The organism is Halomonas sp. Bachu 37 (assembly GCF_039691755.1).
Lineage (GTDB): Bacteria > Pseudomonadota > Gammaproteobacteria > Pseudomonadales > Halomonadaceae > Vreelandella > Vreelandella kashgarensis.
The window spans coordinates 573,984-631,654 of the sequence record NZ_CP137552.1 but is presented as its reverse complement, the minus strand read 5'-3'; the positions used below and the strand labels follow the sequence as shown (position 1 = coordinate 631,654).

The 57,671-nt window shown below is 59.2% G+C and carries 51 protein-coding genes and 4 tRNA genes (2 of these 55 cut by a window edge); 18 read left to right on the top strand and 37 right to left on the bottom strand.

Annotated features, from left to right (window positions below; translation table 11 throughout):
- Positions 1-1,130, top strand: the 3' portion of a protein-coding gene (locus R5M92_RS02830) for an acetyl-CoA C-acyltransferase (RefSeq protein WP_346797695.1). The gene continues 58 nt to the left of window position 1, outside the view; 1,130 of the gene's 1,188 nt are visible here — the last part of the coding sequence; its start codon lies beyond the left edge, outside the window; it ends in the stop codon at positions 1,128-1,130.
- Positions 1,131-1,331: 201 nt separating this feature from the next.
- On the opposite strand, the gene R5M92_RS02825 is transcribed toward R5M92_RS02830, so the two are convergent.
- Together R5M92_RS02825 and R5M92_RS02820 are read right to left on the bottom strand one after the other, a co-directional pair.
- Positions 1,332-1,529: a hypothetical protein gene (locus R5M92_RS02825; RefSeq protein ID WP_346797694.1), complete on the bottom strand. Its 198-nt coding sequence runs from the start codon at positions 1,527-1,529 to the stop codon at positions 1,332-1,334.
- Between the two features lie 2 nt (positions 1,530-1,531).
- Positions 1,532-1,702: a hypothetical protein gene (locus tag R5M92_RS02820; RefSeq protein ID WP_346797693.1), complete on the bottom strand. Its 171-nt coding sequence runs from the start codon at positions 1,700-1,702 to the stop codon at positions 1,532-1,534.
- 255 nt (positions 1,703-1,957) lie between these two features.
- Between R5M92_RS02820 and arsB the strand changes: the two genes are divergently transcribed.
- On the top strand, positions 1,958-3,031 hold the full coding sequence (arsB, locus tag R5M92_RS02815) for an ACR3 family arsenite efflux transporter (protein WP_346797691.1): 1,074 nt from the start codon (positions 1,958-1,960) through the stop codon (positions 3,029-3,031).
- A gap of 3 nt (positions 3,032-3,034) precedes the next feature.
- Positions 3,035-3,328, top strand: coding sequence for a CC/Se motif family (seleno)protein (locus R5M92_RS02810; protein ID WP_346797689.1), 294 nt, complete (start codon positions 3,035-3,037; stop codon positions 3,326-3,328).
- A gap of 61 nt (positions 3,329-3,389) precedes the next feature.
- On the opposite strand, the gene R5M92_RS02805 is transcribed toward R5M92_RS02810, so the two are convergent.
- The 11 genes from R5M92_RS02805 to R5M92_RS02755 all read right to left on the bottom strand — a co-directional run bounded on the left by R5M92_RS02805 (position 3,390) and on the right by R5M92_RS02755 (position 14,660).
- A complete protein-coding gene (locus tag R5M92_RS02805) occupies positions 3,390-3,920 on the bottom strand; it encodes an exopolysaccharide biosynthesis protein (RefSeq protein WP_417339050.1) in 531 nt (176 codons plus the stop codon).
- A gap of 183 nt (positions 3,921-4,103) precedes the next feature.
- Complete coding sequence (gene chrA, locus R5M92_RS02800; RefSeq protein WP_346797685.1) at positions 4,104-5,327, bottom strand: chromate efflux transporter; 1,224 nt, start codon at positions 5,325-5,327, stop codon at positions 4,104-4,106.
- A gap of 76 nt (positions 5,328-5,403) precedes the next feature.
- Positions 5,404-5,769 (bottom strand): metalloregulator ArsR/SmtB family transcription factor, encoded by a 366-nt coding sequence (locus tag R5M92_RS02795; protein ID WP_346797683.1) that lies wholly within the window; start codon positions 5,767-5,769, stop codon positions 5,404-5,406.
- Positions 5,770-5,842: 73 nt separating this feature from the next.
- Positions 5,843-7,066, bottom strand: a complete 1,224-nt coding sequence (gene arsJ / locus R5M92_RS02790; RefSeq protein WP_346797681.1) for an organoarsenical effux MFS transporter ArsJ — start codon at positions 7,064-7,066, stop codon at positions 5,843-5,845.
- Positions 7,059-8,090 carry an ArsJ-associated glyceraldehyde-3-phosphate dehydrogenase gene (locus R5M92_RS02785; RefSeq protein ID WP_346797679.1) on the bottom strand — a complete coding sequence of 344 codons (1,032 nt, stop codon included), beginning with the start codon at positions 8,088-8,090 and terminating at the stop codon, positions 7,059-7,061. The genes arsJ and R5M92_RS02785 overlap by 8 nt, the downstream gene beginning before the upstream one ends.
- 129 nt (positions 8,091-8,219) lie before the next feature.
- Positions 8,220-8,987 carry a phosphate ABC transporter ATP-binding protein PstB gene (pstB, locus tag R5M92_RS02780; protein ID WP_417339111.1) on the bottom strand — a complete coding sequence of 256 codons (768 nt, stop codon included), beginning with the start codon at positions 8,985-8,987 and terminating at the stop codon, positions 8,220-8,222.
- Positions 8,988-9,085: 98 nt separating this feature from the next.
- Complete coding sequence (pstA, locus tag R5M92_RS02775) at positions 9,086-10,252, bottom strand: phosphate ABC transporter permease PstA (protein ID WP_346797676.1); 1,167 nt, start codon at positions 10,250-10,252, stop codon at positions 9,086-9,088.
- Between the two features lie 18 nt (positions 10,253-10,270).
- Positions 10,271-11,521, bottom strand: coding sequence for a phosphate ABC transporter permease subunit PstC (gene pstC, locus R5M92_RS02770; RefSeq protein ID WP_346797675.1), 1,251 nt, complete (start codon positions 11,519-11,521; stop codon positions 10,271-10,273).
- A gap of 97 nt (positions 11,522-11,618) precedes the next feature.
- Positions 11,619-12,629, bottom strand: coding sequence for a substrate-binding domain-containing protein (locus tag R5M92_RS02765; RefSeq protein ID WP_346797673.1), 1,011 nt, complete (start codon positions 12,627-12,629; stop codon positions 11,619-11,621).
- A gap of 115 nt (positions 12,630-12,744) precedes the next feature.
- Positions 12,745-13,467: a sulfite exporter TauE/SafE family protein gene (locus R5M92_RS02760; RefSeq protein WP_417339049.1), complete on the bottom strand. Its 723-nt coding sequence runs from the start codon at positions 13,465-13,467 to the stop codon at positions 12,745-12,747.
- An 11-nt stretch (positions 13,468-13,478) separates the two neighbouring features.
- Positions 13,479-14,660, bottom strand: coding sequence for a Bcr/CflA family multidrug efflux MFS transporter (locus R5M92_RS02755; protein WP_346797670.1), 1,182 nt, complete (start codon positions 14,658-14,660; stop codon positions 13,479-13,481).
- Between the two features lie 124 nt (positions 14,661-14,784).
- Between R5M92_RS02755 and tal the strand changes: the two genes are divergently transcribed.
- A complete protein-coding gene (gene tal / locus R5M92_RS02750) occupies positions 14,785-15,723 on the top strand; it encodes a transaldolase (RefSeq protein ID WP_346797669.1) in 939 nt (312 codons plus the stop codon).
- Positions 15,724-15,851: 128 nt separating this feature from the next.
- Here tal and R5M92_RS02745 read toward each other — a convergent pair whose 3' ends face one another.
- The 9 genes from R5M92_RS02745 to R5M92_RS02705 all read right to left on the bottom strand — a co-directional run bounded on the left by R5M92_RS02745 (position 15,852) and on the right by R5M92_RS02705 (position 28,347).
- Complete coding sequence (locus tag R5M92_RS02745) at positions 15,852-16,370, bottom strand: STAS domain-containing protein (protein WP_346797667.1); 519 nt, start codon at positions 16,368-16,370, stop codon at positions 15,852-15,854.
- Complete coding sequence (locus tag R5M92_RS02740; RefSeq protein WP_346797665.1) at positions 16,360-17,556, bottom strand: PP2C family protein-serine/threonine phosphatase; 1,197 nt, start codon at positions 17,554-17,556, stop codon at positions 16,360-16,362. Before R5M92_RS02740 ends, R5M92_RS02745 begins: the two co-directional genes overlap by 11 nt.
- 28 nt (positions 17,557-17,584) lie before the next feature.
- A complete protein-coding gene (locus R5M92_RS02735) occupies positions 17,585-18,427 on the bottom strand; it encodes a VacJ family lipoprotein (RefSeq protein ID WP_346797663.1) in 843 nt (280 codons plus the stop codon).
- 23 nt (positions 18,428-18,450) lie between these two features.
- Positions 18,451-19,572 carry a beta-ketoacyl-ACP synthase III gene (locus R5M92_RS02730; RefSeq protein ID WP_346797661.1) on the bottom strand — a complete coding sequence of 374 codons (1,122 nt, stop codon included), beginning with the start codon at positions 19,570-19,572 and terminating at the stop codon, positions 18,451-18,453.
- Between the two features lie 148 nt (positions 19,573-19,720).
- The gene (gene hrpA, locus R5M92_RS02725) at positions 19,721-23,683 is read right to left on the bottom strand and encodes an ATP-dependent RNA helicase HrpA (protein WP_346799220.1); all 3,963 of its coding nucleotides are present in this window, start codon (positions 23,681-23,683) and stop codon (positions 19,721-19,723) included.
- Positions 23,684-23,909: 226 nt separating this feature from the next.
- Positions 23,910-25,580 carry an AMP-binding protein gene (locus tag R5M92_RS02720; protein ID WP_346797659.1) on the bottom strand — a complete coding sequence of 557 codons (1,671 nt, stop codon included), beginning with the start codon at positions 25,578-25,580 and terminating at the stop codon, positions 23,910-23,912.
- Between the two features lie 452 nt (positions 25,581-26,032).
- On the bottom strand, positions 26,033-27,031 hold the full coding sequence (locus R5M92_RS02715; protein ID WP_346795917.1) for an IS5 family transposase: 999 nt from the start codon (positions 27,029-27,031) through the stop codon (positions 26,033-26,035).
- A gap of 91 nt (positions 27,032-27,122) precedes the next feature.
- On the bottom strand, positions 27,123-27,917 hold the full coding sequence (locus R5M92_RS02710) for a class II glutamine amidotransferase (RefSeq protein ID WP_346797657.1): 795 nt from the start codon (positions 27,915-27,917) through the stop codon (positions 27,123-27,125).
- Positions 27,918-27,939: 22 nt separating this feature from the next.
- A complete protein-coding gene (locus tag R5M92_RS02705; protein ID WP_346797655.1) occupies positions 27,940-28,347 on the bottom strand; it encodes a hypothetical protein in 408 nt (135 codons plus the stop codon).
- 90 nt (positions 28,348-28,437) lie between these two features.
- On the opposite strand from R5M92_RS02705, the gene R5M92_RS02700 reads away from it, so the two are divergent.
- Positions 28,438-30,564: a S9 family peptidase gene (locus R5M92_RS02700; RefSeq protein ID WP_346797654.1), complete on the top strand. Its 2,127-nt coding sequence runs from the start codon at positions 28,438-28,440 to the stop codon at positions 30,562-30,564.
- Between the two features lie 201 nt (positions 30,565-30,765).
- Positions 30,766-34,146, top strand: a complete 3,381-nt coding sequence (locus R5M92_RS02695) for a putative bifunctional diguanylate cyclase/phosphodiesterase (protein ID WP_346797653.1) — start codon at positions 30,766-30,768, stop codon at positions 34,144-34,146.
- 336 nt (positions 34,147-34,482) lie between these two features.
- On the opposite strand, the gene R5M92_RS02690 is transcribed toward R5M92_RS02695, so the two are convergent.
- From R5M92_RS02690 to grxD, 7 genes are all read right to left on the bottom strand, one after another.
- Positions 34,483-34,926 (bottom strand): YcgN family cysteine cluster protein, encoded by a 444-nt coding sequence (locus tag R5M92_RS02690; protein WP_346797651.1) that lies wholly within the window; start codon positions 34,924-34,926, stop codon positions 34,483-34,485.
- 59 nt (positions 34,927-34,985) lie between these two features.
- The gene (locus R5M92_RS02685) at positions 34,986-35,279 is read right to left on the bottom strand and encodes a YcgL domain-containing protein (RefSeq protein WP_346799218.1); all 294 of its coding nucleotides are present in this window, start codon (positions 35,277-35,279) and stop codon (positions 34,986-34,988) included.
- Positions 35,279-36,412 carry a ribonuclease D gene (gene rnd, locus R5M92_RS02680; RefSeq protein ID WP_346797649.1) on the bottom strand — a complete coding sequence of 378 codons (1,134 nt, stop codon included), beginning with the start codon at positions 36,410-36,412 and terminating at the stop codon, positions 35,279-35,281. Before rnd ends, R5M92_RS02685 begins: the two co-directional genes overlap by 1 nt.
- 28 nt (positions 36,413-36,440) lie before the next feature.
- The gene (gene recR / locus R5M92_RS02675; protein ID WP_346797647.1) at positions 36,441-37,046 is read right to left on the bottom strand and encodes a recombination mediator RecR; all 606 of its coding nucleotides are present in this window, start codon (positions 37,044-37,046) and stop codon (positions 36,441-36,443) included.
- 4 nt (positions 37,047-37,050) lie between these two features.
- Positions 37,051-37,377 carry a YbaB/EbfC family nucleoid-associated protein gene (locus tag R5M92_RS02670; RefSeq protein ID WP_346797645.1) on the bottom strand — a complete coding sequence of 109 codons (327 nt, stop codon included), beginning with the start codon at positions 37,375-37,377 and terminating at the stop codon, positions 37,051-37,053.
- Between the two features lie 106 nt (positions 37,378-37,483).
- Complete coding sequence (gene dnaX / locus R5M92_RS02665; protein ID WP_346797644.1) at positions 37,484-39,376, bottom strand: DNA polymerase III subunit gamma/tau; 1,893 nt, start codon at positions 39,374-39,376, stop codon at positions 37,484-37,486.
- A 139-nt stretch (positions 39,377-39,515) separates the two neighbouring features.
- Complete coding sequence (gene grxD / locus R5M92_RS02660; protein ID WP_346797642.1) at positions 39,516-39,866, bottom strand: Grx4 family monothiol glutaredoxin; 351 nt, start codon at positions 39,864-39,866, stop codon at positions 39,516-39,518.
- Between the two features lie 191 nt (positions 39,867-40,057).
- Here grxD and argF point away from each other — a divergent pair, with 191 nt between their 5' ends.
- On the top strand, positions 40,058-40,978 hold the full coding sequence (gene argF, locus R5M92_RS02655) for an ornithine carbamoyltransferase (RefSeq protein ID WP_346797640.1): 921 nt from the start codon (positions 40,058-40,060) through the stop codon (positions 40,976-40,978).
- Positions 40,979-41,147: 169 nt separating this feature from the next.
- Here argF and R5M92_RS02650 read toward each other — a convergent pair.
- Positions 41,148-41,223: transfer RNA gene (locus R5M92_RS02650), tRNA-Ala, on the bottom strand.
- A gap of 179 nt (positions 41,224-41,402) precedes the next feature.
- Here R5M92_RS02650 and uvrY point away from each other — a divergent pair.
- From uvrY to nadB, 7 genes are all read left to right on the top strand, one after another.
- Positions 41,403-42,047, top strand: a complete 645-nt coding sequence (uvrY, locus tag R5M92_RS02645; RefSeq protein WP_346797639.1) for a UvrY/SirA/GacA family response regulator transcription factor — start codon at positions 41,403-41,405, stop codon at positions 42,045-42,047.
- Between the two features lie 111 nt (positions 42,048-42,158).
- A complete protein-coding gene (uvrC, locus tag R5M92_RS02640) occupies positions 42,159-43,982 on the top strand; it encodes an excinuclease ABC subunit UvrC (RefSeq protein ID WP_346797638.1) in 1,824 nt (607 codons plus the stop codon).
- Between the two features lie 112 nt (positions 43,983-44,094).
- Positions 44,095-44,646, top strand: coding sequence for a CDP-diacylglycerol--glycerol-3-phosphate 3-phosphatidyltransferase (gene pgsA / locus R5M92_RS02635; protein ID WP_346797636.1), 552 nt, complete (start codon positions 44,095-44,097; stop codon positions 44,644-44,646).
- 72 nt (positions 44,647-44,718) lie between these two features.
- A tRNA-Gly gene (locus tag R5M92_RS02630) sits at positions 44,719-44,793 on the top strand.
- 93 nt (positions 44,794-44,886) lie between these two features.
- A tRNA-Cys gene (locus R5M92_RS02625) sits at positions 44,887-44,960 on the top strand.
- 111 nt (positions 44,961-45,071) lie between these two features.
- Positions 45,072-45,158, top strand: a tRNA-Leu gene (locus R5M92_RS02620).
- Between the two features lie 314 nt (positions 45,159-45,472).
- Positions 45,473-47,062 (top strand): L-aspartate oxidase, encoded by a 1,590-nt coding sequence (gene nadB, locus R5M92_RS02615; RefSeq protein ID WP_346797635.1) that lies wholly within the window; start codon positions 45,473-45,475, stop codon positions 47,060-47,062.
- Here nadB and R5M92_RS02610 read toward each other — a convergent pair.
- Together R5M92_RS02610 and R5M92_RS02605 are read right to left on the bottom strand one after the other, a co-directional pair.
- Positions 47,059-47,466, bottom strand: coding sequence for a hypothetical protein (locus R5M92_RS02610; RefSeq protein ID WP_346797634.1), 408 nt, complete (start codon positions 47,464-47,466; stop codon positions 47,059-47,061). The genes nadB and R5M92_RS02610 overlap by 4 nt on opposite strands.
- Complete coding sequence (locus R5M92_RS02605) at positions 47,426-47,719, bottom strand: succinate dehydrogenase assembly factor 2 (RefSeq protein WP_346797632.1); 294 nt, start codon at positions 47,717-47,719, stop codon at positions 47,426-47,428. The genes R5M92_RS02610 and R5M92_RS02605 overlap by 41 nt, the downstream gene beginning before the upstream one ends.
- 206 nt (positions 47,720-47,925) lie before the next feature.
- Between R5M92_RS02605 and R5M92_RS02600 the strand changes: the two genes are divergently transcribed.
- The 3 genes from R5M92_RS02600 (at position 47,926) to lapB (ending at position 49,850) form a co-directional block, all read left to right on the top strand.
- Positions 47,926-48,222 carry an integration host factor subunit beta gene (locus tag R5M92_RS02600; RefSeq protein WP_417339048.1) on the top strand — a complete coding sequence of 99 codons (297 nt, stop codon included), beginning with the start codon at positions 47,926-47,928 and terminating at the stop codon, positions 48,220-48,222.
- 113 nt (positions 48,223-48,335) lie between these two features.
- Complete coding sequence (locus R5M92_RS02595) at positions 48,336-48,653, top strand: LapA family protein (protein ID WP_346797631.1); 318 nt, start codon at positions 48,336-48,338, stop codon at positions 48,651-48,653.
- The gene (gene lapB / locus R5M92_RS02590) at positions 48,654-49,850 is read left to right on the top strand and encodes a lipopolysaccharide assembly protein LapB (protein ID WP_346797630.1); all 1,197 of its coding nucleotides are present in this window, start codon (positions 48,654-48,656) and stop codon (positions 49,848-49,850) included.
- A gap of 24 nt (positions 49,851-49,874) precedes the next feature.
- Here the strand turns inward: lapB and pyrF are convergent, their stop codons facing one another.
- Positions 49,875-50,576, bottom strand: a complete 702-nt coding sequence (gene pyrF, locus R5M92_RS02585) for an orotidine-5'-phosphate decarboxylase (protein ID WP_346797629.1) — start codon at positions 50,574-50,576, stop codon at positions 49,875-49,877.
- Between the two features lie 277 nt (positions 50,577-50,853).
- Between pyrF and R5M92_RS02580 the strand changes: the two genes are divergently transcribed.
- Complete coding sequence (locus R5M92_RS02580) at positions 50,854-51,132, top strand: ComEA family DNA-binding protein (RefSeq protein ID WP_346797628.1); 279 nt, start codon at positions 50,854-50,856, stop codon at positions 51,130-51,132.
- 92 nt (positions 51,133-51,224) lie between these two features.
- On the opposite strand, the gene R5M92_RS02575 is transcribed toward R5M92_RS02580, so the two are convergent.
- The 4 genes from R5M92_RS02575 to prpC all read right to left on the bottom strand — a co-directional run.
- Entirely contained in the window at positions 51,225-52,709 is a 1,485-nt protein-coding gene (locus tag R5M92_RS02575; protein ID WP_346797626.1) for a bifunctional 2-methylcitrate dehydratase/aconitate hydratase, read from the bottom strand.
- Between the two features lie 48 nt (positions 52,710-52,757).
- The gene (gene prpF, locus R5M92_RS02570) at positions 52,758-53,948 is read right to left on the bottom strand and encodes a 2-methylaconitate cis-trans isomerase PrpF (protein WP_346797625.1); all 1,191 of its coding nucleotides are present in this window, start codon (positions 53,946-53,948) and stop codon (positions 52,758-52,760) included.
- Positions 53,949-53,956: 8 nt separating this feature from the next.
- Positions 53,957-56,569 (bottom strand): Fe/S-dependent 2-methylisocitrate dehydratase AcnD, encoded by a 2,613-nt coding sequence (acnD, locus tag R5M92_RS02565; RefSeq protein ID WP_346797623.1) that lies wholly within the window; start codon positions 56,567-56,569, stop codon positions 53,957-53,959.
- A 111-nt stretch (positions 56,570-56,680) separates the two neighbouring features.
- On the bottom strand, positions 56,681-57,671 hold the 3' portion of the coding sequence (gene prpC / locus R5M92_RS02560; protein WP_346797621.1) for a bifunctional 2-methylcitrate synthase/citrate synthase. It continues 137 nt past the right edge of the window; only the last 991 of its 1,128 coding nucleotides appear in the window; its start codon lies off the right edge, out of view; it ends in the stop codon at positions 56,681-56,683.

Sequence of the window (57,671 nt, the reverse complement as noted above, 5' to 3'; positions counted from 1 at the left end):
TGATGGGCAGCCTGGCCAGCATGACCGCTCCTCAACTCGGTGCGGTAGCCATCAAGGCCGCAATCGAACGCGCCGGAATCGATGCCGCCAGTATCGATGAAGGTATCATGGGCTGCGTATTGCCCGGCGGCGTCAAGCAGGGGCCGGCACGCCAGGCCATGCGCCAGGCCGGCATTCCCGACGGAGCGGGCGCTACCACCATCAACAAGCTATGTGGCTCGGGCATGAAAGCAACCATGCTCGCGCATGATGTTCTCAAGGCAGGCAGCGGCGAAATCCTGCTGGCTGGGGGCATGGAGTCCATGTCCAATGCTCCCCACATGTTGACGAAAGCCCGTGGAGGCTATCGTCTCGGCCATGGCGAGTTAAAGGATCACATGTTCCTGGACGGCCTGGAAGACGCCGAAACCGGCAAGTTGATGGGGGTATTTGCCCAGGATATCGCCACGGAGCGCGGCTACACGCGCGAGCGGCTGGATGACTTCGCCATTGCTTCTCTTGAGCGAGCCATGGAAGCGACCAATGCCGGCCACCTGGACGCCGAAATGGCACCAGTCACCGTGACCGACCGCAAGGGTGAAACGCGAGTCGAGCACGACGAGCAACCGTTCCAGGCCAAACTGGACAAGATCCGAAGTCTGCGCCCGGCCTTTGCCAAGGACGGTACGATCACCGCCGCCAACGCAAGCTCGATATCCGATGGCGCTTCCGCCCTGATACTGACGAGCCAGGCCACCGCGGATAGGCATGGCCTCAAGCCGCTGGCCCGGATGCTGGGCCATAGCACTCATTCTCTGCATCCCAGTGAATTCACCGTCGCCCCGGTGGGCGCCATCGAAAAGCTGCTGAAAAAGCTCGACTGGAGTGTCGGCGATGTGGATCTGTTCGAGATCAACGAAGCCTTTGCCGTAGTGACCCTACTGGCCATCGACGGCCTCGATATTCCCCACGACAAGGTCAACGTGTTCGGTGGCGCCTGCGCCCAGGGCCACCCCATTGGCTCGACCGGTTCGCGCATCATTGCCACACTCATTCACGCTTTACGCACCAAGGGTGGCAAGCGTGGTATCGCCAGCTTGTGCATCGGCGGCGGCGAGGCAACAGCAGTTGCCGTTGAGCTGATGGATTAATTGATGGCACCGACCAGCGCCTTCACATCAGGGAAGGCGCCTGGTCTTCCAGCTTCTCTCAGCTATAACGCAGCAATCGGCGCTTCTCACCGCCAAATCCCGCGTTATCCTCATTGGGCACACCACCGTAACTCAAGCGCTCCCAATCGGGATGCTGCTCGCTGGTCTGAGAAGTACGTTCGCCATCATGAGCAGAATAAGCTAGCTCCTCGGCAACGATGAATTGACCGGCAGCTCCCGCATCTGCGATGCCTCCTGAGTCAACCCTTTCGCGCTTCGGACTGCCCCGTTGACCAACCGCATGGTGTGCTGCGTGGTGGTATCGATTTGAGCTACCGCCAGATTCACCGCCTCAATACCCCGACGCTGCTCTTCGCTAGCCTGCGCAATCTGAGCCATTGTCACATGACGTTGTCTGCTGCCTGCATGAGGGCACGGGTATGTTCACCTGCCCGGTACGACAGTGCACTGCCTTGCTGGACGCTCTCGCGAGACGCCTCGATTCGCGTTCTAATATCATTGGCGACACTGGCACTGCGCGTTGCCAATGCACGCACTTCGTTGGCCACCATGTGTTGGAAGCCCCTGCTTGGCAAGGGCTTCCAGCGTGAGCGCATGAGGCTCATCGGGATGGGTGCCGGCGCTATGACTCTCGAACTGGTCACCCGCCATGTGATGAAGCAGCACCTCGCCCTGCCAGATATTAGAAAAGGCAAACTCCGCAAGCATGATATTGAACATATATGATTATCCATATATCTTAGAACACGAAAATCATGCCGTTTGAAATTCATACCGCTTCTACCAATCAGAAGGCAGGGGAATAAATGAACCAGCAGCGCGAGAAACAGCGATTATCCGAAGGCATGGGCCTTTTCGAGCGTTACCTGTCACTTTGGGTGGCGTTAGCTATCGTGGCTGGGGTATTGCTCGGTCAGTTTGCTCCAGCAGTACCCGATACACTGTCACGCTTCGAAGTCGCCCAAGTATCGATCCCGGTCGCCATTCTGATCTGGGCGATGATCTTACCCATGATGGCGCAGATCGACTTTTCCGCCGTGCTCGGCGTGCGTCGCCAGCCCAAGGGTCTGGTGATTACCACTACGGTGAACTGGCTGATCAAGCCCTTCTCCATGTTTGCCATCGCCTGGTTCTTTCTGATGGTGGTATTCAAGCCACTGATTCCGGAGCAACTCGCCAGCCAATACCTGGCCGGCGCCATCCTGCTGGGCGCCGCTCCCTGTACCGCCATGGTCTTCGTCTGGAGCTTCCTGACCCGCGGCGATGCCGCCTACACCTTGGTGCAAGTGGCGCTCAACGATTTGATCATGCTGTTCGCCTTCGCGCCCATCGTGGTGTTCCTGCTCGGCATTTCCAATATCCAGGTACCCTGGGACACTGTAGCGCTGTCGGTGGTGCTCTACATCGTGATACCGCTGGCGGCCGGCTATATTACACGGCGCACCCTGATAGCCCGTCGTGGCACCGAGTGGTACGACAATGTCTTCATGAAGAAGGTGGGGCCGATCACGCCCATCGGACTCATCATCACCCTGGTCCTGCTGTTCGCCTTCCAGGGCGACGTGATCATTGCCAACCCGCTGCATATCGTGCTGATCGCCATCCCGCTGATCATCCAGACCTTCCTGATTTTCTTTATTGCCTATGGCTGGGCCAAGGCATGGAAGGTGCCCCATAACGTCGCCGCCCCCGGGGCGATGATCGGCGCCAGTAACTTCTTCGAACTGGCCGTGGCGGCTGCCATCGCCTTGTTCGGCCTGCAATCCGGCGCGGCGCTCGCCACCGTGGTAGGCGTGTTGGTCGAGGTACCACTGATGCTGGCGCTGGTGCGAATCGCCAACAATACCCGCCAGTACTTCCCCACCGAGATGCGAGGCTAAGCCATGGGCATCGAAGTCACGGCGCGGGCCCGCGAGTGGCTGAACAAGAAAGGCGGCGTGGCAACGATGCGGCTTTCGCCACGCCACGGCTGCTGTGGCGGCGGCGCCAATGTCGCGGTAGCCGAGGCTAGGACTCCCGATGAACCGACACTTTATCGGCGCCTGGAGCAGGATGGTCTGACACTGTTCATCGAACCATCGCTGCTCGGCCAAGGGCTCGTCCTCGACATCGAAGGTTTTCTAGGCTTCAGGTCGCTGTTCGTACATGGCGCTTCGCCCTATGCTCAGGGGAAATAACGCATGACGCTTACGAAAGACACGGTGCCCTGCATCGAATCCGCCTGGGAGATTTGCTTGGCTAAGCTGGCACACCCTCTAGGTAACCGTCGATCAGCCACCAGCTTCCACCGATAAGTGCCGTAGAGACAATAGCGGCCACGAGGGCCAGGCCCAGCCCGGCGACGACGGCAATGCCGTCACGCTGGGCGAGTCCAAGAGCAAGAACCAGCACCGCCAGGCCCGGGAGCGTGTTCCCGAACGGAATCGGGAGGGCGATCAGCAAGGCCATGATGAGTACTACAAGCCCAATCCAACGAATGGCTATCGGTGAGACAAGTTTCTCCAGCCGCTCCCCCAGGCGTCGCTCGAGCCTTTCAATGTGAGGGGCCGCCTTTCGCAGAATCCGTTCCAGCTGTTCACGACCGATACGCAGCCGGGCAACCCCTGGTGGCAACCGAATACGCTTGGTACCCAGCGCCATTTGAAGACCGATGAAGGCAAGTGCCGTCCCGAATACCATGCCGGCCGGAACACCTGGCGTCGGCACGATAGCAGGAATGGCAAAGAGCAACAGTATCAGGGCAATCGCACGCTCTTCGAGGACCCTCAAGATGTCTCCAAGCGTGGGACGTTGATGCTCTAAATGGCCAGGCAGAGCGAGTAACAGGTTGGCGAGGCTCATGTCTTGTATATTCTCCAGGTACGCCACGTGAAGCGGCGCATGGATCATATAGCACTGCTGCATCGACAGATACTGCCATCTCGATCGGTTTGCGAGTCGCCCTTTGCCTTCTCAAAGTGTGGCCGCTGTGAACAAGCTGAGCAGGAGTCCACCCGAGCTCACTATCACCACAACAGCCCAGGCCGGCCATTTCCAAACGGTCAACAGCACGAAGCCCGTCAATGCCAGGGCGAAGTCGTAAGGGCCGAGAATGGCACTGGTCCATACCGGCTGGTAAAGCGCGGCGCCGAGTATCCCCACCACAGCGGCGTTGGCTCCGCGCATCAGCGCCTGGGCGCCGCTGAGCTGACGAAAGGCACTCCAGAACGGCAAGACTGCCACCAGCAGTAGGAACCCCGGCAAGAAAATTGCCAACAAGGCGAGAGAAGCGCCGGCCAGTCCGTTGGGGCCGGGTTCCAGAATGCTGCCCAGGTAGGCGGCGAAAGTGAACAGCGGCCCCGGCACCGCCTGGGCGGCACCATAACCGGTCAAGAAGGCATCCGAACTGACCCAGCCAGTCTGCACCACTTCCACTTCCAACAGCGGCAGCACCACATGGCCTCCGCCGAAGACCAGCGCCCCAGCACGGTAGAAGGCATCGAAAATCTTCAGCGTCGTGCTCGTTGTTCCCCATGCCAATAGCGGCAGGACGGCCAGCAGGAGCAGAAACAGCCCCAGGGCGATGCTGCCAGCCGTACGGGACACGGGAAAGCACTGCTGGCTCACATGGCTTTCCGCTCTGGCACGACAACAGATCATGCCGGCCAGCGCGCCTACCAGGATGGCTGTCACCTGGCCCAGTGGTCCGCTCAACATAACCACAATCCACACCGCCACAAGCGCTATGGCGGCCCGCGGGAGATCGGGGCAGAGGGTCCGGGCCATGCCCCATACGGCATGCGCGACGATCGCTACCGCCACGGTCTTCAGGCCATGGATGAGGCCACTGCTGATAGCTCCCTCCATCATTGTCGCCCAATAGGCGAACAGCACTAGCACGATGGCAGAAGGCAGGGTGAAAGCCGTCCAGGCCGCCGCGGCCCCCCAGGCGCCAGCCCGCATCAGGCCCAGAGCAAAGCCCACCTGACTGCTGGCTGGTCCCGGCAGAAACTGACAAAGCGCTACCAAGTCGGCATAGGCCTGATCGGAGAGCCAGCGACGACGCTCCACGAACTCGGTGCGAAAATAGCCTAGATGCGCGATGGGGCCACCGAAAGAGGTCAATCCCAGCAGGAGAAAGGCCTTGAAGACTTCTCCGACACGTCCTGTCGTCTCGGTCACCGTCTGTTGCGTCATGGCTTGGCTCCCTAGATATGTCCTTGGGCATCACTGCTCTTACGGCCAGCATGGGCTATAATGCCAGAGCCTTACCTCAGCACATGGCCAGGCGTCGATCGGGACGATTGCCCATCTTCTGCAGACGCGTCTGCAGCAAAGCCAAGCGGCCCGTCTCGCCCACCGCCGCGGCATCGAAAATAGCGGTAACCCAATCGGGCAGGCCGGGCGCCAGCCCATAGTAAACCCACTGGCCTTCGCGACGATCATTGAGCAGCCCACAGTTGCGTAGCTGGGCGAGGTGACGCGACACCTTGGGCTGCGACTCTTCCAGAACATGGGTCAACTCACAAACGCAGAGCTCGCCCTCATGACGAACCATCAGCATCAACATCAGGCGAGTCTCGTCTCCCAGACACTTGAAGACGCGAACGGTATCCAGTGAAAACAAGGGATTCTCCATTTTTGTTCGCTAGTGATGGGTCACATACTACCCTAACGCCCTTATCGACATCCTATGTGTCTGGCCCGCACCGTTACGTATGCTGCCGCGGCAATGCCAGCGCCATACAAGCACTCGCCGCCACCAGGGCTGACGCTACCCAGAGACAGGCTGAAAGCCCGTAGGCCATATACAGCCAACCCGATAGCAAAGTACCGAGCAAGCGCCCCATGGCGTTGGCCATATAGTAGAAACCCACATCCATGGAAACGCCGTCGGCACGAGCGTAATGCACAATCAAGTAACTGTGCCAGCTGGAGTTGATCGCAAACAGCACGCCAAAGGCCAGCAAGCCCGCCACCAACCAGCCCACCTGTACCAACGGCAGTAACGCCAGCAGGATTGCCAGCACGGCAAGAGCCGACGCCCAACCCGCAGTGACTGCCCTTGCCCCGCCATGCAACAGCCGTGTCAGCTTGGGCGCCTGGGTCTGGACGCCGCCATAGCCGATCACCCAGATAGCCAATAGCCCACCTACCGTCCAGTGGCTCCAGCCGTGCTGGTCGTACAAAAAGACCGGTAAGGCGACCACAAACCAGACATCCCGGGAAGCGAATAGACACAAACGCGCCGCCGAAAGCACGTTGATGGCGCGGGATTTAGAAAACACTTCCGAAAACTTGGGTTTTACTTTTTGTCGCCCAATATCCGCACGCAGGCGCCACAATGAGAGGCCAAGCACAAAGGCCAGCATAAGCGCCATGGCCAACACAGCGCCTTGGAAGCCAATAAGGCTCAGCAGTAAACCGCCCAGAAAGAAGCCCAATCCCTTGAGCGCGTTTTTCGAGCCGGTGAGCATCGCGACCCAATGGTAAAGCGCGCCCTGGGCATTGACGCTATCGCTGGGCACCAGCACCTTGACCGCACTCTTGGCACTCATCTTGTTGAGATCCTTGGCGATGCCCGACAGCGCCTGGGCAGCCATCACCCAGGCCACGGTAAGCATGCCCGCCGGCACCAGCAACATACCAAGCGCCACGATCTGCAGCCCCAACCCCATGTTCATGGTGCGATTGAGCCCCAACCTGGCACCGAGCCAGCCGCCCACCAGGTTGGTCACTACCCCAAAGGCCTCGTAAAACAGAAACAGCATGGCCACTTCAAGCGGCGAATAGCCCAGCTGATGGAAGTACAGCACCACCAGCATGCGCAGCGCACCATCGGTCAGGGTAAACGCCCAGTAGTTGCCGGTAATCAGCAGGTACTGGCGAACCTCGAAGGGCAGTTTCTTGAGGCGTATGGCAAGCGAATCAGCCACGACCCACCTGCGCGGTCCCTACCTTCAAGGCCAGCTCAGCGGTGCGATTCGCATAGCCCCACTCATTGTCGTACCAGGCATACAGTTTGAGCTGGGTGCCATTGATTACCATCGTTGAGAGTGCATCGATAATCGAGCTGCGCGGATCGGTGCGGTAATCAATGGAGACCAGCGGACGCTCTTCATAGCCTAGGATGCCCACAAGCGGCCCCTCGGCAGCGGCTTTCAAGGCTGCATTGACCTCTTCTACGGTCACGTCGCGTTCGAGCTCGAAGACCATGTCGGTCAAGGACGCGTTCAACAGCGGCACGCGAATGGCATGGCCGTTGATCTTGCCCTCGAGCGAAGGAAAGATCGCCGTGATTGCCTTGGCCGACCCCGTGGTGGTAGGAATCAGGCTCATGCTGTTGGCCCGTGCCCGGCGCAGATCCTTGTGCGGAGTATCGAGGATCGACTGGGTATTGGTGATGTTGTGTATGGTGGTCATCGAGCCGTGACGGATGCCGAACGTCTCGAGGATCACCTTGACCACCGGTGCCAGACAGTTGGTGGTACAGCTAGCGGCGGTGACGATACGATGCTTCGCAGGATCGTAAAGGTGATCGTTCACACCTATGACCACGTTCAGCACGCCGTCCTCTTTCACTGGGGCGCTGACCACCACGCGATCAACGCCTTGATCGAGATACGCCTGCAGCTTCTCAGTCGTCTTCATCTTGCCGGTACATTCGATCACTACATCACAGCCGGCCCAATCTCCGGCCTCGATCTCCTTATTGGCGCTAAACGCAATGGAGCGCCCATCGATCACCAGTCGATCGTCGTCAACCCTGACACCCTGCCCCGGGGTCCAGCGGCCATGTACCGAATCGAACTCCAGCAGATGGGCAAAAGTTGCCGCGTCGCCGCCGGGATCATTGATCCGCACGAACTCTACCTCACCTTTCTCGACCTGCGGCCACAGGCTACGCAGTGTCAGCCGCCCCATACGGCCGAAGCCGTTGATTCCAATAAGAAGTGACATGGCAGACTCCTTGTTATCCATCGAATAAAGCATAATTTCTATATATGGAAAAACATATATTAGTGCTTAAAAAAATGCGCAGATAAACAGGCCTACCCGCTTGCGGCAGGCCTGCGGGGAAAGCCTCGCTTAACCATAGCGTCCCGATATATAATCTTCGGTTTTCTTCTGCGCTGGCGTCGAGAACATCACCTTGGTGTCGTTGTACTCGATGATCTCTCCCAGATGAAAGAACGCCGTGTAATCCGCCACCCGTGCCGCCTGCTGCATGTTGTGGGTCACCGTGATAATGGTGAACTGCTCTTTGAGCTTGTCCATCAAGTCTTCTATCGTCGCCGTCGAAATGGGGTCGAGGGCGGATGTGGGCTCATCCATCAGAATCACATCAGGCTGCACTGCAATTGCGCGGGCGATGCACAGCCGCTGCTGCTGGCCACCGGAAAGGGATGTGCCCGGCTCCTGCAGCTTGTCTTTGACTTCATTCCACAACCCTGCGTCGCGCAGTGCCTTTTCGACGAGTTCTTCCTGGTCGGCCTTGTGACTGACCAGGTCGTGCATGCGGGGGGCGTAGGCAATATTTTCGTAGATCGACTTGGGAAACGGGTTCGGCTTCTGGAACACCATCCCCACCCGGCGGCGTAGCGCGACTTCATCCATTTTGGCCGCGTTGACGTCCTGCCCGTCCATCTCGACCAGCCCTTCGGTACGTACACTGGGAATCAAGTCATTCATGCGGTTCAGACAACGCAGGAACGTCGATTTACCGCAACCCGACGGGCCGATCAAAGCAGTGACATTTTTCTGAAACAGGTCGATATTGATTCCTTTCAGTGCCTGCGACTTGCCATACCACAGGTTCAAGTCACGAACCCGGATACTCAAGTCATGGCAAGCCATATCATTACGTGTGTAGGGCTGCCCTACCGCTGGAGTGTGCTGCTGAGTCATAACGTGTGCTTGGCTATTCATGAGTATTTCCTCTATAACGCCCCGGCTTACCAGCGACGCTCGAATTTCTTGCGTAACACAACGGCAAAGGCGTTGAGTGAGATGAGTATGGTGAGCAGCACCAGGATACCGCCGGCGGTTTTTTCCACGAATGCCTGTTCCGGCTCGCCTGCCCAGGTAAATATCTGCGCCGGCAATACCGTGGCGGCCTGGGTGAAGGAGGCCGATACATCGGGAATAAAGGCCACCATACCGACGATGATCAGCGGCGCCGTTTCTCCCATCGCTTGTGCGAGACCGATAATGGAACCGGTCATGATGCCCGGCATCGCCAAGGGTAGAACGTGATCGCGCACCACCTGCCAGCGCGAGCAACCGACTCCAAAGGCGGCGTGCCGGATGGAGTCCGGTACGCTACGTAGGGCGGTACGCGTTGCGATGATGATCACCGGCAGCGTCATCAATGCCAACGTCATACCACCCGCCAGGGGCGATGAGCGCGGCACGCCGAAGAAGTTGATGAAGATCGCCAAGCCCAATAGGCCGAACAGAATCGAAGGGATGGCAGCAAGATTATTGATGTTGATTTCAATCGCCTGGGTAAAGCGATTGTCGGGGGCAAATTCCTCCAGGTAAATCGCCGTCATGACGCCGATCGGAAAGGAGATGGCGAGCGTGACGATCATCGTCATGACGGTACCGACCACTGCCGACAGGAGGCCTGCATTCCCGGCGATCTTGGAATCTCCCGTGCCAAAGAAGGTGGTATTGAATCGTAGATCGACCTGTCCGGCTTCTACGCGAGTCTCAATCGCCTCTTGCTCATCTTCACTCAAACGATTCCGGTGCCCTTTCAGGTATTGATCTACCTCACTTTTTGCCAGTACCCACCGGGTTTCACTGGTGCCGATCAAGTCGGGATTGTTACGCAGCTCGTTCGGAATCACTCGCACCACCGTGCGGCTGATCAGCGGCAACAACTCCTCGTCGAATGCTCGCCGACCGTCGCTGGCCGCCTCCTGGTTATAGTTGATCTCGGTGTATATATAAGCCTGCTGGAAAGCCGGCAGGCCTTTACTCAACATGTCGGCGAAAAAGAACACCAGAAACAGACCCGCCAGGCCGAGCGAACCCATCGAGACCCATTTGAGGCGAGCGGACTTACGGTGACGCCGCTTGAGCTGCTGGCTGATGTCATCAAAAGAGTGGTTCATCGAAACAGTTCCTCGGCGTTACAGGTTATTCACGCGATACTTTTCGCGAAAACGTCGGATCATCAGCACAGACACCAGATTGAGCGAGAGCGTGACAATGAACAGCACCAGACCCAGCGCAAACGCTGATAACGTTTCGGCACTTTCAAACTCCTGATCGCCGGTAAGGGCCGCCACGATACGCACGGTGACCGTGGTCATGTCCTCGAGCGGGTTGGCGGTCAGGTTGGGCCGCATGCCAGCCGCCATCACCACGATCATGGTTTCGCCCAGCGCACGCGACATCCCCAGGAGCGCCGCGGAGATAATCCCCGGCAGCGCGGCCGGCACCACGACATCGCGGATGGTTTCCCCTTTCGTCATCCCCAAGGCCAGCGATCCCTGGCGCATGCTATCGGGGACGGAATTGATCACATCATCGGAAAGCGACGAGATGAACGGGATAATCATGACTCCCATCACCACGCCGGGGGCGACGGCGTTGTTGTAAGACGCATCAAGCCCGAAGAAGCCGGCGATATTGACGATGAGCGGGGCGACGGTAATGGCGGCAAAAAAGCCATAGACCACCGTGGGAATACCCGCCAATACTTCCAGCACCGGCTTGGCGATAGTGCGCACATTGCGCGGCGCATACTCGGACATGTAAATTGCCGATAGCAAACCGATGGGTACCGCCACCAGCATGGCGATGGCGGTAATCATAAAGGTACCGGCAAACAGCGGTACCGAACCAAACTCGGCACCACTGCCGTCACCGCGACCCGCGGACGCTAGAAAGCTTGCTCCCGGATTCCACGTCGTGCCGGTAATGAACTCCCAGAAGCTGTGCATCTGAAAAAAGCGCAGCGCCTCGGAAATAATCGAGAACAGAATGCCGAACGTGGTGAAGATGGAAATCAGCGCCGCCCCGGCCAGAGTCAGGCGAATCACGCGTTCGATGGCCTGGCGGGCGTGAAAATCAGGACGCACCTGGGCAAGGCTGACCGTCAAACCTATAGCCGCCACGACCAGACTCGCCGCCAATAAATACAAAGTCGGAATATCTGCTCCCAGGAGCAGCAGCACAAGCGCTCCTAGCGCCCCCACGAGTACCGCAGGCCCTGCGGTGGAGAGCACCGTGAACCAGGCATATTGCTCGGGCTGCGCAAACATGACCGTGCCTGCGCCGCGCAAGCGAGCGGCTTTTGAACGGCCAGCAAAGAACGCCAGCAGCCCCAGCAGCAATAACGCACCGCAAAACATCAGTAGAAGCTGGTTGGTCTGCATCGTCTCTCTCACGTCGTCACCGAATAACGAACTATCTTCAATCATAACGGGCCGACAGCTTACGCTGCCGGCCTCGCTCACTCTGGAGATCACTGTGTCACTTCAGGTCGGACGCCGCGAGCTGAGCACGATCTGCAACTTTCTGACGGGCTTCTTCGCGCTCTTCTTCAGGTAGCGGAATCAAGCCGATATCAACCAGGTATCCATCTTCACCAATCATCATCTCATCCATGAACATGTTGGCGTATTCGTACATGGCGGGTACTTCATCGCCATGCTGGTTCTTCAGGTAGAACCACAGTGAACGCGCAACAGGATAGTCACCAGAGCTGATCGCTTCGACTTCAGGCTCGACGCCCTCAATGGTGGCGGCACTGATGTTGTCCGAGTTTTCGACCAGGAATGAGTAACCGAAGATGCCAAAGGCTTTAGTGTCTTCAGATAACCGCTGAACGATCAGGTTGTCGTTTTCACCAGCATCGATGTAGACACCATCAGAACGAATCTCGGAGTAGGCTTCCTCGTACTCATCCATCTCTTCAGACGCGGCTTCCATGACCAGCTCTTCGAAGGCGTCACGGGTGCCCGAGGTAGTCGGCGGTCCGTAGATGGAGATTTCCCGGTCTGGCAGGGAGGAGTCGATATCGCTCCACTTGGTGTAGGGGTTGTCGACCAGCTCGCCATCCACCGGCACATGAGCCGCTACCGCCAGGAAGAGTTGCTCGAGAGTTAAATCGAAGTCTTCGTTTTCGCTTGACTGGCCCAGCACGATGCCGTCGGAGCCGACCTTGGCTTCGGTAATGTCAGTAACACCATTCTCTTCACAGCGCTCGAACTCGGAGACCTTCATACGGCGAGAGGCGTTGGTGATATCTGGAGTTCCTTCTCCGACACCATTACAGAACAGGCGTAGACCACCACCCGAACCGGTCGATTCGATAACAGGCGTGGGGTTGCCGGTGGTGGCACCAAACTCTTCGGTCACATAGCTGGCAAACGGATAAACAGTACTGGAGCCAACGATACGAATTTGATCGCGCGCCTGGGCAACACCGGCAACGCTCATTACAGCCGCCGCGAGCACGGTCGTTTTTAGAATACGGTTCATGCGAATTACTCCTGTCATATAGGGATCTGGCCTTCGCAAGGCATACCTTGCACCCCTTCGATGACAACTTCATGACAAGAGATTCATAAAAGACAAGTTGTGTACTAAGCCCTGCTCAATGCAGCAAGAGCCCCAGCGCCGCCAGGCTGCACAGCGCAAGCGAGCATCCCTGCAATAGGCGCCGGTCCAGACGATGCGCCACCTTGTCGGCCAGGGCGTTACCCAGCAGTACCGCCGGCAGGAAGCTCAAGGCCATGAGCAAATGCCAGCCATGGATTTGTCCGGCCAAGGCCAGGGTGGCCAGTGTCAGCGATGCGGTAAGAATGAAGAATGCCGCCAGGTTCCCGCGTAACCGATCCGGTGGGAAACCGTGCATCAACAAGACGATGGGTGGACCGCCGATGGCGGCTACCGTGCCGAATATGCCCGACAGGATGCCGGCTATGAAGAGCGTGGCGCGGTTTACCGGCAGGCGGAAACGAAACAGCGTCACTGCCACCGCGAACAGCACAATCACCGCGATGAACTTTTCCAGAATGACCATGGGCGCCGCCAGCAACAGCCAGATGCCCAGGGCATTGCCCGGCAAACGCCCGACCAGGGCTACACTGATAGTATCCAGACTCACGTCATGCCAGTAATGACGTACCATCAGCAGCGATACGGTCAAGCCGAACAGTACCAATATGACCGGTACCAAGCGGGGCTCCAGCATCAGCAGTAGTGGCGCTCCGATTACCGCCAGGCCGAAACCCGTCGCACGCTGAACGAAGGCCCCCAGAGCCAGTACCCCAGCGCACGCCCACCAGGTGCCCGGCGTCATGTCCATCCACGCCATTGCCATCCCGTTCATGAGGTAACGCGCGGAGTCAATAGACGCAGGCCGATATTGCCTATCGTCGACGCCGCCAGCATGGTCAGCACCATAGGCCATGCGCTGTCTATCTCGAAGGCCCCGACCAGCACCCCGGCCAGCGCGCCACAGGAAAACTGGATGCTGCCCTGCAGGGCCGCGGCGGTGGCGCTCATGTGGCTGAAGTGCTCGAGCAGCGACGAAATGGCGTTGGGAGCGATCAAGCCGATGACGCCCATGAACATCATGACCAGCGGCACCACCGTATAGAGTGAATCGACACCTGTCGCCACCACCAGCACCAGCCCTGTCGCTGCCACCAGTTGTATGCCAAGTCCGAGTCGCAGATTCTGCTGCGGGGAGCGGCGGCTCAAAAGACGTATGTTGACGCGAGTCGAGCTGGCCATGACCACCACATTGGCCCCGAAAATCACCGGGTACATGGCCGGGCTAAGGCCATAGTGCTCCATGTACAGAAACGGCGAGGCGGTGATGAAGGCAAACATGCCCGAGAAGGACATCGCGGCCGCGCAGATGTAGCCCATCGCCTCACGATGTTGCAATACACTGGCATAGTTCACCAGCACCTGTTTCGGCGATGCCGCCGGGCGTGTCATATCCCGCGTCTCCGGCAGGTACCGCCCCATCAGCCACATCAGAAATGCCGCATAGGCCGCCAGGAAGACAAAAATCAACCACCAATCGGCCAGATAGAGCAAACCGCTGCCTACGGCTGGGGCGGCCAAAGGAGCCAGCATCAGGATCATCGCCATGGTCGACATGACCCTGGCCGCCTCGCGACCGCTGAAACAGTCGCGAACGATCGCCGCGGAGTTGACCACACACGCGCCGCCGCCCAATGCCTGCACGAATCGCAGCGCCCACAACTGATGCAACGTGCCGGCTTGTGTGATCGCCAGACTGGCCAGCAGGAATACCGCCAAGCCCCCGAGCAGTACCGGCCTGCGTCCGACACAGTCCGATAGCGGCCCGCAAGTCAGCTGGCCAAGGGCAAAACCGAACAGAAAGACGCTGATCGATAGCTCGGTATGGTGAATGCTCGCGTCGATCGTGGCGGCCAATGCCGGCAAGGCGGGTAGATAGGCATCGATGGCAAAGGGTGCCAGAGCGGTATTCGCCGCCACCAGCAGCGCGACTCGGCGTGGATTCAAGTGCAAGTGAGGCTCCTCGATAAATTAGATAGGAGGCTAATGATAATCGATTTGACCAGCCGTGTCGGCGTCTGTACCTCAAAACGGCCGCTTGCTACAGTAAGCCACAATATGCCTCAAGGAGCTGCTCATGGCCCACAGCCTGCTGTCCCAACTCAAGCAAATGACCACCGTCGTCGCCGATACCGGCGACCTGGAAACGATTCGTCGCTTCACCCCGCAGGACGCTACTACCAACCCCTCGTTGATACTGCAGGCGGCCCAACAGCCCGAGCGACGCGAGCGCCTGGCCGAGATCGCCCGCGACAGTACCGATATCGATGCTGCCCTCGACCGCGTTGCGGTCGATATCGGCACTGAAATCAGCGCCCTGGTACCGGGGTACGTTTCCACCGAGGTAAGCGCCAGACTCTCCTTCGACAAGGAAGCCACTTTGGCGCGTGCTCGTTCATTGATCGAGCGCTACGCACGCCAGGGAGTCGGGCCAGAACGTATCTTGATAAAGATGGCATCGACCTGGGAAGGTATCCAGGCGGCCGAGCAACTGGAACGCGAAGGGATACGCACCAACTTGACATTGATGTTCAATTTTACCCAAGCCCAGGCCTGTGCAGATGCAGGCGTGACGCTGGTGTCTCCCTTTGTGGGCAGAATCCTCGACTGGCACAAGCAGCGCGATCCGCAAGCGGACTTCTCGGGCGCCCGCGACCCAGGCGTCGCTTCCGTCAAGCAAATATATGAGCACTACAAGGGGCACGGCTATCGCACCATCGTCATGGGAGCCAGCTTTCGCAATACCGGTGAGATCCTCGCGCTGGCCGGCTGCGATCGATTGACGATCTCGCCCGCCCTGCTCGAAGAGCTAGACACCGAGACCGGACAGCTAGAGGCCCAACTGCGCCCCACGGGAGCAGCGGAATCGGCGCCTGAACCGCTGGATCAAGCCACGTTTCGCTGGCAGATGAATGAAGATGAAATGGCCAACGATAAACTGGCGGAAGGAATCCGCAAGTTCATGGCCGATCAGCGCAGGCTCGAAGACTTGCTTAGCGAGTTGCGCAGGGCTTGAGTGAGTTGCGCAAGGCATGATCGAACCGGGACTGCCTTTTCACGGCGGCCCGGCTGTCATCGCTTTGGCATTACCGAGCCGGCATCACCACCACGGGAAGTATGTACTAAAGAGAAATCTGGCAGAGTTCAATGGTGGGGGGTTGCCTCTTGCGCCTCGAGCATTTCCACCAGCGGCTGGAATTGCTCACGATTGTGCGCATTCATGCGCATCAGTATGCGGTGGGCCTCAAGTATACGCTCTCTCAGCGCCGCTTCATCAGCAGCGACCTCGGGCAAATCCTCCAACCCCTCCTCAAGGGCGATAGGCGCTTTCAAGGGCGCATCCATCAGTGTGAAAAAACGCGAAAATCCCATGACATCCAGCATCTTGCGGACATCGGGATTATCCGCAATGATGGTGGGAGGCTGTTCCAGCCGCCCCTTTACCGCCATGGCCACCTTGGCCAGAAACCCCAAGGCGGTGGAGTCCACGTTAGTCGCTTCGCGCAGGTCGATCAGTACGGTCTGCAGCCCCGGTGTCTGCGCCAGACGCTGGGCTTGAGAGTCCAAGGTGGCGCATAGCGTCAAGCGTACGTCACCGCATAATTTCAATACAAAAACACCGGAATCGAACGCCGCTTTAATGCGGCCTTCCTCAATCAGCATGACCAAATCCGCTCAACATCATGATTGTCAGGTCGTCGGGCAAGGCATCGCGACTCTGCGTGGCATCGATCCCCGCCGCTTCCTCTTCCGAGGAGGTCAGGTGACCGAGCGCCAAACGCTCGCGCAACTGCTCCAGCGAGACACTCTCACTTACCTTTTGCTCGAGTTCCTTGAGCCGCATGTCGAGCGTTTCACCCGGCAAGCATTCCAGTACGCCATCCGAACACAACCACAACCGGAATTGCGGGGGCAGCGGACAGCCCAGGGAAGGATACTCCACGTCGGGGAATAGTCCTACCGGCATCCCCTCTCCCGGTAATCGTTTCACTTCGCCATCGGCCATGAGTAATGGCATGGGAAGCTGAGCCCCGAGCGAATAGTGAAGATAGCGACGCTCGTGGTCAATGATTCCGACAAACAAGGTGGCATGCTTACCGATATCCGTTCCCTGCAGCTCACGGTTCATGGCCGCAAGCCAGTTGGACGGCAGGTATTCCGGTTGTTCTCCGTCCCACTCCTGTAACCAGCGATTGCAAAGGTATTTCAGCAATACCGTGACGAAGGCCGATGAAGCCCCATGGCCCGAGACATCGGCAAAGTAGAAGGTACTGTAGCGCTGGTTATACGCTTGATAATCGAGAAAGTCCCCCGAAAGATAGAGCGAAGGAGCGAACCAGTAGTCAAAATGCACATCGTTAAGGGTCTTGGGACGTACCGGCAGCAGGCGGCGCTGTACATGGCCGCCACTCTGTTGATCGAGACGCAACAGGGCTAGATGGGTTTCAAGGCTTTCATTGAGTTCCGCCAGGCGCTCGCGGTCGCGGTCTCGCTCCAGGGCCAGTTGGTGCAATTCGATCGCCTTGCTGACCATGCGCCGCAATAAAGAGGTATGACGCAGGGGGTGGACAATGTAGTCCACCAAGCCAATATCCACTGCCTTGAGCAGATCTGCATCCTCACGAGAATCACTGACCACCAGGGTCGGCAGCCGCCGGGTGAGTTGCGACCACTGCTGGCGGGGCACCGCCCGCGCATGGGCAATGATCAATGCCGTTTCCTCGGGAAGCTTGGCGATATCCTCCGTGGCAAAGACCGACATGCCATCGCAGGTGACTGCCTCCGCTAGGGAATCCCGTTCACGCCCCGGCTCGTCAATCACGGCGATCAAGTGCTTGGTGTGCTCCATCGAGAGACCTCAGTCGGCGAAATTCGCGTCATTGAAAATCCGTATCCCCGGCATCCCTGTCGTCCCGGTGTTGGTTGGCTTGCTCCTCGTTGTCAATTTCTCCGTCGCTCCCTGGCACATCGCCCAGGTCCTCGCCGTAATTCGCATCGCTGAAGTCGAAGTCATCCATGGCGAAGGGGTCGTCATCCATGACGCCATCCCGAATCTCGAAGCGGCGGCGCTGCAGGTAAGTATCGCGAATGAAGCTGTAGCGGTCCCCGTGTATCAGCTCCTCCTGGTCGAGCAAACCAGCACGAGCATCGACGATACGCAAGGCGGTAAGCCCCATCCTGACCGCTTCCTCGTCCACGTAAGCAACAGGATAGGTGGCTCTATCAGCCGGCAGGCCGGTGGCATCCCGCAGGGTGCTGGGCCCCAGCAAGGGCAGAACCAGATAGCGAGATTCGTCCCACCCCCAGACGCCCAGCGTCTGGCCGAAATCCTCTTCGCGTCCAGTAATCTCCATATGGGTGGCGTAATCCAGCAGACCGCCCACCCCGACGGTGGAATTGATCAGAAATCGCGACGTCGCCGTCGCCGCGTTGCCCATTTCCCCTTGCAACACACTATTCAAGGCGGTGCGAATCTCGCCGAGATTGGAAAAAAAGTTGCCTACCCCGGTCTGTACCGGTTGCGGCGCAATGGTTCGATAGCCTTTAGCCACCGGGCGCAACGCATAGCGGTCCAGGACATCATTGAAGGCAAATACACGACGGTTGAAGCCTTCCCATGGGTCGTCGGGATGGCGCTCTTCCACCTGCGCCCCGGCACAACCCGAAAGCATTGCGGCAACAAGCGCTACCGGCAAGGTGTTACGTATCGATAGGGTCATGGCTACAACCTCCTTAATTGCCATCAACAGCGACGTACCACGACGCTGCCGGCACTATAACCGGCGCCGAAGGAACAGATCACGCCGATGTCACCGGTCTCGAGCTGGTCATGGTGCAGGTGAAAGGCAATGATCGACCCCGCCGAGCTTGTGTTGGCATAGTGGTCCAGAATAATCGGTGCCTGGGTTTCATCCGGCTCGAACCCCAGCACCTTTCGGCCAATCAGGTCGTTCATGTGGCGATTGGCCTGGTGCAACCACATTCGCGTCACGTCCTCACCGCTGAGTTCCAACGAAGCGAGGTGATCAGTGATCAGCTTGGCCACCAGCGGACAGACTTCCTTGAATACGCGACGGCCTTCCTGGACGAACAACTTGTCGCTTTCCAACGGATCGCTGTCGGTCACCCGATTCAGAAAGCCTGCATTGTTGCGAATGGCATTGGAAAAGCGCGTGACCAGGCGCGTTCCCAGTATTTCGAAGCGGGTCGGCGCAGTGGCGATATCGTCAGCTTCCAGCACCATCGCCGTACAGGCATCGCCGAAGATGAAATGACTATCGCGGTCGCGAAAGTTCAGGTGGGCAGAACATATCTCGGGATTGACGACCAGTGCGCGCTTGACGCTGCCGGAGACGATGGCGTTGGCTGCGGCCTCCAGGGCAAACGTTGCCGATGAACAGGCGACGTTCATATCATAGCCGTAGCCACCGGCTCCCAGGGCATCCTGCAGCTCCACGGCCACGGCAGGATAGGCCCGCTCAAGGTTGGAACAGGCAACGATCACCAGATCGATATCCTGCGCTTTCACCCCGGCAGCGGTCAGCGCCTGGCGTGCTGCATCGAGTGCCATTTCACACTGAATGGAAGGCTCGTCATTCTGGCGAACCGGTAGCCTGGGGCGCATGCGCTCGGGATCCAGGATACCCGTGGCATCCAACACATAACGGCTCTTGATGCCCGAGGCCTTTTCGATGAATTCGCTGCTGGAATATGCCAGCGGCTCGCGCTCACCTGCGGCAATCGCCTGGGAGTAACGGGCATTTTCCCGATCCACCCAGGTATTGAACGTTGCCACCAAGGCATCATTGTCAATGGCGTGTTCCGGCGTGAACAGGCCTGTGCCGGTAATCACCACGTTTGTCATGTATCTCTCCCCTTGAGGCGTGCCGCCTTTGCCCTCCTGTTCGCGCTTGGCGCTGCGCCCTGCTCGATAGTACGCAAAGACCCAGGTCCAATCACAGAAGGCATTAGATTAACTTTGTGCGCTCGTGAGCATTTTTGCCAGCCAAACCCTAAACGCTGCCAATGATTTCCTGCCACTGCTTCTCCAGGCGCTTGACCGATACCGGCATCGCGGTACCCAACTGCTGCGCGAAAAGCGAGACCCGTAACTCCTGCAACCACCAGCCGAATGCCACAAGCTCGGGGTCTTCTACCTCACCTCTCCTCTCGCTTTCACGGCGGGCGTTCCAGCGAGCTTCCAAGGCTTGGACATCCTGCATCAGCATTTGGTCGCGGCCCCGTTCTCGCGGGGCCTTTTCCAAACGGATCAGAGCCGCCTGGGTATAACGTGGGTACTCGCTCAACCACGTGCCCGACTGAGTGATGAATCCGGGATATACCAGTTGGCGCATTTGCGCCTTGACGTCGTTATAGATCAACGCCAAGGAAAAATTAAGATTTCCCTTCAACTCCTTGCTGACCGCAAGATGCCCTTCCAGCGCGTCCCTTACCTGCGTCACCTTGTGTTCGGCTTGCGTTATCAGTTCACTCTGGCCGATTTTCAGACGCTGGTCTAACTCGTCACGGGAACGGGGCAAGGGAGCTTTCGCCATCACCTCCTGGAAAACGGCCAGCACCAAGTCATCCATCAGCGCCTGCTTGCTGCCCACCTTGGCAAACAGCAACGCGCAAGTTTCCACTCCCTTCAGCCGACGTATCGCCTTGACCTGCTCCGGCAGGCGCACCATGGCCAGCCGCGCAATGCCCTCTCGATGCGCCAGCGAGGCCTTGTCGGGATGATCGAACAACTCGACTCTGAACTGTTTGCCGTGCGCCACCAGGGCGGGAAAGGCCTCCACCCGAATTCCCGCCTGAGTGGTGACCCGCGATTCGGGAAGTGGGGTTTCGGGCATACCTTCCAGGGCAGGTTCCCCGGCGGCCTGCTCGGCCAAGGCCCTGGCCCCTTCGCCCGCAGCGGCTTCGAAGCGCTTCTCCAGTTCACGGGCATCGCGTCCTTGTCCCAGCGTTTCCCCCGCATGGTCAACAACCTTTAGATTCATGATCAAGTGGGGTTCGAGCTGCTCCAGGCGCCAGTCGTCCGGATGCACCCGCGCGCCAGTCCGCCTGCGGATGAACTCTCCCAAGGCGTCGGTCAAAGGCCGGTTTTCCGGCATCAGCGTCTCCAGGGCTGCATCTACCCAGTCGGGAATCGGCACTACCTGGCGGCGTACGGATTTGGGCAGTGATTTCAACAGCGCGATGCACTTTTCCCGCAGCAGCCCCGGCACCAGCCACTCCAGCTGTGCCTTGGGCAGTTGCGGCAGCATCGCCGCGGGAACGGTCAACGTCACCCCGTCATCTTCAGCGCCCGGCGAAAAGTGGTAATGCAGCGGGTACACCACGCCCCCGAGAGTGATATGTTCTGGGTACTGTTGCTCGGTAATATCCTGCGCGTCCCTTGCCTGCAACGCCGCGCGGTCGAACTTGAGCAGATCCGGCTGGTGCCGCTCGGCCTCCTTGCGCCAATGTTCGAACCCCTTGCCGTTGACGATACCTTCGGGAATCCGCTCATCGTAGAAGGCGAACAGCGTCTCCTCATCGACGAGAATATCCCGACGCCGGGCACGATCCTCAAGGGCCTCGACCTCTGCGATCAAGGCGCGGTTGTGGTCGAAGAAGTCGCCCCGGGTACGAAACTCCCCTTCCACCAGAGCTCGGCGAATGAAGATTTCCCGGGAAAGCTCGGGGTCCACCGGGCCGAAATGCACCTTGCGGCGTGCCACGATCGGCAGACCGAACAGCGTCACCTGTTCAAAGGCGACTACCTGGGCACGTTTCATCTCCCAGTGCGGCTCGCTATAGGAACGCTTGACCAGATGTTCCGCCTGCGGCTCTATCCATTTGGGGTCGATCCTGGCCACAGTCCGGGCAAACAGCCGCGAGGTTTCCACTAGTTCGAATGCCATGAGCCATTTAGGCGTTTTCTTGGCCAGCCCCGAGCCGGGATGAATCATGAACTTGCGATTACGCGCCCCGAGGTATTCGCGATTTTCCAGCAATTGACCAAGGTTCGAGAGCAGCCCGGCCAACAGCGCCTGGTGCATCTTGTCCGACGTCTTGCGCCGCATCTGGCGCGCTTGCTCTTCGCTTTCATCGGCATCGCGAGGCGGCGGTGGCGGCACTTCGATGTCCATGTCACGCAGCAATTGGCGCAGCTGGCGAAACGTATCATGCCATTCGCGCAAGCGCAGATAATTGAGGAAATGATCGCGACACCAACGGCGCAGCCGGTTGCCTGAAAGCGACTCCCGAGCATTGTCGAAGCCATGCCATACATTGAGCAGGGCGACAAAATCGGAATCGGGATCATGCCAGCGCTGGTGAGCCTGGTCGGCTGCCTGACGCTTGTCCGCCGGACGTTCGCGGGGGTCCTGAATCGCCAGGGCCGAGACCACGATAAGTACATCGCGCAAGCTGCCCCGCTCGGCTCCTGCCAGCACCATGCGCGCCAGGCGCGGGTCGATGGGCAAGCGGGCCAGCTTGCGCCCCATCGGAGTCAGGCGCTGCTGCTCGCTGACCGCGCCCAGCTCGAACAACAGGCGAAACCCATCCTTGACAAATCGCGAATCAGGTGGATCGACAAAGGGAAATTTCTCGATATCGCCCAGCTTGAGCGCCAGCATCGAGAGAATCACCGACGCCAGGTTGGTACGCTGGATTTCGGGGTCGGTGAACTCCGGTCGGCCAAGGAAATCCTCTTCACCATAGAGGCGGATACAGACCCCCGGCGCCACCCGGCCACAACGCCCCTTGCGCTGGTTGGCGCTGGCCTGGCTCACAGCCTCCACCGGCAAGCGCTGGATCTTGGCGCGATAACTGTAGCGACTGATACGCACAAGCCCCGGATCGATCACGTAGCGGATGCCCGGCACGGTCAGCGACGTTTCCGCCACATTGGTGGCCAGGACGATACGGCGGCCACGGTGCGCGCTGAAGACGCGGTTCTGTTCGGCGTTGGAGAGCCGCGCGTAGAGGGGCAATATCTCGGTGTCGCGCAAATCGGCACGGCGCAGGGTGTCGGCGGTCTCACGGATTTCCCGCTCTCCCGGGAGAAATACCAGCACATCTCGCGGGCCGTGGAGCCAGCCCTTCTCACGCTCGATGATTGCGATCTCCTCCACTGCGTGGAGAATCCCCTCCTGCAGGGTACGGTCTTCTTCATCCTCGGCGTCGCGCACCAGAGGGCGATAGTGAGTCTCGACGGGATAAGTGCGCCCGGATACCGCAACCACGGGGGCCGGCTTTTCCACACTGCCGAAGTGTGCCGCAAAGCGCTCCACATCGATGGTCGCCGAGGTGATGATGACTTTCAGGTCGGGCCGTTTGGGCAACAGGCGCTTCAGATACCCCAACAGGAAATCGATATTGAGGCTACGTTCGTGGGCTTCGTCGATAATGATCGCATCGTAGCGTTTGAGCTGGGGGTCATGTTGGGTTTCCGCCAGCAGGATGCCATCGGTCATCAGCTTGACCAGTGTCGACTCGCTGCTCTGGTCGGTGAAGCGCACCTGATAGCCGACCTGCTCGCCCAGCGGGACTTCAAGTTCCTCCGCCAGGCGGGTCGCCACCGACCGTGCGGCCAGACGACGAGGCTGGGTATGGCCGATTAAGCCGCGTCGACCCAATCCCAGCTCGAGACAGAGCTTGGGTAGCTGAGTCGTCTTGCCCGAACCGGTCTCCCCCGCCACAACTACAACCTGGTGCTGTTCCAGAGCCTTGAGAATATCCTGCCGCCGCTCGACCACGGGCAGGTCCGGCGGATAATTGAGCGTGACTGGCTGGGCCTGACGGCGGGCCAGGACCGCTCGCGCTCGGCTGAATTCCCGCTGCAGCTCGCCTACGCCACGATTCACCGGCTTGCCTTCGCGTACACGTCTTTCCAGGCCGCCTAACTTGTTCTCCAGGCGATAGGCATCACGCAGCATGACGCTCCCCAGGCCTTGCCTGATGGCATGCAACGTTGGTGCGGTCATTTCGGGGGATTGGTGAGAATCAGGGGTCACGATGGGAACAGCTACTCCAGTCACAGAAATGCCAGTCACAGAAACGTCAGTAACAAAAAAACCACTCGCCTCGATGACGAGGCGAGCAGTTCATTGTAACGCTGTCGCACCAAGTGCGCCTAATGCGTGTGGGAAAAACGCGGAGACGGACAGGCGGCAACCAAAGTCTTTGCTAGTCTTGCGAGAACACCACGGCTTACGCAGACTCCGGTTTTTCATCACGCAATTGGCGCCGCAGAACCTTGCCGACATTGGTCTTGGGAAGTTCATCGCGGAATTCGATGTATCTGGGCACCTTGTAGCCGGTCAGTTCCTTCTTGCACCAGGCCCGCAGGCTTTCCGCCGTAAGCTCAGGGTTCTTGGATACGACGAAAAGTTTGATGGCTTCACCGCTATTCTCGTCAGCAACTCCCACAGCAGCGGACTCCACGACATCCGGGTGAGCTGCCACGACATCTTCCACTTCGTTGGGATAGACATTGAAACCCGAGACCAGAATCATGTCCTTCTTGCGGTCGACGATACGGATGTAGCCGTCATCCTGGAGAACGGCGATATCGCCCGTATGGAACCAACCCTCGGCATCCACCGAAGCAGCGGTCTCCTCTTCGCGCTGCCAGTACCCTTTCATGACCTGAGGTCCCTTCACGCAGAGCTCGCCCGGCTCGCCCAGTGCAACATCATTGTTATCCGCATCGACAACCTTGACCGCGGTACCGGCCACCGGCTTGCCGATGGTACCCAATTGAATCGCGTCGGTGGGATTGAAGCTGACGATGGGAGACGTTTCGGTAAGACCGTAACCTTCGGCGATCGGGCAACCGGTGACCTCCTCCCAGCGCTTGGCGGCGGGCCTGGTCAGCGCCATGCCGCCAGAAATGGTCAGATGAAGCTTGGAGAAGTCGAGCTGTCTGAAGTCATCACGGTTGCACAGCGCATTGAACAGCGTATTCAACCCGATGAACCCCGTGAAAGGGAGCTTTTTCAGCTCCTTGATGAAGCCATCCAGATCACGAGGATTGGTAATCAATACCGAATGGTTGCCAGTCTCCATCAAAAACAGGCAATTAACGGTAAAGGTATAGATATGATAAACCGGTAGCGGAGCAATAATCAGCTCTTCGCCATCACTCAGGTTGGCACCGATCGCGGTACGTGCCTGAAGCATGTTGGCGATCAGGTTCTCGTGGGTCAGCATGGCGCCCTTGGGCATGCCCGTCGTGCCACCGGTGTATTGCAATGCCGCCAGGTCGTGCGGGCTACGCTGGATATCCCGATGATTCAATGAAGCGCCCTTGCCGAGGGCATCGCGCATCGACACCGCGCCCGGTAGCGAGTAGGAAGGCACCATTTTCTTGACGTATTTGACGGCGGCATTGATCAACAAGCGCTTGGGAAAGCCATGCAAATCGGCGATTTGGGTGACAACCACATGCTGGATATCGGTCTTGTCGAGGATTCTTTCGAGCTTGTCGGCCATGTTGGCTAGAATCACGATTGCCTTGGCACCGGAGTCCTTGAACTGATGGGCCATTTCCCGCTCGGTGTAGAGCGGATTGGTATTGACCACCACCAGACCGGCACGCAGGGCGCCGAATACCGCTACGGGAAACTGCAGCAGGTTGGGCAACTGGATGGCGATTCGATCACCTGGCTCGAGATTGGTTTCATGCTGCAGCCAGGCGGCAAAATCTCCCGAAAGACGATCCAGATCATCGAACGTCAGCGTCCGTCCCATGCAGGAAAACGCCGGCTTCGTCTTGAAACGGCCGACCGCCGCATGAAACACATCGGTGACGGAGTCGTACTGATCCAGACCTTCCAGTGCAGGCCCCTGTAGTACCGGTGCATTGGCGTGCTCGCTCATGGGCAATCTCCGTTTGTTATTCTGACAAGTGACATGGCGTAAGCGATGGTCCCCGCGTTGCCAGTTCGTTGCAGAAGCCATCTGCCCTCGAACCCGGTATGGAGACCATTGCTTTTTCCTGCGCGGTGATTACCTTCGCAAGTCGGGATATACGATAAACCACCGTCTCCAAGCTGTAAAACGAGCGATTGAAACCTGCGTTTCAACTTTAGCCTCACAACCATCAAGCTACTTGATAATGGAAGCAGGTTTGCCGGCATGTCTGCTAACACTTAAGCGTAAGCAATACTAGGCATAAGGACGGCTTAACGCTTAAGGAACCGCTGATCAATTAGCCTCTGAGCGACTGAAGGACTCAGAGTAGCAAAATCACCGAGTCAGCGATCATTTTCTAACCACCTTAGGTGGTCTGTTTTTCCTGCCAGCCGGACTATCCGGCTGACAGGGCAGATTCAAGGCGCACTGGCCCCGTCAACTCGGCCTTCGCATCGTGTCGCCAGTACCAAATTGGCCAGTCCGAACAGGCTGAATAGCTGCGCTTGGTTCTTGGCCAACCCCTTGTAGCGCACCTTGCGGTAGCCGAAGAGGTTCTTGATGACATGAAACGGATGCTCGACCTTGGAGCGGATGCTGGCCTTGGCCTTCTCGATTGCCAGCAGCAGCGTTTTCATGGGGCTGTCTTCCATCTTCTTGATGGGGCTGCGCTTGGCGGCAACACAGCAGCGGGAGGCCGGGGCATCCTTCTCTTCGTCCAGATACTTCCACATGCCGGTGTAACCCGCGTCGCCGTATACCTGCTTGTCATCGTCTCGGACCAGCTGGTTCACCATGGTGACATCGGCGACATTGGCCGAGGTGGCAGTGACACTGTGAGCCAGCCCGGTGACGGCATCAACGCCGATATGAGCCTTCATGCCAAAGTAATACTGCTTGCCCTTCCTGGTCTGCTTCATCTCCGGATCGCGTTGCTTGGCCTTGTTCTTGGTGGAAGGCGCCGCCGCCACGATGGTGGCATCGACAATGGTGCCCTCGCGCATGAACAGGCCCTTCTCGGTCAGATGGGCATTGATTTCCTCGAAGATCCGCTGGGTCAGCGCATGCTTCTCCAACAAGTGGCGGAAACGCAGCAGCGTGGTCGCGTCCGGCACACTCTCGATGGCCAGGTCGATACCAATGAAGTCACGCATGGCCTGGCTATCGTAGATGGCATCTTCGAGCGCCTCATCGGCAAGCGCGTACCACTGCTGCAGGAAGTAGATCCGCAGCATGCGCTCCAGGCCGATGGGGGGCCGGCCGCGCTTGCCTGCCGCGTTGGGAAAGTAGGACGGCGACAGTGCATCGATCAGCCGTTGCCAAGGCACTAGCGCCTCCATCTGGGCCAGGAACCGCTCGCGGCGGGTGACTTTTTTCTTGTTCTGGTGCTCGGCTTGGGCAAACGAGATCTGCTTCATCGGGTGGCTCTGTCAGACGGTGGCAGGAAGGTCAGATTATACCCCGCCGGTACCAATCAGGCAGCTGCGGTGGGATTTGTGCAGCGTTTCCTTAAGTACTGCTTGAATTACTACTATAGCGTGCCTGTATGATCCCGTCGTGCCACACCAGGAGCTCGCCCGGCATCAAATGCTGCCATGTTTCATTGTGAGTCAACGGCTGGGTGGCGATGACCGAAACCACATCGTCTGCAGTGGTGTGCTCGGCGAAGTTGACCGTGATTTCAGCATCGGAAAGTTCGGCTTCGCCAAAAGGCGCTTGTCGGGTGATATGCGCAAGCTTGGTGGAACAGTAGGTATACAGGTACTCGCCATCGGAAAGCAGCAGGTTGAACACGCCCAGTCCGCGCAGGTACTCGCACAAGCCGTGCAGGAACTTCCACAGGACGTCGGCCTCGTCAGGCGGTCGGGGAAAAGCTTGTCGTAGCTCGCTTATCAACCAGCAGAAGGCATGTTCGCTGTCGGTATCTCCCACCGGCGTATAGAACACCAGCGGTAACGTTTGCCAGCCTTCCAACTGCCCGTTGTGGGCATAGCACCACGGCCGCCCCCACATCTCACGGGTGAAGGGGTGGGTATTGGCCAGGCGCACATTGCCGACGTTAGCGTGACGAATGTGACTGATGACCACCCGGGACTTGATCGGGTAGTCGCAGATCAACCGGGCGATAGGCGAGTCGACAGAGGGGTACGGGTCACGAAATTCACGGTATCCGCCCTCTTCGTAGAAGGCGATTCCCCAACCATCCCGATGTGGCCCGGTGCCGCCGCCACGATGCAGAAAACCCGAGAAACTGAAGCAGATATCCGTCGGCACGTTGGCGCTCATGCCCAGCAATTCACACATGCCTATTCTCCAGCCAGGGAATTCAACCGATTACCGGCTCACGGCGCTGGACCGTTTCGTCCGGCTCACGGGGAGAAGCGGTGTGCGCGTCCGAACCGCGCTCGGCAGAAGGCGGTCGACGCCACCACCACAAGGCAACCCCCACCAGCGCCCCCAGCGTCATGTCCAGCAGCAACCATATCAAGCCACTGCGCAGCGCAGCACCAGAGTGCTCGAGAAAGGCCACTGCGCTAACCATCGCCGCGGGCGCCAAGCCGGTGTAGAATTCACCCTCTTCGATCAAGGGCAGGCGGAAACTCGCCGGTGCCCACATGGCGCCAGCGACTATCCACGTCAGCAACAAGCGCGGCAGCCGCGGTAGAAACGCCAGCCCCAGGTAGACGGCCAACAGCACCAACAGCGACACGCCCAGATAAATAACCCACAACATAGACATAGACTCTGCAAACAACATAACGAACCCTCATGTAGGTGCGCTTGCACCTGACGTTGATTTCCCCGCTATGGTACATCTCTCCTTATGAAAGCACAGCCTTGCGCAACGCCATCGTCTCCCGTCGCCCGCCATGCGCGTGCCGATGATCCCCAATGGCATTGGCTGGAAGAGCGCGACAACCCCGAGGTAAGCGCGTTTCTGCAGGCGGCCAACGCGCAGAGCGACACCTGGTTCGCCCCCTATACCACGGAGATCCAGGCCCTCTATGATAGCCAACTGGCAAGGCGGGAGCTTGCCGTCAGCGGGTTGAAGACCGCGTTGGACCACTTCACATTCTGGAGCGAGACAGCGGCGGACGCCGATCATCCACTCTGGTGGCGTCACCCCAACGGCGACCCTGACACTGCCGAATGTGTACTGGATGTCAACCGCCGGGCAGCCAGGCATGAATTCTATGAACTCGCGGACATGGCACTCTCTCCCGAGGAGACGTGGCTTGCCTGGACCGAAGACATCCAGGGCGACGAACGCTACCAGTTATGGCTCAAGCGCCTGCCCGACGGGAAGCCGCAATGCCTGTTGGAGGATATCGGCCCGGCGCTTTGCTGGGCGGAAGACCAGAACGCAAGCACCGCCACGCTGCTGTTCACACGCTTCGACGAGACTCAGCGCCCTGACAGCATCTGGCGTCTTAGGCTCACACTCGATGGAGCAGGTTTCCAGGCAGCTCCGGCACAACTCGTCATGCGCGAAGACGACCCCGAATTCTGGTTGGGGCTGGGTAAGACCCGTTCGCGGGAGTGGCTGTTGATCGAAAGCGCCTCCAAGGACACCAGCGAAACATTGCTGCTGCCCGCCGCTTCCCCGGGTACCGCACCGTATAGCCCTCTTCCACGCCAGTCGGGGGTGGAATATAGCCTGGAACATCGGCCCGGCTACTTCTACCGAGTGCATAACCAGGCCAGCCCGCACTTTCAGCTGGATGTCACTTGTGAAACCGCGCTTCTGGCAGAACCGCAGTCGACGGGCTGGTCGGTGCTCGTCGGCCCACGTGCCGATACTACGCTGGAAGGCGTGGATGCCTTTGCCTGGGGCTTGATGCTGGCGGAGCGTGACCACCAGCAGGCGCAAGTCATGTTGCGTCGCCTTGTCATTGGCGCTGACGAGCATCGAGTGGAGCTGGACGAGGTGATACCCCTGCCGGAAACGCCCTGTTCCCAGTCGCTCGAAGACTCCCCTCACTTCGACTCTCGCGAACTGCGCCTGCGCGAGGAGTCCTTTACTCAGCCACCGCGCTGGGTTGCCTGGGATATCGACAGCCGCCAACGCACCCTGCTCAAGCAGCAACCGGTGTACGGCGACATGCAGCCGGAACATCTTGTCAGCCGGCGTCATTGGGCTATCGCAGACGATGGCGAGCGTATTCCAGTTTCCGTAGTCATGCGTGCCGACCTGGCCAACCAACCGCTTCCCACCCTTTTGTACGGCTATGGCGCCTACGGCGAACCCCTCGATCCGTGGTTTTCGATTGCCCGCCTGGAGCTGCTCAAGCGGGGGGTGGCCTTCGCCGTTGCCCATGTGCGTGGCGGTGGCGAAGGCGGTGAGCCCTGGTATCTACAAGGCAAGATGGCCCACAAGGAGAACAGCTTCGGCGATTTCCTCGCCGCCCGGGACAAGCTGGTCGAAGCGGGTATCAGTGAGCCGAATCGAATCGTTGCTCATGGTGGCAGCGCCGGGGGATTGCTGGTTGCCACCTGCGTCAACCGAGCGCCACAGAGTTTCTGCGCCGCCGTACTCGATGTTCCCTTCGTCGATGTCCTGCGGACCATGCAGAACCCCGATCTGCCCTTGACCACGGCGGAGTACAGCGAATGGGGCAATCCCGAGGAAGAAACGGTCAGGGCACGGATAGAAGGTTATTCACCGCTGGATAACGTGACCGCCCAGCCCTACCCGGCCATGCTGGTCGAAGGCAGCTGGCTCGATACACGCGTGGCCTACTGGGAGCCCGCCAAGTGGTATGCACGCACTACCCAACTGACCACGAGCGCGGCTCCGATCCTGTTGCGTACCGACATGAGTGCCGGCCATGGCGGTGCCTCGGGCCGCTTCAAGGCCTGGCGCGATGGCGCCCGCCAGGACACATTCGTGCTTTGGGCGCTCGGTCTATTGGCACAAGAGAAGCTTGATCGATCCACCACGACACCCTGACCCTCCAGCAGTACCGAACTAGCCGTCAGAAGAAACCAGGCGATCAGCAGTGAAGTCATTACGTTATCGCCTGGTCCCCGCATCGCCCTGAGCGTTTTATTCAATAACTTGATCGGATAAGGACGACTAAGGCCATCGCGATGGTTGATTTCGCGCTCCAATCACGTCGTAATAGCTAGCCTGCTTTCTAGTAGAAGTGATATGGATGTAAATAACCGCGAACTGGCCCTGCAGGCAGGCCTGCTGATACTGCTGGTGAGTGCCCTGATTATCGGTGCCGGCGGCCTGGCCTTCAGTATCTTTCCGATTCCGGCCCAGCCTCCCCTATTGACATTGATGGCCGACAGCGCACTGGTGGTACTGGTGGGCGGGCTGGGATTGTCGGCGGTGATGGCCGAACTTACTTTGGGGCGCCGTCTAGCGGCAGTGGTGATCGCCATTATCGGGGGTTATACCCTGCTTCACCATTTGACCAGTAACGCTACCCAAATCGGCCTGTCGTGGTTGACGGGGCAACCCCGTCTTCCCGTTTACGCCTTGCCTACCCTGGGCTTGGCGGCAATCTGTCTATGGGCAGGACCACAAGGCAAGTACCAGAATCTTCTCTACAAAATGGGCGGAGGCGTCATGTGGCTGATCGGCTGCACGACCCTGGCACACTACGCCGGATATACACTGCCCACCTGGATGCCGCGTTCAAGCACGCCCTTGGCCGGTCTGTTCACGTTCGCGTTCGGCATTGCCATGGTCATGCTCAGCCGACGTATTCCGCAGTCACAGATATCGCTCGGCAAGAAGGCGGTACTGGCCGGTATTCTAGGCATATTTCTCAGTACCAGCGGCTGGTTCTTGATCAGCTGGAATCAATACCAGAATGATCGCGGTGGAGCCTCGCCGCAGGCCTTGACGAGCGACGCCTGGTCCCTGAGCAGCCTGCTACCGGTGGGAATCGGTCTAGGCGGGATACTGCTGACGTATCAGCTGATTTTCAGCCTGGGACTGATGGCGTCACGCAAGGCGCGTACCCGTGAACTCGCCCAGGCCAACGACTCACTCGAAGACCAGCATCGCATTCAATCGATGATTGCACAGGAAGTCCCTTACACATCGGTACTGTTACAGGTATGTCGCATGCTGGAACACCAGCTGGAGGAAGCATACGTCGCAATATGGCTTGGAAATAGCGCTCCTTCACGGGAGGGGCTCGAACTGATTTCCCTCAGTCTACCCTCTGCCTTTCGCGCTCTGCGACACTGTCCCGGCACCGCATTCAAAGAGACGACAGAGCCCATGCACATCGCAGACCTACGCAAAGAAACGCGCTGGGCCGAATTCTGCGAACTGGCCCAGCGCCACGGTTTTCTGGCGGCACATACCTATCCAGTGCATGGCAGGGTTCACCGTCACCTTGGTGCGGTGATGCTTTTTTTCGCCCAACCCCGAGGCGCCACCCGCGATCAGGACACGGTTGTTGCTACCGCGACTCGGTTGATCAGCCTCACCTTTGAACACCATATGCGCCGCCAAGCGCTTCAGGATAGCGAGCAGCGCTTTCGCTCGCTTTTCACTCACAATCCAGATGCCGTTTTTTCCCTTGATCGGACGGGAACATTTCTGAGTGTCAACCAAGCCACGGTCGACTTGCTCGGCACAAGCCAGGCCCAGCTACTGGGACGTACTTATACAGAAATCGTCGAACCGAACCAGCTACCGCGGATGATCGAAGCCTTCGACAAGGCCAAGCGGGGAGTTCCCCAGCGGTTCGAGATCACTTGGCAGTGCCCCAGCGGCATCTTGCACCCTATCGATATCTCGTTTCTGCCTACCCTGGTGGATGACTCGGTCGTAGGCGTATACGGCGTGGCGAAGGATATGAGCGAACTCCGCGCCAGTGAAGCACAGTTACGCATCTTCCAGCGCAGCCTCGAGGCCAGCAGCAACGGAGTGTTGATTGCCGAAGCGAAGGCGCCCGACTACGCAATCGTCTACTCCAACCCGGCGTTTACCGCGATCACCGGTTATTCCCAAGCCGATGCGCTGGGGCGCAACTGCCACTTCCTGCGCGGTCCGGATACCAATTCCCGCCAGATCGGGCTGATAGCCGAGGCCATGGCAAACGAACGCGACATCAATCTCACCATTCGTCACTACTGCAAGGATGGTCGCGCCTTCTGGAACAATATATTCATCTCGCCGGTGCGCAACGCCGATGGCGCGGTGACCCATTTCGTCGGCATCATCAACGATATTTCCGAGCGCAAGGAACAAGAGAACCAGCTGGCCTATCATGCCACTCACGACGCGCTGACCGGGCTTGGCAACCGTGCCCTGTTCGAGGATCGCCTGCGCCACGATGTGGCACTGGCTCGCCGCCACGCCCAGCAACTTGCCGTGCTGTTCATCGACCTGGACGAGTTCAAGCCAATCAATGACACCTTGGGCCACGCGGTGGGAGACCAGGTCCTGGTCAATGTCGCTAGCCGGCTCAAGGAAGCGATTCGACCCACGGATACCCTGTGCCGCTTCGGCGGGGATGAATTCGTGCTGCTGTTGCCGGACCTGGTTTCGCCACAGCAAGCCGAGGATATCGCCCAGCGACTGCTGATCGATATCGCTCGCCCCTACCGGATCGACGCTCACGAGCTGTACCTATCCGCCAGCATCGGCATCGCCTTGAGCGATGACGTTCTGGAACATCCCGAAACCCTGCTGCAACAGGCCGACATGGCCATGTACAAGGCCAAGAAACAGGGGCGGAACGCGACTCAATCCTTTTCCCATGAAATTACCGAAAAGCTCTCCCAGCGGGTGACGCTACGCAACGATCTGCAGGAAGCCATCGACCAAGGGCAATTTGCCCTGCATTACCAACCGCTGATAACCCGGGATAACGAGGTAGAGGGCTTCGAGGCCCTGGTGCGCTGGAATCATCCCTCCAAAGGGTTCATTTCGCCGGGGCTATTCATTCCCATCGCGGAGGAGACCGGCCAGATCATCCCGCTGAGTCAATGGGTAATGGAGCGGGCGGCGCGCGATTTCATGTCCTTGAAGCATCTGCAGCTTGCCGACGACTGTCGCATGGCCATCAACCTTTCCCCGCTGCAGTTTCATCGTCCCAGCTTTCTGAGCACACTACACCAGGCGCTGGAAACCACCGGCCTGGCACCGGAGTCGCTTGAACTGGAGCTGACCGAGGGAATATTGATGAACGATACCGACAGTGCCATCGATACGCTTCATGCCCTGCGCGGCATGGGGGTTAGCGTGGCCATCGATGATTTCGGCACCGGCTTTTCCAGCTTGAGTTACCTTCGCCATCTTCCAGTTGACAAGATCAAGATCGACCGCAGCTTTATTCTCGACATGGCCGATAACGACAAGGACGCCGCGGTAGTGCAAGGGATTATCGCCCTGGCTCACCATCTCGACCTTACCGTGGTAGCAGAAGGTGTGGAAACCTGCCGTCAACGCGAGTACCTCACGTCGCTGGAGTGTGACGTATTCCAGGGATACCTGTTCGCGCGCCCCATGCCGCTGGGCGAGTTGAACCAATGGCTTGAAGCGCACCGGCTTACATCATAAAGGCAGGGGTGCCAGATAAAGGTAAGGATACCAGGCCAAACGCGAATTCTATTCGCGTTTTTTTGTGGCCGAACGATATATGGAAATATTTTCCGATTTTTATGGAAAACATTTCCATGACTTATTATACTCACTCCCATACAACCTTGGTCGCATAGACGATATGGCTAGCGCAACGAGGTTTTAACCAGAAGGATATTTAACTAACTGGAGATCAACATGACCCAACGCGAGCAGTTTCCGACTATCTGGGACACCCCGACCACTTCACGCTCCAGCTCTTGGAAAAAGCTGACTGCCGCTCTGCGCAGCCTAGTCGTCAACTAACAGACGGTGCTACATGGGCAGCACCGCGATGATGTGCTCTTCCAGCTTGCGCTCGGGCACGTCATTCTGGGAAACCGCGAAGTGGCGCACACTGACCCCCTTGCGATGGACTCGTTCGGCATCATTGCTTAACAGTGGATGCCATCCCGCCAGCTTGCGCCCTTCCGCTACGCGCCGGTAGCCACACGTTCCGGGCAACCAGGTGAATTCCTTCACCAGCGCTGGCGTCAGTTGGGTGCAATCCGGCACGCTGTCAAAGCGGTTGGCGTAGTCACTACATTGACAGCTCGAGATATCCAGCAGCTTGCAAGCCACGTTGAGTACCGCAAGCTCCTGAGTCTCGTCATCGTGCAGCTTCAACAGGCAACACTGACCGCAACCATCGCACAGCGCCTCCCACTCCTGTGGAGTCAGCTCCTCCAGGGAAAATCGCTCCCAGAAACGTTCACGCATAGCTTTCTCCACAGCATCGTGCCCCTTTTCGACCGACAGGTATGATCTAGATACCAGACTCAATAGCGCGCTTGTGTCGGCGTGCGGTACAAGTCCAACAGATACTCCTCCTTGGCGGGAGGCATCTGGAAATAAAACCCCTTTTCCTTGATTGCTGCCATCACGTCAGTGACGTTGGCTCGGGCCAAGGGTTTGTCGGGTGTGAGGACCAGCGTCATCAACGCCACCGGTTTGCCGAAGTGTTCGAGCAGTGTTTCGGGCACCGCCTCAAGCCCCTGGCGCTTATCGACGTAGAGGTACATTTCTTCCTTGCGCGAACTCTTGTAGATTTCGCACAGCAGCTTGCCTTCCATCATGCTTCCGCCTCCTGCAATACTTGTTGCAGCGCTTCATTCAGCCTTTCTCCACGCCAGCCGGAAGGCAGCGGCAAGGGCTTGTGCTCCATATCGGCCACCACCAACGCCTCCATGTCCCGCCGACGCAACAGCATCTCCGGCGCCATACCCAGCCGTTCGGCTTCGGCATTGACCTCGCTCTTGATCCCTTTGAAGCGCGACTTGAAAGCACTACCGCTCGGAGCAGGCAGGGCTGGTGGCAGGTCTGCCTCCTGCTGAGCCACGGCCTGTTTGACCAGCGCCAGAATGGTGTCGCCTTGCTTCTTGATCAGCATCGGCTTGACTCCCTCGACCTCGGCTAGTGCGGCTCGATGGGTCGGAAGGGCCTCGGCGATGGCGTAGAGCACCTTGTCGCTGACCAGCCAGTTTCGCGGCAAGTCACGGCGGCGCGCCTCTCCCTCTCGCCAGGTGGTGAGCAGGCGATAAGCCTCGATCTGGCGCGGCTTGAGTCGCCACAGCTGGCGCTGGCGAAGGTACCATTGACCATCGGTCACCTTGTTGCGTCCCACTTGACTTACCAGCTCCTCACACTCCTGTTGCAGCCACTCCCAGCGCCCCAGTTTTTCAAGCTCTGCGAACTGCAGGCGCCATACCTTGAGCAGATAGATCACGTCGAGCGCCGCATAATCACACTGCGCCGGGGATAAAGGCCGCTCCAGCCAGTTGGAGCGTGTCTCTTCCTTGGGCAGAACCTTGCCCATCCACAATTCCACCAGCCGTTGATATCCCATCCCCGGGGTATCGCCGAGAAAGCCCTGGGCGATCTGGGTATCCACCAAAGGCATCGGCACGGCACCCGCCCAGGCGGTGAATACCTCAAGATCCTCGCTACTGGCGTGCAGTAGTTTTAACGGCCCCTGGGTCAGCAAGCGGCGAAACGCCTCCGTGCAAGGCGTGACCAAAGGGTCCACCAGGTAAGCCAATTCTCCGGCAGCGAACTGAATCAGCGCCGGCAACGGATAGAAGGTCTTCTCGCGAAAGAACTCCGTATCCAGGGCGATGACATCGGCATGCTCGACCTCGCGGCAGGCCGCATCCAGAGCGTCGGGGGTATCGATCCAGCAAAAGGCAGGGGGGGTCACGTTAGGCAAGGGTTACATCCAGATTGACAAATATTGACTACTCACTGCGAAACGCCAGGCGGCCATTGAAAGCACGACTGAGCGTGCCACCATCGACGTATTCAAGCTCCCCTCCCATGGGCACGCCATAGGCGAGGCGTGACATGGCGACGCCGTAATCACCCAGTTGGGCAGCGATATAATGGGCGGTGGCTTCGCCCTCTACCGTAGGGTTAGTGGCCAATACCACTTCGTGGATGCCGCCCTCCGCCACGCGTGCCTCTAATTGATCAAGGCCGATATCCTCGGGTCCGATACCGTCAAGAGGCGACAGGTGGCCATGCAGGACGAAATAGCGCCCCAGATAACCACCCGCTTCCTCAATGGCCAACTGGTCCGCCGGCGATTCCACGATACAGAGCAGAGAGTCATCACGACGCGGACTCTGGCAGAGAGCGCACACAGGCTCCTCGGTCAACGTTCGGCAGCGACCACAGTACCCGACCTCCTTGAGCGCGACCTGAAGCACTTCCGAAAGCCGCTGACCGCCGTCCCGATCCCGCTCAAGCAAGTGCATTGCCATGCGTTGGGCGGTTTTCGGCCCGACACCCGGCAGCACCCGAAACGCTTCCATCAGCTGCTCTACAAGAGGTGAGAAACGCATCGGCTTAGAACGGCAGTTTGAAGCCAGGCGGCAGATTCAAGCCGGATGTCGCTTCTTCCATCTTCTCCTTGGAGCTGACTTCCACCTTGCGCACGGCATCGTTGACGGCAGCGGCCAACAGGTCTTCAAGCAACTCCTTGTCTTCTTCCATGACGCTGGGATCGATATCGACCTTGCTGACATCGTGTCGACCATTCATGGTGACCTTGATCAGGCCGGCGCCCGCTTCACCCTGTACTTCGGATTTGGCGACTTCCTCCTGAACACGCTGCATCTTTTCCTGCATTTCCTGGGCTTGCTTCATCAAGTTGCCCATTCCGCCCTTCATCATGTGACGTTCCTCTTGTGAATTAACAAGTGCTTAGCGAGTTAACAAGTTCGTGATGAGTTAACAAATTCGTGGTGAGTTACAAATCGCAGATGCCGTTCAACGCCCGTCAACGGGTCATCCTTTCGCTCGGCTGGACGCTGGATTCTATCAGTTCCGCACCGAAGGCTTGTCGAAGTTTCTGTACATGCGGGTCCTGATGCAACGCCTGCACGGCCCCGGCATGGCGTTCATCCGCTTCACGAGCCTCGCGCTGGCGCGGCGTTTCCAGGGTCGGCGGCAATTCCGCCACCTCGATATGCAAGCGACGGGCAAACCCCTTCGCAGTCAGTGCCTTCTGGATACGCTGATGGTGTACATCGGCCTGCATGGCTGACTGACTGGGGTCCAGCAGCAACGTCAAGGCCGCACCGTCGTCCGCTTGGACAATACAGTGTGCCGCCAGGTTGCGTGTCAGCCCGCCCAGGCCCAACTGATCGAACATATCCAGCCAGCCGGCATGATCGAGCCGCCCGGCCTCGGCAGCTGCCTCACCGTGGTCAGGACTAGCCGATGGCGGCTCGATCGAATCCGCCGGGCTACCGGGCTCATCGGCCAGCTCCGGCTCCACCTGCGTCTCCCAAGGTGGCGGCGGCTCCGCCTGTCGTGGCGGCTCCTCCATTGCCGGCGCTCCCTTATCCACGGCTGGAGCTACCCCAGGGGAGTCTGAAGAAGACGCGTCGATGGATGGCGCGGCGGCCGCTGCCTCCTGATGGTCGGCTTGATCCGATGCCGGTGTATGAGCTGATGACGACGAGGAAGGAGCGGCCTCGACCCGAGGGGCCGCAGGCACCGGCGCTTTTTCAGTTTCGGGATTTGCCCCCGTAAGCGGCAGCGTGGTCCGTGGCGGTTTGGGCACGCCCTGGGGCCGGAAGGCCAGCATCCGCAGCAGCGTCATCTCCAGGGCGCTTCGCAGGTCAGGCGCATTGGCCATGTCTCCCCGCCCCTGAATGCCGATCTGGTAGTAGAGCTGGATGTCCTCGGCGGTGAAGTTCGCGGCCAGGCCAAGGATGGCGTCTCGATCCCCGTGGCTGTTGTCCACCGCATCGGGCACCATCTGGGCAATAGCCAGACGGTGCAGCACGGCGGTGACATCGTCCAGTACCGCCGCGAAATCCGGCCCCTGCTCGGCGAGCTGGGCGACTTCTTGCAACAGCCGCGCCGCATCCACCTGCGCCAGCGCTTCCAGTAGCGCCACCACATGACGATGGTCCAGGGTACCCAGCATTGCCGCCACATCGCCATGGACAACCGCCCCCTGGCCGAAGGCGATGGCCTGATCGGTCAGACTCATGGCATCGCGCATGGACCCTTCGGCGGCCTTGCCCAGAAGCCACAGGGCGCTCTCCTCGTAGGCAACACCTTCCGCCTCGAGCACCTTGCTCAAATGCTCGACGATCCGCTCGGGCGGCATGTGCTTGAGCGTGAACTGCAGGCAGCGAGACAGCACCGTCGCGGGCAATTTCTGCGGGTCGGTGGTAGCCAGGAGGAATTTTACATGGGGAGGCGGCTCCTCCAGCGTCTTCAATAACGCATTGAAACTGCTGGTAGAAAGCATGTGCACCTCATCGATGAGATACACCTTGTAGCGCCCCTGGGTGGGCGCGTACTGGACGTTATCCAGCAACTCACGAGTATCCTCGACCTTGGTGCGCGAGGCGGCGTCGACCTCGATCAGGTCGACGAAGCGTCCTTCATCGATGGCGCGACAGCTATCGCATTCGCCGCAAGGGGTGGATGTGACACCCTCGTCGCCACGCCCTTTGGCCGTGCAATTGAGGCACTTGGCGAGTATTCGCGCCAGCGTGGTCTTACCCACCCCGCGGGTGCCCGTGAACAGGTAGGCATGGTGCAGCCGCCCTTGATCCAGGGCATTGACCAGTGCCCGCTGAACGTGGGCCTGACCGACCAGTTCATGAAAGGTACGTGGACGCCATTTGCGGGCCAGAACCTGATAGCTCATTGGGCGAGGGATCCTTGCGACAGGGCTTGGCGGGAGCGATGGACGCGACTGCCCACGCGATAAAGCGTCATTTTAACGATTGTGGCAGGCACCGCCAATGCGCCGAACCGATAAGGGCGACGCATTGGCATGACAAACGTCAGGCGCTGCTGTCGTCCTGGGGCGAATCGGCGCGTCCGGCCGCCGCTTTCACCAGCGTTTCCAGCTCGCCGCTCTGGTGCATTTCCATGACGATATCGCAGCCGCCTACCAATTCACCTTCCACCCACAGCTGGGGGAAGGTAGGCCAGTTGGCCACTTTGGGCAGCTCGGTACGGATATCGGGATTATCCAGCACATTGACGAAAGCGAAACGTTCACCGCAGCTCATCAAGGCCTGAACGGTCTGTGCGGAAAAACCACACTGCGGCAATTGGGGTGTGCCTTTCATGTAGATCAAGATCGGATTTTCGCTGATCTGCCGCTGGATATTCTCAACCGTGGTGCTCATAACAACTCCTGCCTAATGGTTCTGCCTGATGATTTCAACCAAGGGCTGAACAGGTAGCGATCTCAAGGACTGATGACAGTACCCGAGTGCGCTACTCAACCTTGCTCATGACTGCCATTCTACGCATGCATTGCGCGTTGCGCATCCCCTGCGGGCTGGCTACGATGGTGGTTTTTGCGCGGAGAGTTGCCATGGCGACACGTCATTTCCTGACCTTGCTGGATCTTACCCCCGATGAGCTGCATTACCTGATTCAGCGCGCCATCACCATCAAGAGCAATCTCAAGGCCCAGGGACCGCGCTACACGCCACTGCCCAACCGCACCCTGGCGATGATTTTCGAGAAATCTTCCACTCGTACTCGCGTCTCGTTCGAAACCGCCATGGCTCAGTTTGGCGGCCACGCCCTGTTTCTCTCTCCCCGCGATACACAGCTAGGGCGAGGCGAGCCGATCGAGGATACCGCCCGGGTACTGGCGGAGATGGTCGACGCCGTGATGATCCGCACATTTTCCCACCAAGGTCTGGAAACCTTCGCCAACGCCAGTAGCGTTCCCGTCATCAACGCACTTAGCGACGATTACCACCCCTGCCAATTGCTCGCGGACATCATGACCTGGACCGAACTTCGTGGCGCAGTGAAGGGAGGCACGGCGGTATGGATCGGCGACGGCAACAATATGTGTCACTCTTGGATCAATGCCGCCCGGCAGTTCGACTTCAACTTGCGCATCTGCTGTCCGGAAGGCTATGAGCCGCGTCACGACATCCTGCAAGCCGGAGGCGACCGCATCACTGTGGTACGCGACCCGAAGCAGGCGGTGGCCGATGCCGACCTTGTGACCACCGATGTATGGGCATCGATGGGCCAAGAGCAGGAGCAGGCCAAGCGCGAAGCGGCTTTCGCCGGCTATCAGGTCACCGAGGCGCTACTCGACCTGGCAAAGGACGATGCACTCTTCCTGCATTGCCTGCCGGCTCATCGAGGCGAAGAGATCAGCATGACATTGCTTGACGATCCCCGCGCCGTGGTATGGCAGGAGGCTGGCAACCGCCTGCACGCACAAAAGGCGCTGATCGAGTTCCTGCTGCTGGGCAAGGTCGACGCATAAGCACGTCGCGCCAGGCCTTTACGACTCAAACGCAGCATGTGAAGTGAAAAAATTCTGGCCCGGGCTTCGACCCGGCCAGAGCTTGCGCCCGCCCCCAAGCAAAATTTCCATACGAAAAAACCGCTTGAGGCCTTATCGTAAAGATGGCTTCAAGCGGTTTCGATGTTCGTGGTGGAGCCTAGCGGGATCGAACCGCTGACCTCAACACTGCCAGTGTTGCGCTCTCCCAGCTGAGCTAAGGCCCCACTCATGCCCCGAAGGACAGCGGGGCGGATATTACTGATAAGCTTGAGCCTAGTCAAGGTATTTTACGGTAACCCATCCGATGCTTTTTACTAATCCTTCTTTGGCTTGAGCTGTGGCAAGCTGTATAGGAAGATTCATCAGCCGGGACTGTCGCCTCCCTCAAGCAGGAGCCATTACCTTGATCAACGTTCTGATTGCCGATGATCACCACCTGGTGCGAACCAGCATCGCTCACCTTCTGGATGAAGAGAGCGACATCAAGATTGTCGGCGAAGCGGATGATGGAGAGAGTGCTGTCGCACAGTGCCGCAAACTCCGTCCCGATATCGTTCTCATGGATATTCGCATGCCCGGCATCGGTGGTCTGGAAGCGGCACGTCGCATCCATCGTGGCATGGAAGACATCAAGGTTTTGATTCTCACGGCCCATATCGAAGACAGCATTGCAAAGCGCATGCTGGAAGCTGGCGCCGCAGGCTTTCTGAGCAAGGGCACCGAGCCCGAGGAAATGATCGCGGCAATCCATCAGGTGTTCAACGGGCGCCGCTACATCAGCCAGGAAATCGCCCAGCGGCTGGCGCTTTCCCAGTTTGACGAGACCAGCAACCCGTTCAGCCAGCTCTCCCATCGGGAATTGCAGATCGCGATGATGATCGTCAACTGCCAGCGCGTGCAGGAAATCTCCGATCGCCTGCACCTGAGCCCCAAGACGGTCAACACGTATCGCTACCGGCTATTCGACAAGCTCAGCGTAAGCACCGATGTCGAACTGACGCACCTGGCCTTGCGTCACGGCCTGGTCGACGGTTTCACCGCCCCCTGACGAAACTTTTCCCGCAATGAGACTGCTCGGCACTTGGCTCCGCCCTGCTCTCTACACTTTCCGGTATCTGTTAAACTCGGGAGCAGATTAGCGATCAACACCGGGACATGCATGAGCCGCGAACCTTTTGACGCCAGACACTTCCTCGATAACGTCAGTGAAGCGCCAGGTGTGTACCGTATGCTGGATGACCACGACGCCACCTTGTATGTCGGCAAGGCGAAGCGGTTGAAGGCTCGGCTGGCCAGCTACTTTCGCGGCCGGCTCAATGCCAAGACGCAAGCCATGGTGGCGCGAATCGCCGATATTCAGGTAACCGTCACACGCAGCGAAATCGAAGCCCTGTTGCTGGAACAGACCCTGATCAAGGAGTTGCGTCCGCCCTACAACATCCTGTTGCGGGACGACAAATCCTACCCCTTCGTTTTCGCCAGTGACCGCCATCCCTATCCGGCACTGGAATACAAGCGCGCTCGTCAGCGGCGTGATGATGGCCGTTACCTCGGACCTTATCCCAGCAGCGGTGCGGTGCGCGAAAGCCTGTCGCTGATGCAGAAGATCTTTCGCATCCGCAACTGCGAAGACAGTGTCTTCGCCCATCGCTCGCGTCCCTGTCTGCAATATCAGATAGAGCGCTGCAGCGCTCCCTGCGTCGACTACATAAGCCGCGAGGATTATCAGCGCGACCTCGATCACGCCATCATGTGCCTGGAAGGCAAGAGCGAGCATGTCACCCGGGAACTGACCGATGCCATGGAGCAAGCCAGCAAGGCGCTGGATTTCGAGGAAGCGGCCCGCTTGCGCGACCAGATACAACAACTTCGCCAGTTACAGCAGCGTCAGTTTGTGGATACCCAGGGCGGCGATGCCGATATCATTGCCCTCGCCCAGCGTCCGGGCGCTCTGGGAATCTCGGTACTCAGCGTCAGAGAAGGGCGCCTGCTGGGAGCGCGCCACCACAACCCGGGCAATGGCCTGGACCTGAGTCCCGATGCACTCTTGGCCGAATTCGTCAGCCAACTGTATCTTGGCCAGCCCCGTGAAATACCTTCGGAAATCATCACCAATTTGTCTCTACCCGATGCCGACCTGCTGGCCCAGGCGCTACAACAGCACAGCGGCAAGCGCGTTCGCCTGACCCATCAGGTGCGAGGACACCGAGCCCAGTGGCAGCACCTGGCCATGACCAACGCCGAGCAGCAACTGGCTACCCAACTGGCCAACCAGACGCAGCTATCACAACGCTTCGAGGCACTGAAAACCGCTCTCGCCCTGGCCGAAACGCCCAAACGCCTGGAATGCTTCGACATCAGCCATAGCCACGGGGAGGCAACCGTTGCTTCATGCGTCGTCTTCGATCACAACGGACCACGCAAAAGCGACTATCGCCATTTTCGTATCGAAGGGGTCGCGGCGGGCGACGATTACGCCGCCATGCAACAGGCCCTGACCCGGCGCCTGAAACGGCTGAAAAGCGGAGAAGGCGAGAAACCCGACGTGCTGATCGTCGATGGTGGCAAGGGACAATTGAACATGGCTCGGGAGGTTCTACAGGATCTCGAGATTACCGACATACTTCTTCTCGGTGTTGCCAAGGGCACCACGCGCAAGGCGGGCCTGGAAACGCTCTTTCTCGACTCTCCCGAACATCCGCTACCGCTGGACCCGACGTCACCGGCTCTGCACTTGATTCAGCATATCCGCGATGAGTCCCACCGTTTCGCCATTGCCGGACACCGGGCCCAGCGCGACAAGGCCCGCCGCACGTCCACGCTACAGGAAATTCCCGGCATCGGGCCGAAACGGCGCCGCGAACTACTCAAGTTTTTCGGTGGTTTACAGGGCGTACGCAAGGCAGCGCGTGAAGAATTGACCCGTGTCCCGGGAATCAACGAATCCTTGGCCGAAAGCATTTATCGCGCCTTGCACGGCTAGCCGGCATTTAAACGGACAACGGCATGGATGCCTTCTTCCAAGGTAGATAGAATGGACTTAGGATGCATGACCGCCACCCATCGTTTACCCATGGCAAGGATCGCAAGCCGCGATGAATATACCCAATATACTGACCCTGGCCAGAATCGCCTTCATCCCCATGTTGGTGGTGCTGTTCTACCTACCCTTTTCCTGGAGCCTACCGCTTGCCGCCGGCCTTTTCGCCTTGGCTTCGGTGACGGATTGGCTGGATGGTTATCTGGCTCGTCGCTGGAACCAGTCCACTCCGTTCGGCGCATTTCTCGACCCGGTGGCAGACAAGCTGATGGTGGCCGTGGCGCTGGCGCTGTTGATAGAACGCTACGAGACGCTGCTTCTCACACTGCCCGCGCTGGTCATCATCGGCCGCGAAATCGTCATTTCCGCCCTGCGGGAATGGATGGCGGAAATGGGCAAGCGAGGCCAGGTCGCCGTTTCTTGGATCGGCAAGGTCAAGACTACCCTGCAGATGATCGCGCTACTGATCCTGCTGGCCTTTCCTCCCGCACATGTCTTGGCCGATCTCGGTGTTGTTACCCTGTATGCCGCCGCGCTGCTGACCCTTTGGTCGATGATTCAATACCTTCGTGCCGCCTGGCCACACCTCAGCCGTTCCATGAAGTGAATCAAGCCCTTGCCTGACGCATCAAGTCATTGACAAGCGCCAAGCCATGCGTATAATTCGCCCTCGAGTCGAGCGGGAATAGCTCAGTGGTAGAGCATCGCCTTGCCAAGGCGAGGGTCGGGAGTTCGAATCTCCTTTCCCGCTCCAAAGCGAAATAGTAGACGAGTGTCGTGAGCTGGAACGTCAGCCCGGCTGACGGCAGCCCCGTCAAATCTACTTTCCGCTCCAACGACTCGTAAAGGCTGGATGGCAGAGTGGTTATGCAGCGGACTGCAACTCCGTGTACGCCGGTTCGATTCCGACTCCAGCCTCCACTATTTCTGGTCAGTCTCTTTGCTTGCGAGGCTAGCCGTGTGGCTTACCAACGTTAAAGTGGTACGTGCCAGAGCCTGGTTTGATACAGCTCCACGACTCACACCAGCACCGCCCGGATGGCGAAATTGGTAGACGCAAGAGACTTAAAATCTCTCGGGGGTAACCCCGTGCCGGTTCAAGTCCGGCTCCGGGCACCACGCTTGCTGCACACCTCACCACCTTCCCCGCAGCAGCTGCTATATCTCGGCTTGGCCCCGTCATCTTGTCAGGTAACTGCCGCCATGCGCCTGCCGTCACTGCCCCTCATTGCAGCTATAGCCGATATAGCAAGTTCAATGCGCCGAGCCTCCGCCCCTGTTTATTACCCGCCGCAAATCATCGCTCGCGTGCTGGAAAAGACGACCCAAAGCCTGCTAACTTGCCTGAGCAGTTTTGCCGACACTCATGGTATGGCTTGCGTTCCAGTTGGTAGCCGAGCTCGTCGGCGCTTTCAATCAGGAAGGATAAACGGATGGCTACACGTAATGTGCTGATTATCGGCGGCGGTGTCGCCGGGCTGACCCTGGCCCTCGAAATAGCCGCTACACGCCCCGTTATCCTGGTGCGCCCCGCCCGTGACGTTCAAGGCGCCAGCCGCTGGGCCCAGGGGGGAATCGCTGCCGTGCTGTCACCGGATGATGCTATCGAAGCGCATATCCAGGATACCCTGGTTGCCGGTGACGGCCTGTGCGACGAGGCTGCCGTGCGCTTCACGGTGGAAAATGGTCCCGCCGCCATCGAATGGCTGATCGATCAGGGCGTACCTTTTACTCTCGACCCCGATCCTCAAGCCCGCTACCCCTACCACTTGACCCGCGAAGGCGGTCACGGGGCTCGACGGATCATCCACGCCGAAGACGCCACCGGCCGGGCGGTAGTCGATACCTTGCTCAATGCGGTTCAGCGCCATGCCAACATAAGCCAGCGAAGCGACCTGACCGTGGTCCGGCTACTGCAGGATGGGCGGCACCATTGCCGCGGCGCCTATTGTCTGGACGAGGCCGGCCAGGGACATGAATTGCTTGCCGACGACACGGTACTCGCTACCGGCGGTGCCAGCGGACTCTATCTGCACACCACAACACCGGCACCCGGCAGCGGCGAAGGCATGATCATGGCCGCCGAACTGGGCGCCACGCTGATGAATCTCGAGTTCCAGCAGTTTCACCCCACTTGCCTTTACGACCCAGAGGGTCCGGCTTTCTTGATCAGCGAGGCTGTGCGGGGCGAGGGGGGACATCTACTGAACGAAAAGGGCGAGCGCTTCATGCTGGAAGCCGACTCGCGCGGCGAACTCGCTCCTCGCGATATCGTCGCCAGGGCTATCGACTCTCAGATACACGGCAGTCAGCTGGACCATGTATGGCTGGATATTCGCCATTTGGGAGCGGAGGCGATCCATCACCATTTCCCCACGATACAGGCCCACTGCGCTTCACGGGGTATCGATATCGTCACGCAACCCATCCCGGTGGTTCCTGCGGCGCATTACAGTTGCGGCGGTATTGCCACGGACCTCGATGGCGCTAGCCGTGTAGCGCATCTCTTTGCCATCGGCGAAGCCGCTTGCACCGGCCTGCACGGGGCCAATCGAATGGCTAGCAACTCGTTGCTGGAGTGCCTGGTATTTGCGCGTAGTTGCGCCGCCGCGCTAGAGAACGCCCTGCCGCCTCCCGCCGCCGCTATCCAGCCAAAGGCAGTGCCATGGCCTGCGGATGGCCCCCTCGTATCGACTACCGAGCTACACGAAGTGCGCCGCGAAATGCGCCAACTCATGAGCCGGCAGGTTTCGATCGTACGCAGTACCGAAGGGTTGCACTCCGCCTTGATAGCCCTTGAGGCGCTGCAGGAAAGCCTATTGCAAAAGAGACCTTCGATTGAAGCGCAGACGACCTACTACCATATTCATCAGGCGCTTCAACTGGCCTGCCTGACCGTGACCTGTGCCCAGCAACGCCGCGAGTCCCGAGGCTTGCATTACAATACCGATTTTCCCAGCGGCGCGAATTCTACCAGCGACACTAGGCAAGCCGCACGGCCGTCCATCATCAGCCTCGCCTAGCTTTTGGCATCGGTCGAATAACGCAACAGACGCCGCAGCTCACGACGCTCACTGGCCGATGCACTATCCGGCCACAACCACAGCCCTTGCTGGGCCACATCGAGGCCTATCAACCATGGCCCCAGATAACGACAGCGCACCCTGCATGCAGGGCCCAAACCACCGTGCTGCAATTCCCAGTAACTCTGCAATTCCGCTCCCTTCTCGCTCAGCCACAGGGTACCGCACGGCTGACTGCGCTGGACCCAGGCTATCGCCGCCAGGCATAACAGCAAAACGCCCAGGGCAACCATAACCGAACCCAGCCACCCATACAGGGCAGTGATACCGAAAGCCAGCGACAAGTGCAGGGCAACGGCTACTCTAGAGGGTACGATATGCAGAATTATCGGTGGTTTCGGCATGCTCTACGATCAACTGGACGATCCGCTTGCGCTGTGGCTCCTGCGGCCATTCTCGGCGCATAAGCCAGGCGAACAGGTCCTGATCCTCCTCCTTTATCAGAGATTGGAAAGCTTCCTTCTCTTCTTGGGCCAGCTGGTCGTAGCGCTGCTCAAGAAAGGGAATCAACAGCAGATCCAGCTCCCACATGCCACGACGGGAATGCCAGTAGAGCCGCTTACGCAGTATTGCGTCTGGAGAGGTGTCTTCGCTCAACGTCGGCCTCGTTGCTACGGTGAATGTAGCGCCAGTATACCTGAGCCGATGGGGTGCGCCAGCAACGCTATTCTCCTTTGACTGCGATCATCCTAGTACCTTGTTTTATCTCGATTGTTTTATCTCATATTGCACAGTATGCTGAGGTGAGTGGCACAGAGGTCGGAAGCGCGCCACGACCTTTAACGTTCGCACGGAGCCAACTGATGACCAAATCAGAATTGATCGAACAAATCGCGATGCGCCAACCGGAACTCTCCGTCAAGGAAGTGGAAACGGCGGTCCGCCTGATTCTGGATGACATTACCTTCGCCCTGGCGGATGGAGGCCGAGTCGAGATACGCGGTTTTGGCAGCTTTTCCCTTCATTACCGTGAACCGCGTACTGGACGCAATCCCAAGACGGGTGACGCCGTGGAGCTGGAGGGAAAGTATGTTCCACACTTCAAGCCTGGCAAGGAATTACGCGAACAGGTCGATGCCAGCCGAGCGCTGGGTTATTGATCCGCGTAACGCAACAGGCTGCAAGGATGCCGGTTTATCCGACCTTATGCGGATGACGCCGGGCGCCGACTCATTCACAATAGACCGAACGAGCCACTGACTAGGAAATCCTCATGCGTTGGATCAAAGGGCTGATTCTGGCCATCATTTTGCTTTTCGTTCTGCTGATCGGCATTCTTTTCGCCGTAAACAACCAGCAGACTGTTGCTTTGAACCTGATCTGGGTGGAGCTGCCTCCCGTTTCGCTATCGGTCTGGCTGCTGGCCACGCTCGCCTTTGGCGTCGTCCTCGGCATGCTGGCCATGATAGGAGTTTACGTTCGCTTGCGAGCCCACCTATCCCGCACCGAACGCCAGAACAAGCAGCAGCGCAAGGAACTTGATCACCTGCGGACCCAGGGGCTAAAGCAGGAGCTGAAGGAAGTCGCCTAAATGACCGATGTCGTGCTGCTGGCTGTTCTGTTGGCAGCGATTGCCATCGGTTATGGATTGGGCCGGTGGCAATCCCATCGCACCCGCTCCACCGCCTCGCCGCCCTCAAACACCGAGCTGTCCCAAGAGTATTTCGTCGGGTTGAACCACCTCCTCAATGAACAACCCGACCAGGCCATCGAGACCTTCGTCAATGTTCTCGAGGTAAACAGCGAGACCGTCGATACCCATATAGCCCTGGGCAAGCTGTTCCGTTCGCGTGGAGAGGCCGACAAGGCTGTCGGTATCCACCAGAACCTGCTCGCCCGCCCCGCACTCGCTCCTCACAAGAACGAGCAGATTCAACTCGAACTGGCCCGGGACTTCATGGTGCTTGGTCTGTACGATCGCGCCCAGCGTCTCCTGACTCAGCTACTGGAAACCAGTCGGGACGATTCTCACCGCCAGACCGGGAAAGCCTTGCTGGTCGACTTGCTGGAACGAGAGGGAGAATGGCAGGCCGCAATCGACGTCACGTTGGGAACCCTGAAACGCCACCCGGAGATGCGGCGCCCTACGGCACACTGGTTCTGCGAACTGGCCGAGGAGGACAGGCGGCAAGCCAGCCGCGCCATGGCCAAACGCCACTTGCGCAAGGCCTTGCAGCTGGACGCCGACTGCGTACGCGCCACGCTCTTGCTAGCGGAACTTGCCATGGAAGATGGCCATTATACCCGCGCCATCGAGCAGCTTGGCCATGTACCCGACCAGGACAGCGAACACATCCCCACCCTGCTGCCCCTGCTCAAGCGAGCCTATCTGCTCAACGATGACGAGCCAGGATTACGCCGGCATCTCGAGCAGCTGCTGGCCCGCGCCCCTTATACCAGCACCATCGTATTGCTGGGTGAAACGGTGCATCACCAGGAAGGGATCGATACCGCGATAGAGGTAGTCGGGGAGCAGCTCAACCGAGCTCCCAGCCTGGGCGGAATCGATTATCTTGTCGATCTCTACGTGGAGAGCCAGCAACTGGCTGGCAGAGCGACCGACACCCGCCTGCTGCTGCTGAAGCGCCACACCCAGGCACTACTCGACCAACGCCCTCGACATCGCTGCCGGCGCTGTGGCTTCACTATCGAACGACTACAGTGGCAATGTCCCAGTTGCCGCGACTGGGGCACCATCAAGCCTATCACCGGTATTGAGGGCGAGTAGCTCGATCAAAAACTCGGCATTCCATTAACGCGTGGTCAATTCGGCTTCGATGGCCGCCAACGCCGCCATGGGATCTTCTGCCTGGGTCACAGGGCGTCCGATAACGAGATGGGTACTGCCGGCCCGCATGGCCTCGCTGGGCGTCATGATACGCTGCTGATCGTCGGCAGCGGCGAAACTCGGCCGAATACCGGGAGTAACCTTGAGAAACGCATCACCACAGCGCTCCTTCAGTCGCGCGGCTTCCTGAGCCGAGCACACGACCCCGTGCATGCCGCTTTGCTGAGCCAACTGAGCTAGGCGCTCGACATGCTCGGCAGGCGTCTGGGTGATCCCCACTTCATGCAGGTCTTCCGCCGTCAGGCTGGTCAATACGGTCACCGCGATCAGGTGGGTCTCGAGAGAGTGACGCTCGAGTCGCTCACGAGCCGCCTCCATCATGCGGCGCCCGCCGCCGGCATGCAGATTGACCATCCACACGCCCTGCTCCGCCGCCGCCTGTACCGCGCCGGCAACCGTATTGGGAATATCGTGGAACTTGAGATCAAGGAAGACTTCGAATCCTCTCCCATGCAAGGCTTCCAGCACACTCGGGCCACTACGGGTGAACAATTCCTTGCCTACCTTGACGCGACAATGACGGGGGTCCAGCCGGTCGGCCATGCATAAGGCCGCATCCAGCGACGCGTAATCCAGCGCAATGATCAAGGGTGAGTCAATCGACACGGGGTGGCTCCAGACGGTTTATCGAGACGGTCTATCGGGACGGCTTCACGAGAGTATAAAAGTATAACATCTGGCGACTCGCACGTTGTAAGACATCTCCTTACCACATAAAGGCAGAAGCTTACACATAGAAACGTCTATCGCCCACAGCCAAGAATGAGATTTCTGATTAGTTTTAACTAGGACACCAACTCGTGTCCCCAAACGAAACCACTTTTCTACCGACTCATTGAGCATGGTGGTTAGCTACATAGCTGGATTATAAAGGGATCAAAACATGACGTTAACGCTTAGAGGGATGGTACTGGCACTGCTGTTCTGCATCGCCTTGGGAGGAGTTTCCACTGCCATGGCGCAGGAAGTCGCTCCCATCAATGTCAATACAGCAGATGCCGAGCTGCTCGCCGAACTGCCGGGCGTAGGCCCCAGCCGCGCGGAAGCCATTATTGAAGAGCGCGAGACCAATGGCGACTTCACTGATGCCGATGACCTGACACGCGTCAGTGGCATCGGTCCGGTAACGGTCGACCGCATGCGCGATCAGCTCGATTTCTAGCCATCGCTGCATATTGCTCAATCCGACAAGAGCCAGTCCCAACGATTCCGAGCTGGGCCTGGCTCTTTTTCTTGCGGCATTACGCCGTGTGGTTATATGACGAACAGGTCGACGAACTTGTGTACCGGCGTTTTCTCCAGACGCGCCTGATCTGTACATAAGTCAAAGATCTTCTCGCAGCGGGCGGCAGGAAAACGTGTCGCCAGATTGCGCCGGAACTTGTCTTCGAGCACGGTGATGCCCTCGACGCGCCGGCGACGATGACCTATCGGATACTCGACTTCGATCCTGTCGGTACTACTTCCATCGCGGAAAAATACCTGAATAGCGTTGGCGATGGAGCGCTTCGAGGGATCGTGGTAATCCTTGGAGTAACGTTCATCCTCCACCACTACCATTTTCTCGCGCAGCTCATCGATGATGGGGTTGGCGGCGTGAAACTCATCTTCGTAGTGCTCCGCCACCAGGCTACCGAACGCCAGCGGTACGGCCGCCATATACTGCAGGCAGTGATCGCGGTCGGCCGGATTGGCCAGGCTGCCGGACTTGGAAATGATGCGAATCGCCGAATCGTGGGTAGTCAATTCGATCTTGTCGATTTCCTCCAGGCGATCCTTGACTTGCGAATGCAGCATGACCGCAGCCTCACAGGCCGTCTGTGCGTGAAATTCCGCCGGAAAGGAAATCTTGAAGAGTATATTTTCCATCACATAGGAGCCAAAATCGCGCTGGAAGGTAAACTTCCGCTCACCCTCTGGCTTGGTGGCCAAGTCCTTGTTGGTATGGCTGAACAGCACATCGTAAAAACCCCACTGAGGCGCCGTCAGCGCTCCCGGCACGCCCATTTCCCCCCGCATGGCGATATCGGCCAATCTCACCCCGCGTGATGTCGCATCGCCGGCCGCCCAGCTCTTGCGCGATCCCGCATTGGGCGCATGGCGATAGGTGCGCAGGCTCTGGCCGTCGACCCAGGCGTGGGACAGGGCGGAAAGCAGCTGTTCCCGGCTGGCGCCCATCAACTTGGCCGCTACCGCCGTGGAAGCCACCTTGACCAGCACGACATGATCCAATCCCACGCGGTTGAAGGAGTTATCCAGCGCCAGGACTCCCTGGATTTCATGGGCCAGGATCATGCCTTCCAGTACATCGCGCATGGTGAGCGCCGCCTCGCCTTGGGCGACGCGCTTTTGCGAGAGATGGTCCGCCACGGCCAGGATGGCCCCCAAATTATCCGATGGGTGCCCCCACTCCGCCGCCAGCCAGGTATCGTTGTAGTCGAGCCAGCGGATGATGGCGCCGATGTCCCACGCCGCCTTGACCGGGTCCAGGCGAAACGAGGTACCGGGCACACGCGCCCCATGTGGCACGGTGGTGCCTTCCACCAGCGGGCCGAGATGCTTGGTGCATTCGGGAAAGCGCAGCGCCAGCAGGCCGCAGCCCAGCGTATCCATCAGGCAGTTGCGCGAAGTATCCCAGGCCTCGGCACTTTCGATCTCGAACCCGAGTACATAATCGGCAATCTTCTGTAGTTCGCCATCGTAGTCGGGACGTACGTTGGTCTCCACGGTCGCGCTCATCTCGGCCTCCTTCGCTGTTCAGGAAACGTTAGTACAGGAAACAATAGCCTAGAAGGCGTCTCCCGGCACACGTACCCAGCCCTCCATCAGTATCCGGGCACTACGGCTCATGACCGCCTTGTCGACCGTCCACTCGCCATCGACCTGGCTCGCCTGGGCTCCCACCTGCAAGGTGCCGGAAGGATGACCGAAGCGCACACTGGTCCGCTCCCCGCCACCCGCCGCCTGGCTGACCAGGGTACCGGGCACCGCCGCCGCCGTGGCGATGGCCACTGCCGCCGTCCCCATCATGGCGTGGTGAAGCTTGCCCATGGAGAGTGCGCGTACCGACAGATCCACTTCGTCGGCCTTGATATGCTTACCACTCGAGGAGATATAGTCTGCCGGCTTGGCGACGAAGGCGATCTTCGGCGTGTGCTGACGATTGGCGGCTTCTTCCAGGTTCTGGATCAACCCCATGCGCAGCGCCCCATGCGCGCGCAGGGTTTCAAACCGCGCCAGCGCCTTGGTGTCGCCGTTGATCGCGTCTTGCAGTTCGGTGCCGGTATAACCCAGATCCTCGGCATTGACGAAGATGGTAGGAATACCGGCGTTGATCATGGTGGCTTGCAGCACGCCTCCCGCCGCCACGTCTTCCGGCACCTCGAGATCATCGACCAGGTTGCCGGTGGGGAACATCGGGCCTTCCCCGTCGGCCGGGTCCATAAACTCGACCGCGATTTCCGCCGCCGGGAAAGTGACGCCATCGAGTTCGAAGTCACCGGTTTCCTGCACGGCGCCGTCGCTCATCGGCACGCGAGCGACGATGGTCTTGGCGATATTCGCCTGCCAGATACGCACGGTGGCGACACCGTCGTGCGGGAGACGATCGGCCTCGACCAGGCCGGCATGAATGGCGAAAGCTCCCACCGCCGCGGAAAGGTTGCCGCAGTTGCCGCTCCAGTCGACGAAAGGCTTGTCGATGGAGACCTGGCCGAACATGTAGTCGACGTCGTGGTCTGGCTGGGTGCTCTTCGACAGAATGACCGTCTTGCTGGTGCTGGACGTGGCGCCACCCATGCCGTCGATCTGCTTGGCATAGGGGTCGGGGCTGCCGATCACTCGCAGCAGCAGGGCATCCCGCGCCCGGCCCGGGACCTGCGCGGCCTCGGGCAGGTCCTGGAGGCTGAAGAAGACGCCCTTGCTGGTACCGCCACGCATGTAGGTGGCGGGGATCTTGATCTGTGGAACGTGATTCATGGGCATCCTCAAGCAGCCACTTCCGATTCAAGGAAATCCTGGGCAAAACGCTGCAATACGCCGCCAGCGGTGTAGATCGACACTTCCTCGGCGGTATCCAGGCGGCACTTCACCGCGACGCGTTCGCTGTCGCCGTTGTGGCGATGGATCACCAGCGTCAGCATCGCGCCTGGCGAGACGGCACCTTCCACATCAAATGTTTCAGTGCCATCCAGCCCCAGGGTCACGCGCGTGGTTCCCGGCTCGAACTCCAGCGGCATCACGCCCATGCCGATCAGGTTGGTGCGGTGAATGCGCTCGAACCCTTCGGCGACGATTGCCTCCACCCCCGCCAGTGCCACGCCCTTGGCGGCCCAATCCCGCGACGAGCCCTGACCGTAGTCCGCCCCGGCAATGATGATCAGCGGCTGCTTGCGCTCCATGTAAGTCTCGATGGCCTCCCACATGCGGGTGACCTTGCCCTCGGGCTCGATACGCGCCAAGGAGCCCTGCTTCACGTTGCCCTGCTCGTCGCGCACCATCTCGTTGAACAGCTTGGGGTTGGCGAAGGTGGCGCGCTGGGCTGTGAGATGGTCGCCGCGGTGGGTGGCGTAGGAGTTGAAGTCCTCCTCCGGCAAGCCCATTTTCGCCAGATACTCGCCCGCCGCACTCTTTAGCTGAATCGCGTTGGAGGGCGACAGGTGATCGGTGGTGATGTTGTCCGGCAGGATTGCCAGCGGGCGCATGCCTTTGAGGGTGCGCTCCCTGGCCATGTTGCCTTCCCAATAAGGGGGACGGCGAATATAGGTGCTCTGAGGGCGCCAGTCGTAAAGCGGATTTACCTGGGCGCGGGCACTCTTGTCCAGATCGAACATGGGGATATAGGTTTGCCGGAACTGCTCGGGCTTCACCGACGATTTGACGATGGCGTCGATCTCTTCATCGGCCGGCCAGATATCCTTCAGCGTGACGGGGTTGCCCTCTTGATCGGTGCCCAGCACGTCTTTCTCGATATCAAAGCGGATCGTTCCGGCAATGGCATAGGCAACGACCAGCGGCGGTGAAGCCAAAAAGGCCTGTTGCGCATGCGGGTGAATACGCCCGTCGAAATTGCGGTTACCCGACAGTACCGCCGTAGCATAGAGATCCCGATCGATGATTTCCTGCTGGATCTTGGGGTCCAGGGCGCCGGACATGCCGTTGCAGGTAGTGCAGGCATAGGCGACGACACCGAAGCCGAGGCTTTCCAGCTCGTTCATCAGTCCGGCTTCTTCCAGGTACATCTTGACGGTCTTCGACCCCGGCGCCAGCGATGACTTCACCCACGGCTTGCGTAGCAGGCCGAGCCGGTTGGCGTTACGCGCGATCAGCCCCGCCGCCACCATATTGCGCGGGTTGGAAGTATTGGTGCAGCTGGTGATGGCGGCAATGATCACGGCACCATCGGGCATCTTGCCGGCCTTCTCTTCCTCGCGTGCGGCATCGAGCCCCACGGCGATGCCGCGCTGGGCCAGCTCGGATGTGGGCAGATGGGCATGAGGATTGGAAGGCCCCGCCAGGGTGCGTGTCACCGACGACAAATCGAACGTCAGCACCCGCTCGTATTCGGCGGTGGCCAGGCTGTCCGCCCACAGGCCGGTGTGCTTGGCATAGGTTTCGACCAGCGCGACTTGTTCATCGTCACGACCGGTGAGCTTGAGGTAATCGATGGTCTGGTCATCGATGTAGAACATCGCCGCCGTGGCGCCGTACTCGGGGGTCATGTTCGAAATCGTGGCGCGATCACCGACCGTCAATGCATCGGCGCCTTCACCGAAGAACTCCAGGTAGGCACCGACCACACGCTCCTTGCGCAGGAATTCGGTAATCGCCAGGACCATGTCCGTCCCGGTGATGCCCGGCTGCAGCTTGCCGGTCAGCTCCACGCCGATAATATCGGGCAGGCGCATCATGGAAGCGCGGCCGAGCATGACACTCTCGGCCTCCAGGCCGCCCACGCCTACCGAAATCACGCCGAGGGCATCCACCATCGGCGTGTGGCTATCGGTGCCGACACAGGTATCGGGATAGGCGACGCCGTCGCGGCTCTGCACCACCGGCGACATCTTCTCCAGGTTGATCTGGTGCATGATGCCGTTACCGGGCGGGATCACATCGACGTTCTCGAATGCCGTCTTGGTCCAGTTGATGAAATGGAAGCGGTCATCGTTGCGCCGGTCTTCGATAGCGCGATTCTTGGCGAAGGCGTCCTTCTCGAATCCCGGATGCTCCACCGCCAGCGAGTGGTCGACGATCAACTGTGTCGGCACGACGGGGTTCACCTTGGCCGGATCGCCGCCCTTCTCGGCGATGGCGTCGCGCAGCCCAGCCAGATCCACCAGAGCGGTCTGGCCCAGGATGTCGTGGCACACCACTCGCGCCGGATACCATGGGAAATCCATGTCGCGCCGACGCTCGATCAGTTGCTTGAGCGCATCGGTCAGCAACTGCGGATCGCAGCGGCGTACCAGCTGCTCCGCCAGCACCCGGGAGGTGTAGGGAAGCGTGGCATAGGCACCCGGCTGGATCGCCTCGACCGCCGCACGGGTATCGAAATAGTCCAGCGTAGTGCCGGGTAGGGATTTACGATATTCAGTGTTCATAGTGTCCAGGATCATCAAGTCGAGAAGAGGGCTATTCAAGAGGGCTGCGCGCAGGGAGCGGAACCGACCGCTTGAGCTTGAAATGCGGTCGTTTCCTGGCCGGAGTCGAGATCAGCTACGCTGCTCGATCGGCACCCATTCGCTCTTTTCCGGCCCGATGTAATCGGCGCTGGGGCGAATGATGCGATTGTTGGCGCGTTGCTCGAACACGTGGGCGCACCAGCCGGTCACGCGGGAACAGACGAAGATGGGAGTGAACAGCTTGGTGGGGATGTCCATGAAGTGATAAGCGCTGGCATGGAAGAAGTCGGCGTTGCAGAACAGCTTCTTCTCGCGCCACATCACTTCCTCGACACGCTCGGAAACCGGATACAGCACCGTGTCGCCGACATCCTCGGAAAGCTTCTTGGACCAGTGCTTGATGATGGCGTTACGCGGGTCGGATTCGCGATAGATCGCGTGGCCGAAGCCCATGATCTTGTCCTTGCGCTCGAGCATGCCCATGATCTCGCTTTCCGCCTCTTCCGGCGACTTCCAGTCCTCGATCATGTCCATCGCCGCCTCGTTGGCGCCGCCGTGCAGCGGGCCGCGCAGCGAGCCGATGGCACCGGTGACGCAGGAGTGCATGTCGGAAAGTGTCGAGGCGCAGACGCGGGCGGTAAAGGTCGAGGCGTTGAATTCGTGCTCGGCGTAGAGAATCAGCGACACGTTCATCACTCGGGCATGCAGTTCCGAGGCCGGCTCGTCACGCAACAGGTGAAGGAAATGCCCGCCCACCGACTCGTCGTCGGTCTCGGTCTCGATGCGTACGCCGTCGTGGGAGTAGCGATACCAGTAGCAGATGATCGAAGGCAATACGGCCAGCAGGCGGTCCGAGGCATCCTGCTGCTCATCGAAGCTCTCTTCGGTTTCCAGGTTGCCCAGCATGGAGGCGCCGGTGCGCATCACGTCCATGGGATGGGCGTCCTTGGGGATCTGCTCGAGGACGGTCTTCAGCGCCTGTGGCAGGCTGCGCAGGCTTTTGAGCTTGGCGATATAGGCATCTAGCTCGGCCTGATTGGGCAGCTTGCCCTTGAGCAGCAGGTAAGCAACTTCTTCAAAC

What these genes read in the sequence shown, in the direction of transcription:
- R5M92_RS02825 (WP_346797694.1), bottom strand. Translation starts at nt 1,529, where the DNA reads ATGGCTCAGATTGCGCAGGCTAGCGAAGAGCAGCGTCGGGGTATTGAG.
- R5M92_RS02580 (WP_346797628.1), top strand. Translation starts at nt 50,854, where the DNA reads ATGACGTTAACGCTTAGAGGGATGGTACTGGCACTGCTGTTCTGCATC.
- hrpA (WP_346799220.1), bottom strand. Translation starts at nt 23,683, where the DNA reads ATGACCGCACCAACGTTGCATGCCATCAGGCAAGGCCTGGGGAGCGTC.
- tal (WP_346797669.1), top strand. Translation starts at nt 14,785, where the DNA reads ATGGCCCACAGCCTGCTGTCCCAACTCAAGCAAATGACCACCGTCGTC.
- recR (WP_346797647.1), bottom strand. Translation starts at nt 37,046, where the DNA reads ATGCGTTTCTCACCTCTTGTAGAGCAGCTGATGGAAGCGTTTCGGGTG.
- R5M92_RS02765 (WP_346797673.1), bottom strand. Translation starts at nt 12,629, where the DNA reads ATGAACCGTATTCTAAAAACGACCGTGCTCGCGGCGGCTGTAATGAGC.
- acnD (WP_346797623.1), bottom strand. Translation starts at nt 56,569, where the DNA reads ATGAACACTGAATATCGTAAATCCCTACCCGGCACTACGCTGGACTAT.
- R5M92_RS02795 (WP_346797683.1), bottom strand. Translation starts at nt 5,769, where the DNA reads ATGGAGAATCCCTTGTTTTCACTGGATACCGTTCGCGTCTTCAAGTGT.
- R5M92_RS02745 (WP_346797667.1), bottom strand. Translation starts at nt 16,370, where the DNA reads ATGCTGATTGAGGAAGGCCGCATTAAAGCGGCGTTCGATTCCGGTGTT.
- R5M92_RS02575 (WP_346797626.1), bottom strand. Translation starts at nt 52,709, where the DNA reads ATGAGCGCGACCGTGGAGACCAACGTACGTCCCGACTACGATGGCGAA.
- dnaX (WP_346797644.1), bottom strand. Translation starts at nt 39,376, where the DNA reads ATGAGCTATCAGGTTCTGGCCCGCAAATGGCGTCCACGTACCTTTCAT.
- uvrC (WP_346797638.1), top strand. Translation starts at nt 42,159, where the DNA reads ATGAGCCGCGAACCTTTTGACGCCAGACACTTCCTCGATAACGTCAGT.
- R5M92_RS02610 (WP_346797634.1), bottom strand. Translation starts at nt 47,466, where the DNA reads ATGCCGAAACCACCGATAATTCTGCATATCGTACCCTCTAGAGTAGCC.
- pstA (WP_346797676.1), bottom strand. Translation starts at nt 10,252, where the DNA reads ATGAACCACTCTTTTGATGACATCAGCCAGCAGCTCAAGCGGCGTCAC.
- R5M92_RS02685 (WP_346799218.1), bottom strand. Translation starts at nt 35,279, where the DNA reads ATGGAAGGCAAGCTGCTGTGCGAAATCTACAAGAGTTCGCGCAAGGAA.
- R5M92_RS02700 (WP_346797654.1), top strand. Translation starts at nt 28,438, where the DNA reads ATGAAAGCACAGCCTTGCGCAACGCCATCGTCTCCCGTCGCCCGCCAT.
- R5M92_RS02670 (WP_346797645.1), bottom strand. Translation starts at nt 37,377, where the DNA reads ATGATGAAGGGCGGAATGGGCAACTTGATGAAGCAAGCCCAGGAAATG.
- R5M92_RS02595 (WP_346797631.1), top strand. Translation starts at nt 48,336, where the DNA reads ATGCGTTGGATCAAAGGGCTGATTCTGGCCATCATTTTGCTTTTCGTT.
- R5M92_RS02690 (WP_346797651.1), bottom strand. Translation starts at nt 34,926, where the DNA reads ATGCGTGAACGTTTCTGGGAGCGATTTTCCCTGGAGGAGCTGACTCCA.
- R5M92_RS02710 (WP_346797657.1), bottom strand. Translation starts at nt 27,917, where the DNA reads ATGTGTGAATTGCTGGGCATGAGCGCCAACGTGCCGACGGATATCTGC.
- nadB (WP_346797635.1), top strand. Translation starts at nt 45,473, where the DNA reads ATGGCTACACGTAATGTGCTGATTATCGGCGGCGGTGTCGCCGGGCTG.
- R5M92_RS02600 (WP_417339048.1), top strand. Translation starts at nt 47,926, where the DNA reads ATGACCAAATCAGAATTGATCGAACAAATCGCGATGCGCCAACCGGAA.
- prpF (WP_346797625.1), bottom strand. Translation starts at nt 53,948, where the DNA reads ATGAATCACGTTCCACAGATCAAGATCCCCGCCACCTACATGCGTGGC.
- arsB (WP_346797691.1), top strand. Translation starts at nt 1,958, where the DNA reads ATGAACCAGCAGCGCGAGAAACAGCGATTATCCGAAGGCATGGGCCTT.
- R5M92_RS02820 (WP_346797693.1), bottom strand. Translation starts at nt 1,702, where the DNA reads ATGGTGGCCAACGAAGTGCGTGCATTGGCAACGCGCAGTGCCAGTGTC.
- chrA (WP_346797685.1), bottom strand. Translation starts at nt 5,327, where the DNA reads ATGACGCAACAGACGGTGACCGAGACGACAGGACGTGTCGGAGAAGTC.
- R5M92_RS02760 (WP_417339049.1), bottom strand. Translation starts at nt 13,467, where the DNA reads ATGGCGTGGATGGACATGACGCCGGGCACCTGGTGGGCGTGCGCTGGG.
- argF (WP_346797640.1), top strand. Translation starts at nt 40,058, where the DNA reads ATGGCGACACGTCATTTCCTGACCTTGCTGGATCTTACCCCCGATGAG.
- R5M92_RS02720 (WP_346797659.1), bottom strand. Translation starts at nt 25,580, where the DNA reads ATGAGCGAGCACGCCAATGCACCGGTACTACAGGGGCCTGCACTGGAA.
- R5M92_RS02810 (WP_346797689.1), top strand. Translation starts at nt 3,035, where the DNA reads ATGGGCATCGAAGTCACGGCGCGGGCCCGCGAGTGGCTGAACAAGAAA.
- R5M92_RS02730 (WP_346797661.1), bottom strand. Translation starts at nt 19,572, where the DNA reads ATGACAAACGTGGTGATTACCGGCACAGGCCTGTTCACGCCGGAACAC.
- R5M92_RS02785 (WP_346797679.1), bottom strand. Translation starts at nt 8,090, where the DNA reads ATGTCACTTCTTATTGGAATCAACGGCTTCGGCCGTATGGGGCGGCTG.
- R5M92_RS02735 (WP_346797663.1), bottom strand. Translation starts at nt 18,427, where the DNA reads ATGACCCTATCGATACGTAACACCTTGCCGGTAGCGCTTGTTGCCGCA.
- R5M92_RS02705 (WP_346797655.1), bottom strand. Translation starts at nt 28,347, where the DNA reads ATGTTGTGGGTTATTTATCTGGGCGTGTCGCTGTTGGTGCTGTTGGCC.
- pstB (WP_417339111.1), bottom strand. Translation starts at nt 8,987, where the DNA reads ATGGCTTGCCATGACTTGAGTATCCGGGTTCGTGACTTGAACCTGTGG.
- pstC (WP_346797675.1), bottom strand. Translation starts at nt 11,521, where the DNA reads ATGCAGACCAACCAGCTTCTACTGATGTTTTGCGGTGCGTTATTGCTG.
- lapB (WP_346797630.1), top strand. Translation starts at nt 48,654, where the DNA reads ATGACCGATGTCGTGCTGCTGGCTGTTCTGTTGGCAGCGATTGCCATC.
- grxD (WP_346797642.1), bottom strand. Translation starts at nt 39,866, where the DNA reads ATGAGCACCACGGTTGAGAATATCCAGCGGCAGATCAGCGAAAATCCG.
- pgsA (WP_346797636.1), top strand. Translation starts at nt 44,095, where the DNA reads ATGAATATACCCAATATACTGACCCTGGCCAGAATCGCCTTCATCCCC.
- R5M92_RS02715 (WP_346795917.1), bottom strand. Translation starts at nt 27,031, where the DNA reads ATGAAGCAGATCTCGTTTGCCCAAGCCGAGCACCAGAACAAGAAAAAA.
- R5M92_RS02740 (WP_346797665.1), bottom strand. Translation starts at nt 17,556, where the DNA reads ATGGAGCACACCAAGCACTTGATCGCCGTGATTGACGAGCCGGGGCGT.
- R5M92_RS02695 (WP_346797653.1), top strand. Translation starts at nt 30,766, where the DNA reads ATGGATGTAAATAACCGCGAACTGGCCCTGCAGGCAGGCCTGCTGATA.